Source organism: Brucella sp. (genome assembly GCF_032066345.1).
Lineage (GTDB): Bacteria > Pseudomonadota > Alphaproteobacteria > Rhizobiales > Rhizobiaceae > Brucella > Brucella pseudogrignonensis.
Window position 1 is genome coordinate 1 of the sequence record NZ_DAMBKZ010000024.1, and the last position, 57,671, is coordinate 57,671.

Consider the following 57,671-nt stretch of genomic DNA (forward strand, 5'->3'; position numbering starts at 1 on the left):
GTCTCCCAGAAGGAGCGCCAGAGAAGATCAAGCATTGCCTGAGACATAGCCGAGAACCTCCGTGGCGTCTGCATGGGTGTTGAAATAGGCGAGTGCGGCGTCTAGTTTTGTCTTGTCCTGAGTGGGCAGGCCAATGAACAAGGTTCCAACCGGCTCGCCCTGAATGGTATCCATGCCGCCATGGATCAGTTGAAGCGCAATGCCGGTCGCAAGTGTTGCTTCGCTGAAGAATGCGCCCTTGGCGGCGTTTCCTGAAAGCTTGACCTTGAGAATGGCAAGATCGCCGGTCTTGTGGAGGCGCTCGCGCCACACGGCAGGCAGTTCCGGCTCCAGCACTTGCAACATGCTTTGCGTGATGGGCGACTGCGGATTGGCGAAGACTTTCCAGACAGGACCTTCTTCGGCTATTGCGCCGTGATCCAGCACTATCACCCGGTCGGCGATGCGGCGGATAACGTCCATTTCATGGGTAATGAGCAGGATGGTAAGGCCAAGCTTGGTGTTGATATCTTTGAGCAGCGCCAGAATTGACTGGGTTGTCTCAGGATCGAGCGCCGAGGTGGCTTCGTCAGAAAGCAGAACAGCGGGTTCGGCAGCAAGTGCGCGCGCAATGCCGACGCGCTGCTTCTGGCCACCTGAAAGCTGTGCCGGGTATTGCTTTGCCTTGTCGGAGAGACCGACGAGATCCAGCAGTTCTGCCACGCGCTTGATGCGCTGAGCTTTTGGCATACCCGCAATCTTGAGCGGTAAAGCTACGTTCTGCGCCACGGTTTTGGCCGACATGAGATTGAAGTGCTGAAACACCATGCCGATGCGGCGGCGCACAGGACGCAGCGCGTCTTCACCAAGGCCGGTGATCTCACGACCTTCAATCAGGATTGAACCGCTGTCGGGCTTCTCAAGGCCATTGACGCAACGGATCAGCGTGGATTTACCCGCGCCGCTGCGACCGATGATGCCGAGGATTTCGCCGCGTGCGACGGAAAGAGAGACACCGCTGATCGCAGCCGTTTCGCCGAACATTCGGCGCACGTCTTTCATTTCGACGATGGGCGCTAATGCGGCAGGTGGCTGTTCAATGGTCACGGTCGTTTCTTCTATAGTTAGATGCACCGCTGTAAAACAGCGGCAAACTGCAATCGGATAAGGCTTCAAGGAAAGATGAGGCCTGGCTAAGCCATGGAGCTAATGCTCACCGCCGATGCTTTTGGGCAATTTTTTTGCTTACGTCAATAAAAGCCGCGCCGGAAAAGCTTTTTCCGGCGCGGTCTTTCAGTCACTCATAGCAATTAGTTCCAGGCTGGAATGCCTGTGCCCTTGTAAACGCGGTCCAGCTCGGCCTTGACGGCGTCGTTCTGGAAGGAGGCAACAAGGTTCTTTACCCATTCAGCATTTTCATCTTCGGTGCGGACCGCGATGAAGTTGTTGTATGGGTTGTTTTCCTTGGATTCCCAACCGATAGCTTCTTCCTTCTTCAGGCCAGCTTTAGCTGCCCAGTCGTTGTTCACGATTGCGACATCGAGATCATCAATCGAGCGACCGACGACACCGGCGTCGAGTTCCTTGATTTCGATCTTCTTTGGATTTTCAATCACATCGATTGGCGTTGCGAGGATGCCTGCTTCCGGCTTCAGCTTGATAAGGCCGCTTGCTTCGAGAACGCGGAGCGCACGACCTTCATTCGATGGGTCGTTCGGCACACCGACAACTGCGCCTTCTTTCAGTTCATCAAGGCTCTTGATCTTGCGCGAATAGATGCCGATTGGCCAGACAGCGGTGTAACCTGCAACGCCAATCTTGTAGCCGTGCTGCTTGATCTGTTCGTCAAGGTAAGGCTTGTGCTGGAAAGCGTTCGCGTCGATTTCCTTGCGTTCCAGCGCTTCATTTGGCTGGTTGTAATCGTTGAAGGTCACGCGCTCGATGTTGAGGCCGTGCTTCTTGCCTTCTTCGGCAACGACTTTCCAGACGTCTTCGTCTTCGCCGCCCATGATGCCGACCTTGATGGTCTTGTCTTCTGCGTGGCTTGGCGCGCTCGCAAAACCAACTGTGAGAGCTGCAGCGGTGAAGAGGGCAGCTTTCAGACCCGCGCGGCGGGTCAGCGAATAGCGGGAAAGGACTGACGACATTCTTATTTTCCTTGTCTAAAGTTTTTTGGAGAGCCGGTCCCGGAAAGTGATCATGTTAGATGATCTTTCTCCCCCTGCCCACCTTGATGCCGATAATTCCCGTTTGCACGGCAATAAACAAGGAAAATTATTTCAGCTTCACGAGATTCAGCGATTGTGAAATTGCGTTCACAGCCCCGTGAGCGGATTGCCATTTCCGCTCACGGGGCTGGCCGGAATCTGGTTCTAATAATTATCCGAAATAATCATCTGGGCGGCCTTCTCGGCAATCATCAAAGTGGGTGAGTTTGTGTTGCCCGAGGTGATTCCGGGCATGACCGAGGCATCGGCCACGCGCAGTCCCTGAATGCCGTTAAGTCGCAGACGCGGATCGACAATCGCTTCAGCATCAATACCCATTCGGCAGGTGCCGACCGGATGGAAAATCGTGGTGCCGATATCGCCCGCTGCTTTTTCCAGCTGCTCCTGCGTTTCATAGCTTGGTCCGGGCTTGAATTCTTCCGGGCGATATTTCTGCAAAGGCGCCTGCGCCACGATATGGCGGGTGAGGCGGATGGAATCGGCTGCAACACGGCGGTCGCTTTCTGCGGAAAGATAGTTCGGCTGGATTGCCGGTTGGGTCCGGTGATCAGGCGACTTGATGTGGATCGAACCGCGGCTGTCGGGGCGCAGATTACAGACGGATGCGGTAAAGGCCGGGAAGGGGTGGACGGCTTCACCGAATTTCTCAAGGCTCAATGGCTGCACATGATATTGCAGATTGGCCGTTTCATAGGATGGGTCCGAGCGGGTGAAAACACCGAGCTGGCTGGGTGCCATCGACATGGGGCCGGAGCGACGCAGGAAATATTCAAGGCCGATCATGGCTTTACCGAAGAGCTTGCTCGCCTTTTCATTGAGCGTTGGAATGCCGGTTACTTTATAAGCGCAACGCAGTTGCAGATGATCCTGCAAGTTTTCGCCCAGCTGTCTGCGTTCGAGTTTTACCGGAATGCCTGCTTTTTGCAGCACATCGCCACGCCCAACGCCTGAAAGCTCCAATATCTGCGGCGAGCCGACGGCACCTGCTGCAAGAATAATCTCGCGTTTTGCTTTGACGGTTCGGGTTGTCCCATTCTGATCGAAAGTGATGCCTGTTGCCCGCAGCTCTTCGATCTCGATGCGGCGAACATGGGCGCCGGTTTCAACGCGCAGGTTGAGGCGATCAAGGGCCGGGCGCAGAAAGGCTTTGGCCGTATTCCAGCGAATGCCGCGCTTCTGATTGACCTTGAAATAGGACACGCCTTCATTGTCACCGCGATTGAAATCGTCGGTTGCTGGAATTCCGGCAGCAACCGCTGCATCACGAAAAGCATCCAGAATATCCCAGTGTAGACGGGCATTTTCAACGCGCCATTCGCCGCCTGCGCCATGCAGATCATCTGCGCCTGCGAAATTGTCTTCTGATTTTTTGAAGAAGGGCAACACGTCGTCCCAGCCCCAGCCGTCGCAACCGGCCTGTCGCCACAGATCATAATCGCGCGCCTGTCCGCGCATATAGATCATGCCATTGATTGAGGAGCAGCCACCAAGCACTTTGCCGCGTGGATAGCCCAGAGAGCGCCCATTCAGGCCTGCTTCCGCTTCGGTGGTGAAACACCAGTCGGTGCGCGGATTGCCGATGCAATAAAGATAGCCGACCGGGATATGAATCCACGCGTAATTGTCTTTGCCGCCTGCTTCAAGCAGCAGCACGGAACGGTTCTTATCTGCGGAAAGGCGGTTCGCAAGGGCGCAGCCAGCCGTGCCCGCGCCAACCACGATGTAATCGTAGGTGTCGGTCATGATTTCATATCCAGTAAAAAGGTGGAGCCGCTATCTTATGAACATGCGGCTCCGGGAGTGCCGGTTATCCGAACAATTTCTTTCCAAGCCGCGATGCATAGAACTCGCCTACGATGCCTCTACGGAAGAGCAGAACGCAGGCCATGAAGATAACACCAGTGACGATTGTCACAGGGAAGTCCGACGTTGCGAGATAGTTCTGAAGAGCGACCACGAAGGCGGCGCCGACGATAGGGCCGATCAGCGTTCCGATGCCGCCTAGCAGCGTCATCAGGATCACTTCGCCCGACATCTGCCAGCCCACATCGGTGAGTGTGGCAAACTGGAAGACAAGTGCCTTCATGCCGCCTGCAATTCCTGCAAGTGCTGCCGACATGACAAAGGCTGCAAGCTTGTAGTGATTGACGGAATAGCCCAGCGACACGGCGCGGTTTTCGTTTTCGCGGACTGATTTGAGGATCATGCCGAAAGGCGAATTGATGATGCGCCAGATCGCAAAGACCCCGATCACAAACACAGCCAGTACAAAATAATACATATTCATCGGCTGATTAAGGTCGATAAAGCCAAAGAGATAGCCGCGTGGCACACCCTGAAGACCGTCTTCGCCGTGTGTAAAGGCCGCCTGCAGACAGAAAAAGAAGAACATCTGCGCTAAGGCCAGCGTGATCATCGTTGAATAGATGCCCTGACGGCGAATAGCGAGATAGCCGATGATGAGGCCGAGAACGGCCGCAGCCACGACGCCAAGCAGGATGCCAATTTCGGGTGTTACACCCCATACTTTGACGGCATGTGCTGTGACATACGCAGCACCGCCGAAGAAGGCTGCATGGCCAAATGATAGAATGCCGGTATAGCCGAGCAGCAGATTGAATGCGGAGGCAAAGAGCGCAAAGCACAGCATCTTCATCAAGAAGATCGGATAGACCATGAAGGGTGCTACGATCAATCCAGCAATGGCAATCGCCAGAACGACCGCCGAAAGGCTGTTGAGGGCCGGCGCTTTTGCCTGATGGTTTGCCGCCGTTGCTTTGAGAACAGTATCAGTCATATCAGGCCTCCTTCCCGAACAGTCCGGCGGGTCGCACCAGAAGGACGATAGCCATGATAACGAAGATGACGATGCTTGAAGCTTCAGGATAGAACACCTTGGTCAGACCTTCAGCCAGCCCCAGCACATAGCCGGTGATGATGGCGCCAAGGATCGAACCCATTCCGCCGACCACGACCACGGCAAAGACCACGATGATGATGTTGGACCCCATCAGCGGGCTGACCTGATAAATGGGGGCTGCGAGGATACCGGCAAAGCCAGCAAGGGCAGCACCCAGCGCATAGGTGAAGGTGAGCAGCAGTGGCACATTGATGCCGAAGGCTTTGACCAGTGTCGGGTTTTCGGTTGCGGCGCGTAAGTAAGCGCCGAGCTTGGTCTTCTCAATCAGCAGCCACGTGCCGATACAGATGACGAGTGACGCCACAACCACCCAAGCGCGATAGTTGGGCAGGAACATGAAGCCGAGATTATTGCCGCCTGCAAGTGATGGCGGAACGGCATAGGGTTGACCGGCAGCACCATAATAATAGCGGAACGTGCCTTCGATCACGAGCGCCAGACCAAAAGTGAACAGCAGGCCATAGAGCGGATCAAGATTATAGAGCCTTGAAAGCGCAACGCGTTCGATGATGGCGCCGCCCAGACCCACGATCAGTGGAGCGAGAATAAGCGCTGGCCAATAGCCGATGCCAAGGCCGCTCAACAGCAGATAGCCGACGAAAGCGCCGAGCATATATTGCGCGCCATGGGCAAAATTGATGATGCGCAAAAGCCCGAAGATGATGGCGAGGCCGAGGCTCAGCATGGCGTAGAAAGAGCCATTGATGAGGCCCACGAGCAATTGCCCGAGAAGCGCTTGCAAAGGTATTCCAAAAATCATTGTCATTGGTTTAAACCCCCAAAGCTTGCGTGAGCGATGCCATCCGTTCTGGCAGCTCGGCGGTTGGGAAGTTTTCCGTCACCACGCCATGATCCATCAGATAAAAGCGGTCGGCGACTTTTGCTGCAAAGCGGAAGTTCTGCTCGACCAGCAACACGGTCATGCCGCGCTTTTTGAGTTCTACCAGTACATCGCCGATGCGCTGGATGATGACGGGCGCAAGCCCTTCGGTCGGCTCATCGAGCAGCATCACCTTCACGCCGGTCCGTAGGATGCGGGCAATCGCCAACATCTGCTGTTCGCCACCCGAAAGCTTGGTGCCGGGGCTGTTGCGGCGCTCATAGAGATTGGGGAAGAGCTCGTAAATCTCGTCGAGTGACATGGTTCCGCTACCCTTGCCGACGACAGGCGGGAGCAGCAGATTTTCATGCACGTTGAGCGTTGCAAAGATTCCGCGTTCTTCCGGCACAAAGCCAAGGCCAGTACGCGCTATGCGATGCAGCGGCACGCGCAGTATGTCCTTGCCATCAAGCGTGATGGTGCCGGTGCGCTTGCGGATGATGCCCATGATCGCGCGCAGCGTTGTGGTTTTGCCGACGCCATTGCGACCCAGAAGCGTGATGGTTTCACCGGGCCAGATATCGAGATCGACGCCGTGCAGCGCATGGCTTTCGCCATACCAGGCATTAAGCCCGCGCACTGAGAGCAGGGGTTGGCCTCTATTCATGTTCAGTTCCCATATAAGCGGTGCGGACGCGCTCGTCTTGTGCGACGGTGGCATAATTGCCCGATGCGAGGATTTCGCCGCGTTGCAGCACCGTGACGTGGTGAGCGATGTCGGCCACCACTTTGAGATTGTGTTCGACCATCAGCACCGCACGATCTTTTGCTACATCGGTGATGAGGGCGGCAATGATGTGCACGTCTTCGTGCCCCATGCCTGCCATTGGCTCATCAAGCAGCAGAACTTTCGGATCGAGTGCCAGTGTGGTGGCGATTTCAAGCGCGCGCTTGCGGCCATAGGAAAGATCGGCGGCCAGCGCATGGCGGGCATCGCTAAGGCCCACGCGCTCAAGAAGATCAATCGCTTTTGCGTCGAGCTGATCCAGTGCAGACAGCGAACGCCAGAACTGCGTTGCCAAACCATTTGGGCGTTGAAGCGCGACCTTCACGTTTTCCAGCACCGTCAAATGCGGGAAGGTTGCGGAAATCTGGAACGAGCGCACCAGACCCATCCGCGCCACCTTGGCAGGGTTGGTTTTGGTGATGTTTTCGCCAAGAAGCGTAATCTCGCCGCTTGTCGGCTGGAGGAATTTGGTGAGCAGGTTGAAAACGGTCGTCTTGCCTGCACCATTTGGCCCGATCAGGGCATGAACGCGGGCGTGCTCTACATCAAGATCGACATTCTTCACCGCATGAAAGCCGCCAAAAGATTTGCCCAGCCCACGTGCAGAAAGAACAATCCTCGACGGCTCTGCTTCTCGCAGAGCCGTAGTATTTTGGGTTGCTGTGTTCATGCCATCAGCCTCTTACTGCGTGACCAGAGGACAGCCGCTTTCTTCAGGCTTCAAATAGGCCTGATCGCCGGGGATGGTGGCCAGCACCTTATAATAGTCCCATGGTGCCTTGCTTTCGTCAGGCTTTTTCACTTCCATGAGATACATGTCGTAGATCATGCGGCCATTGGCGCCGACCTTACCGTTGCGGGCGAAGACGTCATTGACTGGCATTTCATGAAGCTTCTTGGCGACAGCTTCTGTCTCGTCTGTGCCTGCTTCCTTGATGGCTTTCAAATACTGAAGCACAGCCGAATAAGTGCCTGCCTGGATCATGTTCGGCATACGGCCTGTACGGTCGAAAAAGCGCTTGCTGAACTTGCGCGATTCATCGTCGCGATCCCAGTAGAAACCTTCGGTGAGCGTCAGGCCTTGTGCGGCTTCAAGGCCAAGTCCGTGAACTTCAGCTAACGTGAACAACAATGCCGCAAGGCGCTGGCCACCGGCCACGATGCCGAATTCCGCAGCCTGTTTGATCGCATTGGATGTATCAAGGCCGGCATTGGCAAGGCCAACGACCTTTGCGCCCGATGATTGGGCCTGTAGCAGGAACGAGGAATAGTCGGTGGTGCTCAATGGATGGCGAACTGAACCAAGAACTTTACCGCCTTTGGATTCAACGAATTTCGACGTCTGTTCTTCGAGCGAATAACCGAAAGCATAGTCGGCTGTCAGGAAGTACCAGGTGTCGCCGCCCTGTTCGACGAGCGAGCCGCCGGTGCCAACAGCCAGCGCGTGCGTGTCATAGGCCCAATGGAAACCATAAGGCGTGCATTGCTTGCCTGTGAGTTCTGATGTCGCCGCACCCGTATTAATGGTGATTTTCTTTTTGTCTTTGGAGAGCGCCTGAACGGCGAGACCCACGGAAGAGCTGGTCAGCTCCATAATGGCGTCCACCTGTTCGGTATCGTACCACTGACGAGCAATATTGGCTGCGACATCCGGCTTGTTCTGATGGTCGGCAGTGATGATTTCAATCGGCGCATCCAGCACCTTGCCACCGAAATCTTCGGCAGCCATTTTTGCAGCTTCAAACGACCACTTGCCGCCGAAGTCCGCATAAACACCCGATTGGTCGTTCAGGATGCCGATCTTGACTTTGCCGTCGGATACTTCTGCTGCAGATGAAATTGCGGTTGCAGCCAAAAGTGCAGCCGTAGCAAGTGCAAAAAGTTTCATTCAGTGCTCCTCCCAAAAAGCTTGTGTCCGTCGCGATAGAATCGAACGGTATCCTCCGTTAGAGCGCGTTTCGATCTGACAGGATCAGACTGGCGCTCTCATTGTTTGTTCTAACGTGCATCTTTTTCCGAAAACCGTTCACACTTTTCGGGATGCCCTCTGAAGCAGTCTTTTCAGACCGGGTTGGCAATCTTCCTCATGATTGCACATCCCTCTGCTTCTGCCCGATTTTGTTCCTCCGGTCGGGCTGTTCTTGAGAACGGTAGCATTGACAAATGCGTACAAGAATAACAATTTTTGAACATCGTCTGTTCAAAAACGTACAGAACTTGTTGAGCGGGCGATGGCTATCTTTTGGGAGGAAGAGATGCGGCAGTTTACATGGGATGATCTGCAGTATTTTCTGGCGGTTGCACGGACCGGCCAACTTTCTACCGCAGCAAGACAATTGCGCACCAGTCACGTCACGGTTCTGCGGCGGATTGATCGTCTGGAGCAGGCGCTTGCAACCAAGTTGTTTGAGCGCAATCCGCGCGGCTATCTGCTGACGCCGATGGGCGAACGACTGGTTGAACCTGCGGAGGTGATGGAACGCGAGGCGCTGAAGTTCCAGACAGAAGCCACAGGAAGTTTCTCGGCACTGTCAGGTGTGGTGCGGCTTTCAACCCTTGAAGGCTTCGGTAATTTCTTTCTGGCCGATCGCCTGCCGGTGCTGGCGCAATCCTATCCCAGCCTTTCCGTAGAGGTTGTGACGATTCAGCAGATCATGTCGTTGTCGCGTCGCGAGGCCGAATTATCGATCACGCTGCATATGCCTCGCACCGGGCCGTATCACAGTGAAAAGCTGACGTCTTATCGTCTGTTTATCTATGGTCATCGGGATTATCTGAACTGCCATCCGCCGATAAGGTCGCGAGAGGATCTGTCTCGACATCCCTTTATCGGCTATATCGACGACATGGTGTTCACGCCCGGTCTGGACTATATGCGCGAGATATTGCCCGGACAGCGCTGTAACTATCAAAGTTCAAGTATTCACGCACAACTGACCGCCACACAAACGGGTTATGGGCTTTGCGTTTTGCCATATTACATAGCCGATATGCATTCCGAGCTGGTGCCCGTTCTGCCGCGCGAGATGCATCTTGAACGCGAATATTGGATGAATTGCCATGTGGATGTCATGGCCGCGCCGCGTATCAGAGTGATCAGTGATTTTATGCTTGGTGCGGTGCGTGAAGCGTCGGCAAACTTTTTAGGCGAGAGCCTTCTTCGATCTTAAAGTAATCCGCCACCAATTGCGTAAATGCAGGTGATGATAAGTGCGCTAAAGCCAAAGCCAATAATGAATAGATTAAGTGTTCGCAATTTCCCCTCCCATTGCAACCCGGGCGGTTTATGTGCGACTTGGACGGGAATGTCTACTCTAAATTGTATCGATCCAAACTAAAGTTGTATTTCCTACATTGCAGCCTGTTCATAAGTGACATCGCGGCGATACCTGTAAATTTTAGGGGTATTCTCCGCATTTAAATGGATTGAATTGGTGTCAGGGAAGTTAGACCGGACCTTCGTCGAGACGAAAACCCGGCCTAAAGATTCGATAATTGAACCCTGTTAGCGCTGCTTCGCCAGTCCCTGTTCGCGCATCTGGCTCAGCGTCATCTTGGGTGAAAGCGCTTCCGGATCGATGCGGATTTCAATCAAACCCGGCTTGCCGGATTGTTCACACCGCTGGAAAGCTTCGGCAAAATCTGCGGTTTTTTCCACCGTTTCTCCATGCAGGCCATAGGCGCGGGCGAGCGCTGCAAAGTCAGGATTTGCAAGGCCAGTACCGGAAACGCGACCCGGATAGGTGCGTTCCTGATGCATACGGATCGTGCCATACATGCCGTTATTTACGACGATGAAAATCGCATTGGCACCATATTGGGCAGCTGTTGCGAGTTCCTGACCGTTCATCAGGAAGCAGCCGTCACCAGCGAAACAGACGACGGTTCGCTCTGGTGCCGTCAGCTTGGCAGAAACTGCTGCAGGCACGCCATAGCCCATCGAACCGTTGGTTGGCGCCAACTGGCTGCGATAGGTGCGATACTGATAGAAGCGGTGCGGCCATGCCGAATAATTGCCAGCGCCATTGGTGATGATGGCATCATCAGTGAGATGCGCGCGCAGCCATTCCATGATCTCGCCCATCTGAACGTCACCGGGAATTGTCGGCGTTTTCAGATTGTCGCGATAGTCGGCATTGGCGCTTTCAGCCCATGCTTTGAAGCCGGGATTGGCGATAGGCGCAAGCTTTGAAGCTGCTTTGGTGAAGGCCGCCATACTGGCATTGATTGGAATATCAGCATGATAGACACGGCCAAGTTCTTCCGCACCCGGATGGACATGGATGAGCTTCTGCTTTGGAACAGGGATATTGATAAGCTCGTAGCCCTGCGTGGTCATTTCACCAAGGCGCGCGCCCACGACCAGCAAAAGGTCTGAGTCTTTAACCCGCGCTGCAAGTTTCGGGCTGATAGATGTTCCCATTTCACCGGCATAAAGCGGATGATGATTGTCAAACATATCCTGACAGCGGAAGGATGCTGCAACAGGCAGCGACATGTTTTCAGCGAATGTTTGCAGGTCGCGAACCGCTTGCGCATTCCAGCCGCCGCCACCGACAATCATCATTGGCCGCTCGGCCTTTTCGAGAAGCGATTTCATGTCCTGTAACTGATCGCTTCCCGGATGCATCTCGACATGCTTGTAAGCCGGTGCATCACTGACGGTTGCGTGTGATGTCAGCATATCTTCAGGCAAGGCGATGACCACAGGGCCGGGGCGCCCGTTGACTGCACGATGGAAGGCTTGACTGACCAGTTCCGGGATGCGGGCGGGATCATCGATCTGCACCACCCATTTGGCCATCTGGCCGAACATGCGGCGATAATCAACTTCCTGAAATGCCTCACGTTCCACCTGATCGCTTGCGACCTGTCCGATGAACAGAAGCATCGGTGTGGAATCCTGAAAGGCGGTATGAACGCCGACGGAGGCATTCGTCGCACCGGGGCCGCGCGTGACAAAGCAGATGCCGGGCTTGCCGGTCAGCTTGCCATAGGCTTCCGCCATGTAAGCAGCGCCGCCTTCCTGACGGCAGACAATCAAATCAATCTGTTCGCTTACGTCATGAAAAGCATCCAGCGCTGCAAGGTAACTTTCGCCGGGCACGCAGAAAACGCGGTCGACGCCATGAATGCCGAGTGCATCCACCAATATCTGACCGCCATTGCGTGTGTTGGAGTTGGTCGTGGATTTGTGCATTTCCCTACTCTCAAAATGTCTGAACGACTTTGGCGCGTATGCGCTCTATTTCGGAGGCATACGCAGCGCACCATCGAGCCGAATGGTTTCGCCGTTGAGCATGCTGTTTTCGATAATATGCAGCGCGAGTGCCGCATATTCGTCTGGCCGACCCAGACGCGGGGGGAAAGGAACCATTTGGCCCAGCGCATCCTGTGCAGGTTGCGGCAGGCCTTTGAGCATGGGGGTTTCAAAAATACCGGGCGCGATGGCGCATACCCGAATGCCAAGCGGCGCTAATTCGCGCGCAGCAGGCAGGGTCAGGCCAACGATACCGCCTTTAGACGCCGCATAGGCTGTCTGACCGATCTGGCCGTCAAAGGCCGCAACCGATGCCGTATTAATGACAACGCCGCGCTCGCCCGTTGGCAGGGCTTCGCTTTTGGATGCGACATCGGCAAAAAGCCGCAGCAGATTGAACGAACCGATCAGGTTGATTTCAACAGCGCGACGGAAATCATCAAGCGGCATGACGCTGCCATCACGCGCCAGCATCTTCTTTGCTGGTGCTACGCCAGCGCAATTGACCAGAATATGCGGTGATCCGAGCTTTTCGCCGATTGCCTTGAAGGCTGCTTCAGCACTCGCTGCGTCTGATACATTGCATTGAATAGCGATGCCGCCAATCGCGGCTGCCACCGTATTTGCACCATCAATGTTGAAGTCGAGGATTGCAACTTTCGCACCCTTGGCCGCTAGAGCCTGTGCAGTTGCAGCACCAAGACCTGATGCACCACCACTGACGATGGCGATTTTTCCTTCAATATCCATTTGTTCCCCCGCTTAAAGCGCTTCCAGCGCAATGGCAGTTGCTTCGCCGCCACCGATGCAGACTGAAGCCATTCCACGCTTAAGGTCGTTCTGCTTCATGGCATGAAGCAGCGTGACGATGATGCGTGCGCCAGAGCAGCCAATCGGATGGCCCATAGCGCAGGCACCGCCATGGATATTCACCTTGTCGGCGGGGAGGTCGAGTTCCTGCATTGCAGCCATAACAACAACTGCGAAAGCTTCATTGATTTCAAATAAATCAACGTCGCGTACATTCCAGCCGGTTTTGTCGAAGAGTTTCCTCATCGCAAAAATCGGGGCCGTGGTGAAAAGGGCAGGCTGTTGTGCCTGGCTTGCATGACCGCGAATAATGGCAAGCGGTTCTATGCCAAGCTTTTCAGCTTTGGACAGGCGCATCAGGGTAAGCGATGCTGCACCATCTGAAATCGATGAGGAATTGGCGGCTGTAATTGTGCCGCCTTCGCGGAAAGCAGGCTTGAGGTTTGGTATTTTTTCAGGCTTTGCGCGGGTTGGCTGCTCATCGCGGTCAAGCTCTGCAACATTGACCAGCTCTTTTGCGAAAGAACCCGCTTCGGTGGCTTTGAGTGAACGCGAAAGTGAGCGGAGGGCAAATTCGTCCTGCTGCTGACGCGTGAACTGGTATTGGTCGGCGGTTTCTTCCGCGAATGTTCCCATGGCGCGGCCTTTGTCATAGGCGTCTTCGAGGCCGTCGAGGAACATGTGATCGTAGATTTTGCCGTGGCCCATGCGATAGCCACCGCGTGCCTTTTCAAGCAGATAAGGTGCATTGGTCATGCTTTCCATGCCGCCAGCAACCACAATGTCCGCACTTCCTGCGGAAATGAGATCGGCGCCCAGCATGACGGTCTTCATGCCCGATCCGCAAACCTTGTTGATGGTCGAGCAGGGCACTGTCTGCGGGAGACCGGCATGAATTGCGGCCTGACGTCCGGGCGCCTGTCCCAGCCCCGCGGGCAACACACAGCCCATAAGCACTTCGTCGATCTGATCAGGGCTAAGCTTAGCCCTGTGGACCGCTTCCTTGATTGTGACAGCGCCCAGTGCTGTTGCACTCTCCCCCTTGAGCGCGCCTTGAAAACTTCCGATCGGTGTTCGTACCGCACTGGCGATAACGATCGGATCTTTTGTTTCCGACATTTGTTTACTCCTCCAGTAAAGCACAGTGATAACAGCATAGCGGAGGCTGTGAAAACAGCTTAAACATCATGAGCAACACTCATGAACTCATGTCGTGGAGGTATGGATAAAATGACCCAGAACAATTCAGGCAAAATCCGTGTGGGTATTGGCGGCTGGGCTTTTGAGGAGTGGGACAAGAGTTTCTATCCGGAAAAGCTCTCCAAAAAGCGTCAGCTCGAATATGCTTCGAGCAAGCTGACCTCCATCGAAATCAACAGTACTTATTATGGTCCGCAGAAGCCTGCGACTTTTGCCAAATGGCATGACGAAACGCCGGATGACTTCGTTTTTTCGCTCAAAGCACCGCGCTTTTCGACCAACAAACGTGTTTTGGCTGAAGCAGGCGAGGGTATCGAGAAATTCGTGACCGGTGGCCTTCTTGAGCTGAAAGACAAGCTCGGCGTCATCAACTGGCAGTTCATGGGCACGAAAAAATTCGATCCAGCCGACTTTGAAGCTTTCCTCAAGCTTCTGCCAAAACGTGTTGATGGGCGCGATCTGCGCCATGCTGTGGAAGTGCGTCACGACAGTTTCAATTCACCGGATTTCATCGCGTTGCTGCGGGAATATGGCGTTGCGGTGGTGATTGCGGGCGACAGCAAATTCGTGGAAATTGCCGACATGACCGCGCCTTTTGCCTATCTGCGCATCATGGGTACACAGGAAGACAAGAAGCTTGGTTACAGTGAGGGCGAGCTCGACCATTGGGCAGAGCGGGCCAAAGCAATAGCGGTTGGTCATGTGCCGGATAGTCTTAAAACCATCACACCACCGCTTGCCGACAATGTGGCGCGTGATGTCTATCTTTACGTTATCAGCGGCCATAAGGCGCATAACCCGCACGCTGCCATGGCCTTGATTGATCGTTTGAAATGATGGCTCTTACCATGCGTTGAATTATGTGAGTCCTGAGTCGATCATGTCGAAATTTGATACGTCTGCCCTTGAAGCCTTTGTTCGTCACATTCCCCAAAATTACAAAGGTCCGGGCGGCGTTGTTGCCGTTTTGAAGGACGGCGAGGTCGTGTTGCAGCACGCCTGGGGTTTTGCAGATCTTCGCACGCGCAAGCCGATGACGGTAGAAACGCGGATGCCGATCTGTTCGGTCAGCAAGCAGTTTACCTGTGGTGTGCTGCTTGATGCGGTGGGCGAGCCGGAGTTGCTCGATGATGCGCTTGAAGCCTATCTCGACAAGTTCGAAGGAGAGCGCCCCGCTGTTCGCGATCTCTGCAACAACCAGTCCGGTCTGCGCGATTATTGGGCGCTGACAGTTCTGTGTGGTGCCGATCCAGAAGGTGTGTTTCTGCCTGAACAGGCACAAAGTCTGTTGCGCCGCCTGAAGACCACACATTTTGAACCGGGTTCACATTACTCTTATTGCAACGGCAATTTCCGTATTCTTGCAGACCTCATCGAAGCGCATACCGGGCGCAGGCTGGTCGATCTTCTGTCTGAGCGGATATTCAAGCCTGCTGGCATGAAGCGTGCCGAGCTTATTCCCGACACGGCGCTGTTTGACGAATGTACGGGTTATGAAGGCGATACGGTTCGGGGCTTTCTGCCCGCAACCAATCGCATTCACTGGATGGGCGATGCCGGCATTTGTGCATCGCTCAATGACATGATTGCATGGGAGCAGTTCATCGATGCAACGCGCGATGAAGAACAGGGTCTCTATCGCCGGCTGAGCGGGCCGCAAACATTCAATGACGGTGCCGCGGCGCCTTATGGCTTTGGCCTCAAATTTGAAGAAGCAGGCGGAAAGCGCCTGACAGGCCATGGTGGTGCATTGCGCGGCTGGCGTTGCCAGCGCTGGCATTGTGCGGATGAACGCCTCTCGACAATCGCCATGTTCAATTTTGAAGGCGGGGCTTCAGACGTTGCCTTCAAGCTGATGAATATTGCTTTGGGCGCATCGTCATCCGAAGTGTCGCGGGTGGAGGCTGATGCGGCATGGTTTGGCTCGTGGCTGGATGTTGAAACAGGGCTGGTTCTGAGCCTTGAGGATGCCGGTCGTGGCCGCATGAAAGCGCGCTTTGGCACCAGTCCTGAAATGATGGATTTGGTGAGCGTAAATGAAGCGCGTTCGTCGATGACGACGATCCGGCGCGATGGCGATGTGATCGAGCTTTCTCGCGAGGATGAAAATCTCTGCCTGACGATGAGCCGCGTCAAAGGTGAAGCCCGGCAGGATATCATCGGTCGTTATCACAGCGATGAGCTTGATGCCGATCTGCTGCTGGTATCCGAAGGCGGTGCGATCTATGGCGCTTTTGAAGGTTTCCTTGGCAAGAGCGACATGTATCCGCTTTATAGTGCCGGTGCTGATGTCTGGTTGATGCCTGTTCAGCGTTCGATGGATGCACCATCGCCCGGCGAGTGGAAGCTTGTTTTCCGCCGTGACGACAAGGGTGCGATAACAGATTTGAGCGTCGGCTGCTGGCTTGCACGCGGAGTTGAATACAGGAGAATTCAGCCATGAGTGAACTGAAAGTCAGAACCCGTGAAACCGGAGCGGTCGCGGAGATGCCGCATGGTAAGCTGCCGATCATCACAACACCGACAGGCGGCTCGGTGGAGATTGTCACCAGTGTCAGTCAGGCGGGTTTTAATCCGCTCGATCTGATCTATGCATCGGTTGCAGCCTGTATGGCGTTAAGTGCGCGCATTGCTGCCACCAAGCTCGAGTTGCGTGAAAAACTCACCGATGTTCGGGTGGAAGTAAAAGGCGATAAGGCACATGAAGGCCCGTCACGCATCGAACGATTCGATATAACATTCCATTTCGACGGCGATCTCACGGCAGATGAAAAGCATCGTCTTGCAGAGATGGCCGAGGAAATCTGCACCGTCAGCAATACGCTGCGTGGTGATCCGAAGTTCGATCTCAAGGTCTCTTAGAGCGTTCGCATTTGAACTGAATCAGTCGAAACGCTCGATCTTCTGGTTGTTCATCTGTCTCCCCAAATCGGTTTCCACTTGGGGAGAGAGGCAGTCGTAGAGCGATTATATCGCGTCGCGGATGCGTTCCACGCCGAGAGTGATGACGCTTTCCATTGCGGCACGCGCTTTGAGGCGATCACGCGATGCAATTGCATGGGCGATGCGCAGATGATTGGCAGCACACTCCGCAATGCCTTCCGGTGATGCGGCAGGCGAAGACAGCTGGAATGAAATAGCCAGTGCTGCTTCAATCAAACCGCTGACCGAGCGCATGAACGGATTTCCAGACATGCGGGCGATTGCCAGGTGAAAATCCAGATCGACCTTGGCGATGGATTCCGGCGTATGCTTGGGGTCGTCAAATTTTGCGGCCAAAGCATAGAGTTCAATGAGTTCGTCGCTGGTCGCATTTTGTGCGGCGGCAGCGGCGGCAGCGGGCTCAAGCGCCATCCGCATTTCGGCCAGATGGTCGACGAACACTTCGTCGAAGCCTGCTTCAAAACGCCATGTCAGCACATCGGGATCGAAGAAATTCCAGGAGCTGGCACCCAGCACACGGGTTCCGACCTTGGCCTTGGGTTCGACCAGCCGCTTTGCTGCGAGCGTTTTCATGGCTTCTCGCAGAACGGTACGGGAAACGCCAAAGCGCAACGATAATTCGTTATCGCCCGGAAGTATGGAGCCTTCGGGAATGGTGCCCGCAACAATGCCGCGACCCAGTTCACCCACGACAACGGCGTGGCTGTTATGGCGCTTGCGTCCGGTTATGGCCGTTTCCAGTAATCCCAATTCAGGCCTCCTTCATGCGTTGACGCGCGAGTCTTATATCGGAAAACCATACAAGTCCTCGCTGTAGCGCAATGAACAGGAACAGCAAGATACCGATTGCTATTTTTGTCCACCACGAAGACAGGGTTCCATCGAAAACGATATAGGTCTGTATCAGACCCTGTATCAGAATGCCGACGAAAGTTCCTGCTACCAGACCGGCCCCGCCGGTAAGAAGTGTGCCACCGATAACCACCGATGCAATGGCATCAAGTTCCACCCCAACAGTTGCCAGCGAATAGCCCGATGAAGTGTAGAGCGTATAGACGATGCCAGCTAAGCCGGAAAGCACGCCTGACATCGTATAGATGCCGATAGTCGTGCAGCCAATGGGAACGCCCATCAGCTCTGCCGATTGCGCATTGCCGCCGAGCGCATAGATGTTTGCACCAAAGCGCGTGCGATGCGCAATGATACCGCCGATGATGAAGACCGCCAGCATCAGCATGGCGATGAAGGTCAGTCTGCCGCCGCCCGGAAGCCGGAAGTAGAGCCCTTGCAGCGTATCGATGAACGGATGTGAAATCGGCACAGACTGCGTCGAGATCAGGAATGCAGCACCGCGTGCGAGAAACATGCCCGCAAGTGTTGCCACAAAGGGCGGGATGCCGAGATAATGGATCATCATCCCCATCCACGCGCCAAACAGGGCAGCAATCACCAGAATGAGCGCGAAGGCGATCAGCGGATGCACGCCAAGCTGCCCGACAAGGACCGCCACAAAAACGCTGGTGAAGGCGATGACCGATCCGACTGACAAGTCGATGCCGCCAGAGATAATCACAAAGGTCATGCCAACGGCTGCGATGCCTAAAAAGGCATTGTCCGTCAGAAGATTACCGATCACCCGTGTTGACAGCATGTTCGGAAACTGGATGACGCAGATCGCATAGGCGAGCAGGAAAATCGCGACCGTTGTGACGAAAGGCAGATTGCGAAGCACTCTCATTGCCGTGCTCCTTGGTGCGTTGGCTTTGCGACGTTGTTTTTGCGTTCAGCACGCAGGAAGGTGAAAAAGCCGACGATTGCAGGCGACTGGAATGTCAGCACGATCACGATAATGCCCGCCTTGATGATGAGGTTGAACTCCGGCGGAAACCCAGCCATCAGAATGCCAGTATTGATCGACTGGATGATCAGCGCGCCAAGCAGCGATGCCATGATCGAGAAACGCCCGCCATTCAGCGATGTGCCGCCGATGACGACCGCCAGAATGGCGTCGAGCTCGAGCCAGAGACCGGCATTGTTGGCATCTGCGCCGCGAATATCAGCGGTGGCGATCAGCCCGGCAAGCGCTGCACAAACGCCTGAAACTGCATAGACACTGAACAGGAGAAAGCGGGCTTTAACACCTGCCAGCATGGCAGCGCGACGGTTGATGCCGGTTGCTTCAATCAGGAAGCCGAGCGCTGTCGAGCGCACGGCAAGTCCGACGGCAAGACCTGCAAGTATCCAGATCAGCACCGGCACTGGTATGCCAAGGAACGAGCCGGAGCCAAGGGTTGCAAAGGAATCATTGTTGAAGGTGAGGATTGCGCCTTCGGTGATAAGCTGGGCGATACCACGCCCCGCGACCATCAATATCAGCGTTGCGATGATGGGCTGGATATCGAAAACGGCCACAAGAAAGCCGTTCCACAAACCGCAGACCAGGCCAACGCCGAGTGCGACAGGAATGACGATCGCCAGCGGATAGCCTGCAACGATAAGCGATGCAGCCGTTGCGCCGCTGATTGCCATGACCGCGCCGACTGACAGATCGATGCCGCGGGTTGCGATCACCAATGTCATACCGACTGCAAGAATGGCGACAGGTGCAGCGCGCACCAGAATATCGATTAGGCTTCCGTAGAGGCGTCCGTTCTGAAAGGAAATGCCGAGAAAACCCGGCGCGATGATGGTGTTCGCCGCCAGAATAAGCGCGAGGGCTGCCAGCTGGGGGCTCAGTCTTTTAAGTTTCTTGGCCATGCGAGCGATCATGCTGCGGCTTCCTTTTCGCTTCCGGTCTCAGCAATCGCACGCACGATATTGTCGGCGGTGATTTCTTCGCCCTTGAGTTCCGCCACATGGCGGCGGTCGGAGAGCACGACAACGCGGTTTGCCACGGCTGCAAGTTCCTCGAATTCCGAAGAGATGATGACCAGAGACATGCCTTCGGTGCAGAGTTCGCCGATAAGCTTGAGGATTTCTGCATGTGCACCGATGTCGATGCCGCGCGTCGGCTCATCAAGGATCAGCAGGCGCGGATCGGTGGCCAGCCAGCGTGCCAGAATGGCCTTCTGCTGGTTGCCGCCCGACAGAAACTTGATCGGCTTGTCAGGATCAGGCGGGCGGATATCAAGCGCTTTGATATAGCGCTGGGCGAGGGCCGCTTTTTCGCGCGATGAAATCGGCTTTGACCAGCCACGCTTTGCCTGTATGGCGAGCGCAATATTCTCGGCCACCGAAAAATCGCCGATGATGCCATCGGATTTACGTTCTTCGGGGCAGAAGGCAAAACGTTCAGCAATGGCGGCAACAGGCGATGGCAGCTTTGTTTCCTTACTGTCGACCGTAAGCGCGCCGCTGTCTGCCTGATCGACGCCGAACATGAGCAATGCGGTTTCGGTTCGGCCAGAGCCGAGCAGCCCCGCAATGCCGACAGCTTCGCCCGGCTTGATGGCGAGATCAAACGGCGCAACACTGCCTTTCTTGCCAAAGCCTGAAAAGCGAATGGGTGCGGTTGTGTTGTCGCTGACTTCCTCTGTCAATTGTCGGCGCACAGTCTCCTGCAACTGATGCCCGAGCATCATTGAAATCAGATCGGTGCGCGGCAGATCTGAAAGGGTGCGACTGCCGACCAGCCGGCCATTGCGCAGCACGGTGGCGCAATCGGCTATGGCATAGACCTGATCCAGAAAATGCGTGATGACGATGATGCCAAGGCCTTCAGCTTTCAGCTGACGCAGCACGCCAAACAGCATTTCGACTTCGCGCGCATCAAGACTGGCGGTCGGCTCATCAAGCACCAGAACCTTGCCGGAAACATCGACGGCGCGGGCGATTGCGATGATCTGCCGGATGGCCACCGAATAGGCCGACAAGGGGGCGCCGACGTCAATTGTGAGGCCGTATCGGGCGAGCAGGGTGGTTGCATCTTTTTCCATGCGGCGACGGTCAATGAAACCGAGGCGTCGCGGCTGGCGACCGAGGAACAGATTTTCGGCGACTGTCAGATTTTCAAGAAGATTGACCTCCTGATAGACCGTGCCGATGCCGAGCGTCTGCGCTTCCGCGACCGATGCCGGAGCGATTGCTTGCCCCTCAAGTAAGATTGAGCCGTCAAAGCCATGATAGGCGCCGGTCAATATCTTGATGAGCGTTGATTTTCCTGCACCGTTTTCGCCGAGCAGGGCATGGATTTCACCACGATTGAGCACGAAATCAACGTGATCAAGCGCAGTCACTCCCAGAAAGGATTTGGTTATTGAGCGCGCTTCAAGAAGCGGCGTTGCTGGCGTCTCTCGCGCAGCGATGTCGGGGCGAGCCATGGCAGTCTTCCGCTTGCGAATTGCAAAACTTGCCTCGGGCCATGATGCAACATGGCCCGAAGGTTAAATGTGAAGATCAGTAGCCGAGGCCCTTTTTGGCTTCATAAACGGCCTTTGGATCATCAGCCTGTGTATAAAGCTTGGATTCGGTCTGGATCCACTTTGGCGGAACGGTGCCCTTGTCCTTGAAAGCTTCAATCGCGTCGAAAGCCGGACCAGCCATATTTGGCGTCAGCTCAACGGTTGCATTGGCTTCACCATTGGCCATTGCCTGGAAAATATCCGGCACGGAGTCAATGGACACGATCTTGATGTCGGTGCCTGGCTTGAGACCAGCTTCCTTGATCGCCTGAATAGCGCCTACTGCCATGTCGTCATTATGGGCGTAAACGGCGCAGATATCCTTGCCGCCACCTTCGGCCTTGATGAAGCTTTCCATGACTTCCTTGCCCTTGGTGCGGGTGAAGTCACCGGTCTGCGAGCGGGAAATCTTGATATTGTCATGGCCTGCAAGCGCTTCTTCAAAGCCCTTCTTGCGGTTGATTGCGGGAGAAGAGCCGGTGGTGCCCTGAAGCTCGACAACCGAGCAAGGCTTGTCGCCCACTTCCTTGACCAGCCAGTCGCCCGCTACCTTGCCTTCATGGACCTGATCGGAAGTGACAGCGGTGAGATAAAGGTCTTCCGGTGCATCGATCTGGCGGTCGAGAAGCACGACAGGAATTTCTGCTTCTTTGGCTTCCTTCAGAACCGCATCCCAACCGGTTGCAACAACCGGCGCGATCAGGATCGCGTCAACGCCCTGTGCAATGAAGCCGCGAACGGCCTTGATCTGGTTTTCCTGTTTCTGCTGTGCGTCGGCAAATTTCAGCGTGTGGCCGCGCTTTTCAGCTTCCTGCTTGGTGACGCTTGTTTCGGCAGCGCGCCAGCCCGATTCTGAGCCGATCTGCGAAAAGCCGACTGTGAGTGAAGCAGCGGATGCGCTCGAAATAAGAGCAAGAGACGATGCTGTAATCAGGGCGGCCGTCAGAGCCTTCAGACTGCGTTTCATATTAGTTCCTCCCAATAAAAGGCTCTCCCAGCCTTCCCGTTTATGAAGCATATAATATTACTTTATGGCAAGCGCATTTCGTGTGTTCGCTGGAAATTGGGGGTGCGACAAACGTGCATATGATGCAATTATATAGCTAAATCATGGTGTTAATAGGCTTTTGGGGGTGGTGTATCTCGAAGGGTGGTCTGCACCGTGTTTCGCTTGCTTGACAAGTGGGTGCTGGACAAAATAGTCATATTAATAAGAAGGAGCCGTCGATTGACACATCTGTGTTTTTGAACGGTCGGGAAGAATGTTCCGCAAGAGTTTTGCGGAAAATGGGAGGTTCAATGTTACGTCTTGTACAGTTCCGCGACATGCGCGGAGAAACGCGTGTGGCTGCTTGTGATGATGAAGGCGCTGCACATGTCGTCAATGGCGTGACTACGACTTACGAACTGGCATGGGCTGCAATTTCCGCAGGCATCAGTCTCGCTGAACAGGTAGAGCAGAATGGCAAAGGCGAGGCTGTCGATATTCATGCAGCACTTGCAGGTGGTCAGGTTGGCCTGCCGATTACCCATGAAGATCCGGCACATCTGATTGTTGCAGGTACGGGCCTCACACATCTTGGTTCTGCGGATGGTCGCGACAAGATGCACAAGGCAGCACAGGCTGCTGAAAAGCCGACCGACTCCATGCGTATGTTCCTGATGGGTGTTGAAGGTGGCAAGCCAAAGCCCGGTCAAACCGGCGTGCAGCCGGAATGGTTTTATAAGGGCGACGGTTCGGCGCTGGTTGGAACGGGCGGTGAGCTGGTCTCGCCATCTTTTGCCGAAGATGGTGGTGAAGAACCAGAACTCGCAGGCATCTATCTGATCGGCCCGGACGGTACGCCGTTCCGCCTCGGCTTCTGCCTTGCCAATGAATTTTCCGATCATGTGACGGAAAAGCAGAATTATCTCTGGCTCGCGCATTCCAAGCTGCGTCAGGCGTCGCTGGGGCCAGAGCTTTATGTGGGCGATCTGCCTGATCATGTTGAAGGCGTTTCGCGGATTCGCCGTGGCGATCAGGTGATCTTTGAAAAGCCGTTCCTTTCGGGCGAAGCGAACATGTCGCACACGATTGCCAATCTTGAGCATCATCATTTCAAGTATGAACTTTTCCGTCGCCCGGGCGACATTCATGTGCATTTCTTCGGCACCGCGACACTGTCTTTCTCCGAAGGTGTGAAGACGGAAAATGGCGACCAGTTCGAAATTTCAGCAAAGCCTTTCCGTTATCCGCTGGTCAACCGGCTGGCACAGGCGAAAGCCGCTGACATTGCCGTGAAGGCGCTCTGAAATGGCGGCCGCATCCAATATCAATCTGGCAATTGTTGGTCTCGGCAAGATTGCCCGTGACCAACATCTGCCTTCCATCGAAGCCATTGATGGCATTCAGCTCAAAGCCATTGCCAGTCGCAATGCTGGTCTTGATGGTTTGCCATCCTTTCACGATATCGATCAGCTGCTGGAGAGTGATGTCGCCATTGACGCGGTGTCGCTTTGCACGCCGCCGCAAGGCCGATTTCAGCAAGCCTATGCAGCACTTAAGGCGCGCAAGCATGTGATGCTGGAGAAGCCTCCGGGTGCGACGATTTCGGAAGTGCAGGCGCTGAAGCGTTTTGCCGAAAAGCAGGGCGTTACGCTTTATGCGACCTGGCATTCACGCGAAGCCGCAGCCGTTGAACCTGCCCGCGAATTTCTGAAAGGCGCTGTAATCAAATCTGTTGCGGTGTCGTGGAAAGAGGATGTGCGTCATTGGCATCCCGGCCAGCAATGGATCTGGGAGCCGGGTGGTCTTGGAGTGTTCGATCCGGGCATCAATGCGCTGTCGATTGTCACGCATATTTTGCCGGAACGGTTTTTCCTGACGAAGTCCGATCTTTATTTCCCTGAAAATCGTGCGGCACCGATTGCAGCTAATCTCGCGTTTGAGACGGAAAGCGGCGTGCCTGTTTCCTTCGAACTAGACTGGCGTCAGACGGGTCCGCAGACATGGGATATTCGTGTCGAGACCGATAAAGGCACGCTGCTGTTGAGCCATGGCGGTAGTCGGTTGACCATCGCAGGCACGGAGAAAATGGCCGAGCCTGATCGTGAATATCAGCGTCTTTACCAGAATTTTGTGAAGCTGGTTGGCGAAGGGCAGAGCGACGTTGACCTGGCACCTCTGACCCATGTTGCCGATGCCTTCCTTCTGGGACAGCGGCATATAGTCGAAGCTTTTGAAGATTAGGAAATGGGACCGCCTAGCGGTCTCTTACCCACGCAGGACAGTGAAATGAATAAGCCCGTTACTCCTCAGACGCCAAAGTTCCGTTCACGCGCATGGTTCGATAATCCGGACAATGTGGATATGACCGCGCTCTATCTTGAGCGCTACATGAATTACGGTCTCAGTCAGGAAGAGCTGCAATCCGGTCGACCGATCATCGGCATTGCGCAGACGGGCTCTGACCTTTCACCGTGCAACCGTCATCATCTGGAGCTGGCCAATCGCGTGCGTGAAGGTGTGCGTGAAGCGGGCGGTATCGTGATCGAATTTCCGGTTCATCCGATCCAGGAAACCGGCAAACGTCCGACTGCGGGCCTTGATCGCAACCTCGCATATCTCGGCCTTGTCGAAGTGCTTTATGGCTATCCGCTCGATGGCGTTGTGCTGACGATTGGTTGTGACAAGACCACGCCTGCCTGCCTGATGGCTGCTGCTACCGTCAATATTCCGGCGATTGCGCTCTCGGTTGGTCCGATGCTCAATGGCTGGTTCCGTGGCGAACGCACGGGTTCGGGCACCATCGTCTGGAAGGCGCGTGAGCTGCTGGCCAAGGGCGAGATCGACTATGCGGGCTTTATCAAGCTGGTTGCTTCGTCGGCACCATCGACCGGCTATTGTAACACGATGGGCACGGCAACGACGATGAATTCGCTTGCCGAAGCGCTCGGTATGCAGCTGCCGGGTTCGGCGGCAATTCCAGCGCCTTATCGTGATCGTCAGGAAGTGTCCTATCTGACGGGCCGCCGCATTGTTGAGATGGTCTATGAAGATCTGAAGCCAACAGACATCATGACCAAGGAAGCCTTTATCAATGCGATCCGTGTGAATTCTGCGATTGGTGGTTCGACCAATGCGCCGATCCATTTGAATGCGCTGGCGCGTCACGTTGGCGTCGATCTGACGATTGACGACTGGCAGAAATATGGTGAGGAAATTCCGCTGCTGGTCAACCTTCAGCCAGCGGGTGAATATCTTGGCGAAGATTATTACCATGCGGGTGGTGTGCCAGCAGTCGTCAATCAGCTGATGGGGCAGGGCCTCATTCATGAGAATGCGCTGACTGTTAACGGCAAGACCATCGGTGAAAACTGCAAGAATGCCACGATTGAAGACAGCAATGTCATCAAGAATTATGATGATCCATTGAAGAAACATGCCGGGTTCCGCGTGTTGCGCGGTAATCTCTTCTCGTCGGCGATTATGAAGTTGAGCGTTATTTCGGAAGAATTCCGCAATCGCTATCTGACGGATGCGAAAGACCCGAATGCCTTTGAAGGCAAGGCAATCGTGTTCGACGGCCCTGAAGATTATCATCACCGCATCGACGATCCGTCGCTGGAAATTGATGAGCGTTCCGTGCTGTTTATGCGCGGTGCAGGCCCAATCGGTTATCCGGGCGCGGCAGAAGTCGTGAACATGCGCGCGCCGGATTATCTCTTGAAGAAGGGCATCAGCTCTCTGCCTTGCATCGGCGATGGCCGTCAGTCGGGCACTTCGGGTTCGCCTTCCATCCTCAATGCATCACCAGAAGCGGCTGCTGGTGGTGGTCTGGCGCTGCTCAGAATGGGTGATCGTGTGCGTATCGATCTTGGTCGCGGCACTGCCGATATTCTGATTTCTGATGAAGAACTGGCAGAACGCCGCAAGGCTCTCGAAGCTGCTGGTGGTTACAAATATCCGGAAAGCCAGACGCCGTGGCAGGAAATTCAGCGCGCGGTTGTTGGCCAGATGGAAACAGGTGCCGTTCTCGAAAACGCAGTCAAATATCAGGACATTGCGCATACGCGTGGCCTGCCGCGAGATAACCACTAAATGTCCGGCGCAAAAACACCATTTGCGGCAGTGGCGGATTGGGGGACAACCCGGTTCCGCCTCTGGACGCTGGATGCTGATGGCAATGTGCTCAAGGAAAGCCGCGGCGACGATGGGTTGATCTCAGCAAAAGAAACGGGTTTTGAGACGCTGCTCGAACGGCATCTTGCCTCCGTGGATGCGCCGGATGATCTGCCGGCGGTGATCTGTGGTATGGCCGGTTCGCGGACCGGCTGGATCGAAGCACCCTATATGAATTTGCCTGCCGGGCTTGAAGGAGTGGTCGCTGCTGCGGTGCGCGTGCCTGCAAAGCGCCATGTCATAATGCTGCCGGGTGTTGCGCGACGCAACGAGGATGCGCCCGACGTAATGCGCGGCGAAGAAACCAAGCTGCTTGGGCTGGTGCATCGCGGCACGCGTGATGCCGTGGTGGTGATGCCCGGCACGCATGCGAAGTGGGTGCATATCGCAGACGGCAAGCTCAACGATTACCGCTCTTTCATGACCGGCGAATTGTTCGCACTCCTGAAAGACAAGTCGGTTCTGGCTGGTGCGCTTGAAGGAGTTGGGTCGGTTGATCCAAAGAGTGCAGCCTTTGCGGCCGGTGTCAAAGCCTCGCTTGAGACACCTGAGCTTATCGCCAATGCGCTCTTTACGGTGCGCGCTGGCTGGCTGGTGCATGACTATAAGCCGACAGATCAGCTTGCACGTCTGTCGGGTCTGTTGATCGGGCTGGAAGTTGCCGGTGGCCGTTCTTTGTTCGGAGAGACGAGCAAAGTGTTGCTGTTGTCCGATGGGATGATGGGTGCGCTTTATGCTTCTGCACTTGAGATTGCCGGTGTGAAAGTGAACCGCATCGAAGCCGATGAGCTGGTGCGCGATGGGCTGTTTATGGCGGCAAAACACGCATTTGCGGGAGGGGCGCGATGAGCGAACGTATCGTATGGCCGAAGCTCCGCTATCCGCTGGTGGCAATCCTGCGCGGCATTCGTCCAGAAGAAACGGAAGGCGTTGTCACCGCTCTGATCGAGGTGGGTTTTGAGGCGATTGAAATTCCGCTCAATTCGCCGGAGCCGTTCGTGTCCATTGAAAAGGCTGCCAAGCTTGCGCCCGCCAATGTGCTGATCGGTGCTGGTACTGTGCTTTCGGTCGAGAATGTGGATCGGCTCAATGATGTTGGTGGCCGACTTCTGGTCAGCCCCAATGTCGAGCCTGATGTCATTCGCCGTGCGACTAAGCATGGCATGGTGACGATGCCCGGTGTGTTTACACCAACCGAGGCTTTTAGCGCTATTCATGCTGGCGCATCGGCGCTGAAATTTTTCCCGGCAAGTGTGCTGGGTGCTGACGGTATCAAGGCGATCTCCGCTGTGTTGCCGAAGGATATTCCGGTGGGCGCCGTGGGTGGTGTCTCAGAAAGTGATTTTGCGACTTATCGGGCAGCGGGAGTGAGCTGTTTCGGGCTTGGATCCAGTCTTTACAAGGCTGGTTTGACGGTCGCTGACGTGCGTGAACGCGCGCAGCGTGCGGTTGAGGCATGGGACAAGATCGTGGGCTAGAGCATGTCTCCCAAAAGTGGGAACCGGTTTTGGGACAAAGACAAGCGTAAAAACGAAAGCTTAAAGCATCTTGTTTTGGAGGAATTCCGCAGGGCCTAACGGCGGGGGCGGAAATTTTGGGAGAACGGCAGGCTTATAGAGCCTGTCCCAATTTGGGAGTGAGACAATGGCAGGCATAAAATCATTAACACTGGCAGTGGCTATGGCCGCCTTTGCCTTTACCGGCTTTGCACAGGCAGAGGACAAAGGTCTTGTGGGTGTAGCAATGCCAACCAAGTCGTCGGCGCGCTGGATTGCAGACGGCGACAACATGGTAAAGGTGCTCAAAGAGCGCGGTTATCAGACCGATCTTCAGTATGCTGAAGACGATGTTCCAAACCAGCTGGCCCAGATCGAAAACATGGTCACTAAGGGCGCCAAGGTTCTTGTTGTGGCATCGATCGACGGCACAACGCTTTCCGATGTATTGGCCAAGGCCAATGAAGCAGGCATCAAGGTCATCGCTTATGACCGCCTGATCCGCGATACGCCGAATGTGTCGTATTACGCGACCTTCGATAACTTCCAGGTCGGCGTGCTTCAGGCGCAGTCCATTGAGACCGCTCTTGATCTCAAGAACAAGGAAGGCCCGTTCAATATCGAGCTTTTCGGTGGTTCGCCTGACGATAACAATGCCTACTTCTTCTACAACGGCGCAATGTCGGTTCTTCAGCCTTACATCGACAGCGGTAAGCTCGTTGTTGCCAGCGGCCAGACCGGCATGGACAAGGTAGCAACGCTGCGCTGGGATGGTGCGACCGCTCAGGCCCGTATGGATTCGATCCTTTCGGCTTTCTATTCCGACAAGAAGCTCAATGCAGTGCTGTCGCCTTATGATGGTATTTCCATCGGTATCCTGTCCTCGCTCAAGGGTGTAGGCTATGGCAGCGGCGATATGCCAATGCCGGTCGTTTCCGGTCAGGATGCGGAAGTGCCTTCGGTCAAGTCGATCCTTGCTGGCGAGCAGAACTCGACCATCTTCAAGGATACGCGCGAACTCGCCAAGGTTACTGTCGATATGGTTGACGCGCTGATGAGCGGCAAGGAACCAGAAGTGAACGACACCAAGACCTATGACAATGGCGTCAAGGTTGTGCCGTCTTATCTGCTCAAGCCGGTTATTGTCGACAAGTCGAACTGGAAGCAGGTTCTGGTCGATAGCGGTTATTACAAAGAAGACCAGATCCAGTAAATTTGTGCCCGGACGCGTGCTGAAAAGCGCGTCCGGAATGCCTGCTCATTGCCACCATCCCCGCCGCCCAGTTTTCGAACTGGGTTAGGCTAACAGATTGACAGCGTTGTCTTTTTGAGGGCTGAGGGTTCGCAGAATGATGGCATGGCAGGCTACAGCTTAATTCCTTCAACTTGAGTAAGTTAAGGTAAAATTATGCTGTAAATACAGATATTTAGAGCGAGATTTGTGCGCCCCAGAAGGCGCGCGGCGCTCTAGTAATGGGAGCGAGCGATGAACGTAGCCAATCCTGTCGCGCTTGAGCAGAACAGCGGTCAGCCGGATATTGCCGGTAAACCCCTGCTTGAGATGCGCGGCATCAGCAAATCCTTCGGTGTCGTGAAGGCGTTGAGCGATGTCAATTTTACCGTGATGCCGGGAGAAATTCACGCATTTGTCGGCGAAAATGGCGCGGGCAAATCAACGCTGATGAAAGTGCTGTCGGGTGTTTATCCCTCTGGCAGCTATGAAGGTTCGATCTTTTTTGACGGAGAAGAGCGACACTTCCGCGATATCAATGATTCCGAAGCGCTCGGCATTGTCATCATCCATCAGGAGCTGGCGTTGGTGCCGCTCATGACGATTGCCGAGAATATTTTTCTCGTCAATCCGCCTGCAAGCTATGGTGTTATTGACCGCAGCGAGGTGCATAGCCGCACAAAGGCGCTTTTGAAGAAGGTTGGCCTGACGGAATCGCCGGATACGCTGGTGACGGATATTGGTGTCGGCAAACAGCAGCTCGTCGAAATTGCCAAAGCGCTTTCCAAACGTGTGCGCCTTCTGATCCTTGATGAGCCGACAGCAAGCCTCAACGAAACCGATAGTGCGGCCTTGTTGGCATTGCTGCGCGAGTTTCGCGCGCAGGGCATCACTTCGATCCTGATTTCGCACAAGCTCAATGAAATTCGTGAAGTAGCCGACAAGATCACGGTGCTGCGCGATGGTCGCGCTGTAGCAACGCTTGATTGCAATGCTGGCGAGGTCGAGGAAGACGATATCATCCGCAAGATGGTCGATCGTGATCTGGAAAGCCGCTATCCAAAGCGCGATCCGAAGATTGGCGATGTGATTTTCGAGGTCGACAACTGGTCCGTTTATCATCCGCTGCATCCGGAGCGCCACTCCGTCAAGAACGTTTCGTTTAAGGTGCGAGCCGGTGAGATCGTCGGTATTGCCGGCCTGATGGGCGCTGGTCGTACCGAGTTTGCCATGAGCCTCTTCGGGCGTTCATGGGGTACGAATATTTCCGGCGAAGCCCGAATGAACGGCACTCCGGTTAATATTTCGACGGTCGCCCGCGCCATCAAGTCGGGGCTTGCCTATGTGACTGAGGACCGCAAAAAGCTGGGCCTTGTTCTTGGCGAGAATATATCGCGCAACATATCACTCGCGCATTTGCGCGGTGTCAGCCCCAAAGGCGTGATCGACAGTATTCGCGAAATGAAGGTCGCGAACAGCTATCGCGATCAGATGAGCATCCGCTGCCACAACGTCTATCAGGAAACGGGCACGCTTTCAGGCGGCAACCAGCAGAAGGTGGTGCTGTCGAAATGGCTGTTCACCGGGCCGGATGTACTGATCCTCGATGAACCGACGCGCGGCATCGATGTGGGCGCGAAATACGACATTTACACAATCATCAATTCACTGGCTGACAGCGGCAAGGGCGTGGTCGTCATTTCATCCGAAATGCCGGAACTGATCGGTATTTGCGACCGCATTGTCGTCATGCATGAGGGAGCTTTCGTCGGCGAAGTGGCTGGCGAAGGAGCGACGCAGGAGAACATCATGCGCGCCATCATGCGGAACAAGGGAAAACAATAATGAGCGAGAACGTAATTCAGAGCGGCCCGAAAGCGCCGAGCGGTGTGGGGCGTTATCTCAAAAACAATCTGCGTGAATCGGGAATGTTGCTCTCGCTCATCGCGATCATGATCTTTTTCCAGATCGTGACCGGCGGCGTGCTGATGAAGCCGCTGAACCTTACCAATCTCGTATTGCAGAACAGCTATATCGTCATTATGGCGCTCGGAATGCTGCTGGTTATCGTGACCGGGCACATCGATCTTTCGGTCGGATCGGTCTGCGGTTTCATCGGCGCACTGGCAGCTGTCATGATGGTGCGGTGGGGAATTCCATTTCCGATCGCAGCTATTCTGTGCTTGCTGGTAGGAGGTATTATCGGCGCGATGCAGGGCTTCTGGGTCGCTTATTTCAACATTCCATCCTTCATCGTGACGCTCGCGGGGATGCTGGTTTTCAAGGGTCTGATGCTTGCCGTTCTTGGTGGGCAGTCGGTCGGGCCATTCCCGCAGGTTTTCCAGAAGCTTTCGTCCGGCTTTATTCCGGAGTTTATTGGCACAACATCAGGCGGTATCTATCTCACATCGCTGATCCTCGGCGTGGTCATTGCGGGCTTCATCGTCTGGCAGAATACAAGATCGCGCGCGCGCCATATCGCGCACGAGGTGGAGACAGAACCGTTCGGCCTGTTCGTGGCCAAGAATATTCTATTCTTTGCAGGTATTGCTTATCTCGCGCTGCTGATTTCGTCGCATCGCGGTATGCCTAACGTCCTGATTATCATGGCTGTTTTGATCGCTGCTTATGCGTTCCTAACCAACCGAACAGTGATCGGTCGTCAGATTTATGCGGTGGGTGGCAATCGCCATGCTGCCAAGCTTTCTGGTGTTAAAACCGAGCGGCTGACCTTCCTCGTCTTCGTGAATATGGGCGTGCTGGCAGCGCTTGCGGGTCTGGTTTTCGCGGCTCGTCTCAACACGGCGACACCAAAGGCTGGCCTTGGTTTTGAGCTTGACGTGATTGCCGCCTGCTTCATCGGTGGTGCATCGGCATACGGTGGTGTGGGGCGTGTTACGGGTGCGGTGATTGGCGCGCTCATCATGGGCGTGATGAATAATGGCATGTCGATCTTGGGTATTGGTATCGATTATCAGCAGGTCATTAAGGGCATCGTGCTGCTGGGTGCCGTCTGCATCGACGTCTATAACCAGCGCCGCTAAACGGGCTTTGGCCATGAAATGGCCATATTCCTGACACGGGTTTAACACGATTTAACGTGTTTCAGAGGCCGTTTTTGCGGAAAAAAGCTCACTATCGGCGCGTTATCGCGCTGGTGCTTCGCCTTTTGGGAGAGGGAGGCAGAAGCCATTCGGGCCGGAACATTGTTCCGGCCCGATTTGTATTTTTTAGATCGCCGTACGGCGCGCGTGGTCGAGATAAATCTCGCGCAGCTTGAGAGCGACCGGACCGGGCTTGCCGCCACCGATAGGCTTGTCGTCGATAAACGAAATCGGCGTTACAAAAGTACCTGCGCTGGTCATGAAAGCTTCTTTCGCAGCATAGGCTTCATCAATCGTGAAAAGACGCTCTTCAAGCTTCATGCCGGTTTCAGCAATCAGCTGCAACAGCGACAAACGTGTGCAGCCGGGCAGGACCGCATTGCTGTTGGGGCGGGTGACGATTACATCATCCTTAGTGACGATATAGCCGGTCGAAGATGCGCCTTCGGTGACGTAGCCGTCCTCTAACATCCAGGCTTCATCGCAACCGGAACCCTTGGCGATTTCCTTGGCGAGAGCCTGTGGCAGAAGGCAGACGGTCTTGATGTCGCGACGCTTCCAGCGCAGATCATCCAATGAAAGCACACGGATGCCTGTTGCAACTTCCGGCCGGTCGGCAAGGGCTTTAACTTGGGTGAACAGAACCACCGATGGCTTCAAGCCTTTAGCGACAAAATCTCGGTCGCGACCATCGCCGCGCGTCACTTGAAGATAGACCAGACCCTCGGTGAGATTGTTGCGGCGGATCAATTCGCGCTCGATCTCGACAATCTCATCTTCGCTCATCGGCATAGGAATGCCGATTTCACCTGTCGAACGACGCAGGCGCTTCATATGCGGGTCGCTATCGACCAGCTTGCCGTCAAGGACTGCGGTTACTTCGTAAATTCCGTCACCAAAGAGAAAACCACGATCAAAGATCGAGATTTTTGCATCGCGCGCGGCGACATATTCGCCATTCACATAAACGATGCGGTCTTCAAGTTCTGCTGAAACGGCCATGTTGGAACGGTCCTGAAAATAGCGCATCCCGAAAAGTGTGAAGCGATTTTCGGAATAGATGCGCGCAAACGCTAAAAAGAAAAGGCTGCGAAGAACATCGCAGCCTTTTCTTAAGATACCATCTCATTAGAAGGAACAATAATTTTCAGGCAGCCTGTTTTGCCGCTGTAATTGCTTCGCTGCGGATTTCTTCGGTGAGCTTCAGGCGCAGCTCCGAGAATTCCGGGCTGGCTTTGACCTGATAGGAACGCGGATGCTCAATATTGACCGGCGTGATCGATTTGATCTTGCCGGGACGGGCTGTCATCGTAACCACACGGGTCGCCATAAAGATCGACTCTTCAATATCGTGGGTGACGAAGATCACGGTTTTCTGCTCACGTTCCCAGATGCCGAGCAGGAGTTCCTGCATCAATCCACGTGTCTGGTTGTCGAGCGCGCCGAAAGGCTCATCAAGGAGCAGGATCTTTGGGTCATTGGCAAGTGCACGGGCGATTGCAGTGCGCTGCTGCATCCCACCCGAAAGCTGCTTTGGCCAGTGGTTTTCAAATCCGCGCAGGCCGACTTTATCGATGTAGCTATCGATAATTTCGCGGGCCTGCTTTTCCGGCGTACCTTTTTCGCGCAGGCCGAAACCGACATTCTGCCGAACGGTTAGCCATGGAAACAGCGTGTAGGACTGGAACACCATGCCGCGATCCGCACCCGGTCCTTTGACCGGTTGACCTTCCAGCGTCACCGTGCCAGTGGTCGGCTTGTCGAGACCGGCAATGATGCGCAGAAGTGTGGACTTGCCGCAACCCGAAGGACCGAGAATGGTGACGAAATCATTCTTCGGAATGATGAGATCAGTTGATTGCAAAGCAAGGGTTGGTTTGCCGCCGTGAACACCCGGAAAGGTACGGCTCACGCCTTTAACGACGAGTTCCTGTTCGGTTGTCGTAACCATTACGCAAACCTCCACGCAAAGAGCCAGCGGTTGATGTATTTGAACGCCAGATCAGAAATCAGGCCGATAACGCCGATTACAATGATGCCGAAAATGATCTGTCCGGTAGCCATAAGCGCCTGCGAATTGATGATCATATAGCCGATGCCCGACGATGCGCCGATCAGCTCAGCGACGATCACATAAGTCCATGCCCAGCCCAGCACGAGGCGCAGCGTTTCGGCAATATCGGGAGCGCTTGACGGCACAAGCACACGGCGAATAACGCCGCGATCCTTGGCGCCGAGTGTATAGGCTGCTTCAACCAGATCGCGGCGCGTGTTGGAAACAATGACAGCGATCATCAGAATGAGCTGGAAGACTGCGCCGATGAAGATGACGAGCAGCTTCTGCGTTTCGCCAATGCCCGACCACAGAATGAGAAGCGGTACGAAAGCCGAGGCAGGCAAATAGCGTGCGAAGGAGACGAACGGTTCGAGCAGCGCTTCAATGGGTTTATATGCACCCATCGCAATGCCAAGCGGAATGGCAACGATGCTGGCCATGATGAAGCCGCCCAGCACGCGCCAGACAGTCATGCCGATATCCGAAAGGAAGCCCTGATTGGCGATGAGATCATATCCATCCTGAACCATGGTGATCGGATCGGCTAGGAAGGTAGGCGAAACGAAGCCTCCGAGGGTTGCGACGCCCCAGAAAGCAAAGAAAAGCACGAAGAACAGAATTCCCAGAAGAATTCGGGCTCCGTTTCCAATCGGTTGCATAGGCTGCATAGATATATCCGTTTAGTCAGGCACTACGTGAGGCTGAAATGAAACAGACCCGGAGCGAACTCCGAGCCTGCTTTTTCGATGTGATTACTTGATGAAGCTTGTGTCGACAATATCGTCGAGGTTCGGCTTGTTCTTGATCACGCCGGCGTCAAGCAGGAGCTTGGTGGCTTCTTCCGAAAATTCCTTGAACTCGCCTTCAAAGAACTTCTGGTTGGCGGCTTTGTCCTGCCAGCGGAGATAGGCTGCGGATTTGCCGAATTCTTCGCCCGACTGCTTCACGTCCTTGCCCATGATTTCGTAGGACTTGGCCTGATCGGCTGCGATCATTTCAAGCGCTTCGAAATAGCTGGTGGCAAGTGCCTTTGCAGCTTCCGGGTTCTTTTCAAGGAAATCCGGGGTGCAGCCAACGGTGTCCATAACAGCCGGATATTCGAGTGTTGTGGCGAGAATTTTGCCTTTGTCGGGTGCTGCACGCACCGTCGACAGATATGGTTCGTAGGTCAGGGCAGCGTCGTTCTGGCCTGCAACGAAAGCCTGCGCTGCTGGTCCCGGTTCCATGTTGACGATCTTCACGTCCTTGGTGGTCATGCCGTTCTTGGCCAGCATGAAGGCAAGGAAGAAGTATGGCGACGTGCCGGGAGCGGAAGCGGCAATGGTCTTGCCCTTCAGATCGGCAAAGGAATTGACATCGGCACGCACGGCGATGCCGTCAGCGCCGTAGGATTTGTCCATCTGGAAAATCTGCTTGGACTTCACGCCAGCCGCGTTCCAGATAATCCATGTTTCAACGGTGGTTGCCGCGCACTGGATATCGCCCGATGCGAGCGCGAGGTGGCGGCTTGCCTGCGGAATTTTATTGAGCGTGACGTCGAGGCCGTTCTTTTTGAAGATACCTGCTTCTTTCGCAAGCGTCAGCGGACCAAAGCCGGTCCAGCCGGAAAAGCCGATTGCGACTTTTGTTTCTGCCTGTGCGCTCGAAGCGAAGGTGAGCGCTGCGAGGGCTGCGCCTGCCAACCAAGATTTTCTCATATGTGAACCCCTTTTTTGTTTTAAGCATATACATATTCTGGCAGACAAATTAGCAGGGCGGAAATTTCTGTCCAGAGAGGCATATAAAGAATCCTTTGGCCGCCAAACTGTTCAAATTTCCCGTAGATTGTTGATTATACTTCGATAATCGCAATCCGATAGACGATCCCCTTACCAATAAGTTCTAGAGAAAACTGAGCCTCTCCCGACATGACCAAGCAATCATGCAGGCTCAGATGCGCGATTCTGCTGTCTGTTTTTAGATCGAAATTGCCTTCTGCACAGAAAATAAGCATGGCGCCACAATTGGATGCAACAATTCTCGAATCATCAATGGCGATGCGTTCGACGTGATGCGTGAAGCGCCCGCGTCGCGTCATGACGTTGAGATCAGTGATTGTTCCGTCGATGAGGCGGGCACCAGAGCTGGCATCGGCGGCAAAAGCAAAGGGTGCTGTCTCGCGGGTGAGGGTGGTTTCCACACCTTCAACATCGAGAACAATGCCGTTGCCTTCCAGCACCGACAATGTGCGATCAATGCCAGTGAAAACCGAGAAGGGGCCGTCATTGGCAACGGTTGCTGTGGAAATGCGCCAGTCGAAATTATCGACTGACGCATTTTCAGGGTGGATCGCAATTTCAACCGTAACACCGCCACCGTTTTTCCACGGCATGTGCTTGTGGTCGGCGCTGCGTAAGATGTGCATGGATTAATTACCCAGGATGGCCGGTAGACGCAGACCCTGCTGCTTTGCCCAGTCGAGCGCTTCTTCATAGCCCGCATCGGCATGGCGCATGACGCCCGTTGCCGGATCATTCCACAGCACACGACCGATGCGCTGGTCGGCATCTTCCGTGCCATCACAGCAGATGACCATGCCCGAATGCTGGGAGAAGCCCATGCCAACACCGCCGCCATGATGGAGCGATACCCATGTTGCGCCCGATGCGGTGTTGAGCAGTGCATTGAGCAGCGGCCAGTCAGACACTGCGTCCGAGCCGTCCTTCATGGATTCGGTTTCGCGGTTTGGCGAAGCGACCGAGCCACTGTCGAGGTGATCGCGGCCAATGACTATAGGTGCTTTCAGTTCGCCATTGCGGACCATTTCGTTGAAAGCGAGGCCGAGGCGGTGACGATCACCGAGGCCAACCCAGCAGATGCGCGCTGGCAGACCCTGAAACGCGATGCGTTCTTTCGCCATGTCGAGCCAGTTGTGCAGATGCTTGTTGTCTGGCAGCAGTTCCTTCACCTTGGCATCGGTCTTTGCAATATCTTCCGGATCGCCGGAAAGGGCTGCCCAGCGGAAAGGCCCAATGCCGCGGCAGAACAGCGGGCGGATATAGGCAGGCACGAAGCCCGGGAAGGCAAAGGCGTCTTCCAGACCTTCTTCGAGCGCCATCTGGCGGATGTTGTTGCCGTAATCGACCGTTGGAATGCCGGCATTCCAGAAGTCGAGCATGGCCTGAACCTGCACTTTCATCGAAGCGCGGGCAGCTTTTGCAACGCCCTTCGGATCGCTCTCCTGCTTGGCGCGCCATTCAGCAACGCTCCAGCCGATTGGCAGATAGCCATGCACCGGATCATGTGCCGAGGTCTGATCGGTCACGATGTCAGGGCGCACACCACGCTTGACGAGTTCCGGGAAAACATCAGCGGCATTGCCGATCAGTGCAATGGATTTGGCTTCACCTGCCTTGGTCCATTCGTCGATCTTTGCCAGAGCTTCATCAAGGCTGTGGGTCTTTTCATCCACATAACGAGTGCGTAGGCGGAAATCGGCGCGGGTTTCGTCACACTCGACTGCGAGGCAGCAGGCACCAGCCATGACGGCTGCAAGCGGTTGAGCGCCGCCCATGCCGCCTAAGCCACCGGTGAGAATCCACTTGCCCTTGAGGTTGCCGTCATAATGCTGGCGACCAGCTTCCACGAAGGTTTCATAGGTGCCCTGAACGATGCCCTGAGCGCCGATATAAATCCACGAACCGGCGGTCATCTGGCCATACATGGCCAAGCCCTTCTTATCCAGTTCGTTGAAATGATCCCAGGTTGCCCAATGTGGCACGAGGTTGGAATTGGCGATCAGAACGCGCGGTGCATCCTTGTGGGTGCGGAACACGCCGACCGGCTTGCCCGACTGCACCAGCAGGGTTTCATCGTCGTTGAGCGTCTTCAGCGTTGCAACGATACGGTCGAAATCGTCCCATGTGCGGGCTGCGCGACCAATGCCGCCATAGACAACCAGTTCATGCGGGCGTTCGGCAACATCCGGATCGAGGTTGTTCATCAACATGCGCAGGGGGGCTTCGGTGAGCCAGCTCTTAGCATTGAGTTCGGTGCCGCGCGGAGCGCGAATGTCGCGTTCATTATGACGTGGGTTGGACATGATTTCCCCTTTTCGGACTTAGATCTTGGCAGCGATCTGTTCGAGACGCTGCAATAGGTTTTTGAGATGGACGCGGAGCGGTTCGGCCTTGGCTTGGTCGTATGCGAAAGGCACGGCCTCGGTCGCCAGATGTGTGGATTGCGCTAGTTCCATCTGGATGGCGTGGACGCCGGTTTCGGGCTTGCCATAGTGGCGGGTCGTCCATCCGCCCTTGAAACGGCCATTGAGGATGGACGTGTAGCCGGTGGCGTTTTGGGTCACTTCCACGGCTGCGGCTTCAATTTCCGGTGCGCAGGTCTTACCGAGGTCTGTGCCGATGTTGAAATCCGGCAGCTTGCCTTCAAACAGGAATGGAATATGCGAGCGGATCGAGTGGCAATCATAAAGGATCGCCACACCGTGGATCGCCTTCACGCGCTCGATTTCTGCCGCAAGCGCATCGTGATACGGCTTGTGAAAGCGGGTGATGCGATCGGTGATATCGGCTTCTTTCGGCGCTTCGCCGTCTTTCCAGATGGCAATACCGTCGAAATCGGTTTCCGGGATCAGCGTCGTGGTATTCTGGCCCGGATAGAGGCTGACGCCTGCCGGATCGCGATTGGCATCGATGCAATAGCGATGGAAGGTGGCGCGTACGGTCGTGACATTATCCAGCAGCCCATCATAGAGCGTGTGGATATGCCAGTCGGTGTCGGCGAGAATGCGGCCATTATCATTGAGCCGTGCCCAGATGTCTTCCGGCACGTCTGTCCCGGTGTGGGGCAGGCCGAGAATGACGGGTGACGAACCCTGATGGACTTCAAAAGCAGCCATATCAAGCCTCCAACGCAGGCAGGATATTTGCGCTGATGCTGCCAGTGAACGAGCCGTCGGCGATGATGGCGCTTGCGCTAGCGAGGTCGTTTGCCATGTAGCGATCAACGTCGAGCGTCGGCACTTTAGAGCGCAGAACGGCGGTGGCGTTTTTCAGTTCAGGACTGGTTTCAAGCGGGCCGCGCAGTTCAACGCCGAGCGCGCCGGTCAATGCTTCAATGCCAATGATTGCGTTGAGGTTTTCAGTCATCTGCAACAGGCGACGCGCCCCATGGCAGGCCATGGAAACATGATCTTCCTGATTGGCGGAGGTTGGCGTTGAATCAACCGATGCCGGATGCGCCATCTGCTTATTTTCGCTCATCAGTGCTGCCGAAGTGACTTCCGCAATCATAAGACCCGAATTGAGGCCCGGCTTCTTTGCAAGGAAAGCTGGCAGGCCGAAGGAAAGCGCAGGGTCAACCAGAAGCGCGATGCGGCGCTGTGCAATTGCGCCAATTTCGCAGACGGCAAGCGCGATCTGGTCGGCTGCGAAAGCAACTGGTTCGGCATGGAAGTTGCCGCCTGAAACCACACTGTCATCGGAGAGGACGAGCGGGTTATCGGTAACGGCATTGGCTTCGATTTCAAGTGTGCGTGCAGCTTGGCGCAGAATGTCGAGGGCTGCTCCATCGACCTGTGGCTGACAACGGATGCAATAAGGATCCTGCACGCGCTGGTCGCCTTCAAGGTGGCTCTCGCGAATGACCGAACCAGCCAGCAGATTGCGCAGTGCTGCAGCCGTATCAATCTGGCCCTGATGTCCGCGCAGGGTGTGAATATCCGGATGGAATGGTGCGGTGGAACCCATCGCCGCATCGGTCGAAAGTGCGCCGGTGATGAGGGCTGCCTGCAATGCACGATGCGCGCGGAACAGACCGGCCAATGCCAGTGCAGTCGAGGTCTGTGTGCCGTTGATGAGGGCGAGACCCTCCTTCGCAGCCAGAACAGTTGGCTTGAGGCCTGCTTTCTTCAGTGCTTCAGCAGATGGCAGGCGTTCGCCCTGATAGAAGGCTTCACCTTCGCCGATCATGGCTGCTGCCATATGAGCGAGCGGTGCAAGATCGCCAGAAGCGCCAACCGAACCCTTGGCCGGGATCATCGGGATCACGCCTTTTTCAAGCATGGCTTCGATGAGGGTGATGAGTTCCAGCCGCACGCCCGACGCACCACGGCCAAGCGAAATGAGTTTCAGCGCCATTATGAGGCGCACGATCTCTTCACTCAGCGGTTCACCCACGCCACAGCAATGCGACAGGATCAGATTGCGCTGAAGTGTTGCCACGTCTTCGGGAGCAATACGGATAGAGGCAAGCTTACCAAAGCCAGTATTGATGCCATAAACCGGTGCATCGCCAGCTGCGATTTCGGCGATTCGTGCCGCAGCCTTTTCAACACCAGCATGGAATGACGGATCAATGCGAACGGCGAGGTTTTCGCGATAGATTTTCTCGATTGTTGAGAGTGGAACGCTGCCGGGCTTCAATATGAGGGACATGGAAAACTCCATTGGGGATATGAATTAGATCTGGCCTTTGAAAACCCGCTTCCAGAGCGGGTTGAAGCCAATGCGGTAAACGAGCTCTGCCGGACGCTCGACGCTCCAGATGGCGAGATCCGCGTCCTTGCCGACCTCCAGCGTGCCGGTCTTGTCGAGCACACCAAGAGCACGTGCTGCTTCGCGGGTGACGCCTGCAATGCATTCATCAACTGTCATACGAAACAGGGTTGCGCCCATGTTCATGGTGAGCAGAAGCGAGGTAAGCGGCGAAGTGCCGGGATTATTGTCGGTGGCCAGCGCCATCTTTGTGCCAGCTGCGCGGAAAAGATCGACCGGCGGCTTTTGCGTTTCACGGATGAAATAATAAGCGCCGGGAAGCAGAACCGCGACGGTTCCGGCCTTTGCCATGGCAGCCGCGCCGTCAGCATCGGTATATTCGAGATGATCGGCGGAAAGTGCATCATATGAAGCGGCAAGAGCTGCGCCATGCAGATTGGAAAGCTGGTCTGCGTGGAGTTTGACCTGAAGGCCGTGCGCCTTTGCAGCATCGAAAACGCGGGCGATTTCATCCGGCAGGAAGGCGATGCTTTCGCAGAACCCGTCTACTGCATCGGCGAGATTTTCGCTCGCAATAGCAGGCAGCATTTCGTTGACGATCTTGTCGATGAAAGCCGTTTTGTCGCCATTCATTTCCGGCGGCAGGGCATGAGCGCCCAAGAAGGTCGTACGAATAGCAACGTCGCGTTCATGCCCAAGACGCCGAGCCGCACGCAATGACTTTGCTTCGCTGTCCGTATCGAGGCCATAACCCGATTTGACTTCAACCGTCGTCACGCCTTCAGCAATCAGCGCATCAAGGCGTGGCAGGGTTTCACGGACCAGATCATCTTCGCTGGCCGCACGCAGGTTTTTAACAGAGGAAACAATGCCGCCGCCCGCGCGCGCAACTTCTTCGTAAGTGGCACCATTCAGGCGCAGCTCAAATTCATGCGCGCGATTGCCTGCGTGGACCAGATGCGTGTGACAGTCGATCAGACCGGGCGTGATCAGGCGGTTTTCGCAGTCAATCTTCTCAAGCGAGGCATATTCAGCGGGAAGATCAATTTCTGCGCCGACATAAGCGATTTTGCCATCCTTGACGGCAATTGCAGCAGCTTCGATCAAACCAAGTCCATCTGCCTTTTCCGATAGAGTGGCGATGCGTGCCTGCGTTAAAACGAAGTTTGATTTCTGTGTCATGAGCGTTTTCTCGCTTCCCCTGGTTTTCAATAATGTATATACATATTAACGGAACCGCCAAGAGAAAAAATGCATCCAATCGCGATCTGTTGAAAAACGGGTGTGCAAATTGGGCGGAATGAGGAGCTTCATCGAATGTCAGCCGCAGTCCCAACAACGCAATTTATCCATGCTGGTCAGGCGCTTTTGCAGACGGGCTGGGCAGAGGATGTGCGGCTTGGTTTAGCTCAAGGAACAATTGCTTCTGTGGAGATTGGCGTTGAAGCCAAACCGGGAGACGAGCGCTATAAGGTGATCGTAGCGGGGATGCCAAACCTCCACAGCCACGCGTTTCAATATGGCATGGCTGGCCTTGCTGAACGGCGCGGCCCATCGGCTGACAGTTTCTGGAGCTGGCGCGAGATCATGTATAAGTTCGCGCTGACCATGACGCCGGAACAGGCGGAAGCAGTCGCATTGCGGCTTTATGTCGATATGCTGGAAGCCGGTTTTACACGCGTCGGTGAGTTTCATTATCTGCATCATGCTCGCGACGGCACGACTTACAGCAATATCTCGGAAATGGCGGACCGCATTGTCTCGGCAGCGCAAACGGCTGGCATCGGTCTGACCTTGTTGCCGGTGCTTTATGCGCATTCGAGTTTTGGCGGTGCCGATCCCAATGAGGGACAGCGTCGTTTCATTAACGATCAGCAGAGTTTTGCGCGCCTGATCGAGGGTTGCGAGAGGGCTCTTTCTGGCTTCGATGGTGCTGTGCTTGGCGTGGCGCCGCACAGTTTGCGTGCTGTCACCCCGGATGAGCTGACATTTGCAGCAAAGCTGTTGCCCGGCGCGCCAGTGCATATTCACATTGCCGAGCAGGTTAAGGAAGTGGAGGACTGCATTGCGTGGTCCGGACAGAGACCTGTTGAATGGCTGCTTGACCATCAGGAATTGTCGGCGCGCTGGTGCCTTATCCACGCAACGCACATGAGTGACACGGAAACTGTGCGTATGGCTCAGGCTGGTGCGATTGCCGGTCTTTGTCCGGTTACGGAAGCCAATCTCGGCGATGGCACGTTCAATGCCACCGTGTTTGATGCCAATGGTGGCCGTTTCGGCGTTGGGTCCGATTCCAATGTGCTGATCGGCATTGGCGATGAGTTGCGGCAATATGAATATTCGCAGCGTTTGCTGCATCGAGCGCGCAATGTGCTGGCGAAAAACGAAGGCTCGACCGGACGCGCCTTGTTTGATGGTGCATTGGCGGGCGGGAATATTGCTATGGGTCGCGAAGGCGATGGTTTGAGACAGGGTGCTTCGGCAGATTTTGTATCGCTTGATGTTGAGCGTCTGCCCCATGCAAAGGGGGATGCGGTTCTCGATGGCTGGATTTTTGCCGGTCGTGCGCGTGCCTCTGATGTGTGGGTGCGCGGCGTGAAACAGGTGGAGGGCGGACATCATCGCTTGCGCGATGCGGCAGAGCGTGCTTTCCAGAAAGCAATCGGCGAATTGCTGAACTAATAAATGGGGCGAGCGGGACGTGCAGGACAATCCATCCGGAAAAGACGAGCCGACATTATCGCTGCATCAGCGTATTCTGGATGATATTGAAACGCGCATTATTTCTGGCGAATGGCAGCCCGGTCATCGCATCCCGTTCGAGCACGAGCTTACCGAGTATTATAATTGCTCGCGCATGACCGTGAATAAGGCGCTAACGCAGCTGGCAAAAGCCGGTCTGATTGAGCGGAAGCGCCGTTCGGGCAGCTTTGTTTCTTTCCCGCAGTCACAAGCCGCGATTCTCGAAATCCATGATATTCGCGATGAGGTCGCAGCGCTTGGGCAGCCTTATCGTTTTGAGCTGCTGAAACGAAACGAGCGGTTGAGCGGCCCCGCCGATGCGCGTCATATCGACATGCCGCGACACACGCCGCTGGTCGAACTAGTTTGCCGTCATTATGCAGGGAAGCGGGTCTTTGCGCTGGAAGAGCGCATTATCAGCCTTGATGCCGTGCCGAGCGCGGGAGAGACCGATTTTGCAGAGCAATCACCCGGCCCTTGGCTTGTTTCCTGCGTGCCTTGGAGCAATGCGCAGCATTCCATCCGTGCGGTTGTCTCAACCGAGGAAAACGCTGCGACGCTTGGCGTGCCTGCCGGTTCGCCTTGTCTTGTCGTTGAGCGCCAGACGTGGAATGCCGATCAGCCGGTGACGCATGTACGCTTCACTTATCCGGGCGATAGTCATGCGCTGGTGGCAAAATTTACGCCGTCGCAGAGCTAAATTTAGCGATGTAATGTAACGTTATTACGCTTTTGGAGGCTTCGCACATAGTGGCCGCTAAAATGATAATGCGCAGAATCCCTTGGACCACTTTCCGCATAATGTGATTCATAGAGAAGTTCTGGTTATGTATAATGCCAAAACTTCTCTATCTGTTTGTTTTTACGCACTATCTTACGCAAAACCGCTTCGTACTTTTGCTGGAAATGCTTAAGAAAAAAGCCGCCGCAGGGGAAAGCGGCGGCCAAGTTGCGGCTCGATCTGGGTGGTGATCAGGCCGCGCGTTTAAGCGCATCTCCGATCATGGAAACGATTGTGTCGATCTGTTCTTTTTCCACGATGAGCGGTGGCGAAAGCGCGATCACATCGCCGGTGACGCGGATCAGAAGACCCTTCTTGAAGCAATCGACAAAGACATCGTAAGCGCGTGCGCCGATGGCGCCTTCGCGTGACGACAGTTCGATTGCGCCAACGAGGCCGAGGTTGCGGATGTCGATGACATTTGGCGCGCCCTTCAGCGAATGAAGCGCGTTCTGCCAATGCTCGGCCAGCTCTGCGCCGCGGGTCAGAAGACCTTCTTCGGCGTAGATTTCAAGCGTGGCAAGACCGGCAGCACAGGCGACCGGATGACCGGAATAGGTGTAGCCGTGGAAGAGCTCGATGGCGTTTTCCGGGCCGGTCATCAGCGCGTCATGCACTGTGCGGCTTGCAAAGACCGCGCCCATTGGAATTGCGCCGTTGGTGAGGCCCTTGGCGGTGGTGACGAGATCAGGCTTTACGCCGAAATAATCGACAGCAAATGGTGTGCCGAGGCGTCCGAAGCCGGTGATGACTTCGTCATAGATCACCAGAATGCCGTGCTTGTCAGCGGTCGCGCGGATGCGTTCGAGATAGCCCTTTGGCGGAAGCACAACACCGGCAGAGCCGGACATTGGCTCGACGATGACGGCGGCAATCTTTTCTGCGCCGTGCAGCTGAACCAGACGTTCCAGATCGTCGGCGAGTTCAATGCCGTGTTCCGGCAAGCCCTTGGAGAATGCATTGCGGCCAATATCGAGCGTATGGCGCATATGATCGGCAGGAATCTGCGGAAAGACGCGGCGGTTGTTGACGAGGCCGCCGACAGAAATGCCGCCGAAGCCAACGCCGTGATAGCCTTTTTCACGACCGATGATGAGGGTACGGGTGCCCTGACCAATGGCACGCTGATAGGCGATAGCGATCTTCAGTGCGGTATCGACCGATTCCGAGCCGGAATTGGTGAAGAACACGCGATCAAGCTTGGCATCCGGGCCACCGGGCGCAATGGCTGCGAGCTTTTCAGCAAAATCGAAAGCAATGTTGTGGCCCATCTGGAAGGTCGGCGCGAAGTCCATGGTCGAGATCTGGCGCTCGACAGCCTGGGTGATCTGCTTACGCCCATGACCGGCATTGCAGCACCAAAGGCCAGCCGTGCCATCCAGAACCTGATGGCCGTCGACATCAGTGTAATACATGCCCGAAGCGCTTGCGAGCAGGCGTGGGGCGGCCTTGAACTGGCGGTTCGCCGTGAACGGCATCCAGAAGTTATCAAGACTTGGCGCGTTGGTGTTGTTAAGCATTAAAACCTCCTATTTTGAGAGCAGGAGGCCATGCATTATCGAAGGCAACAAGTCCTTTTCTTCAGAAATTTAAGCTATTGAAATTATGTGCTTTGAAACGGAAGTTTGTGATATATCGAACATCATAAACAATAAGGGGAACCGTCGATGAGCATCGATATCGGAGGCAGGCTTCGCTATGTGCGAATGCGGCAGAATCTGTCTCAGCGAGAGCTTGCAAAACGTGCTGGCGTGACCAATTCCACCATATCGCTGATCGAAGCCAATCAGTCCAATCCGTCGGTTGGTGCATTAAAGCGCATTCTGGATGGAATTCCTATCGGAATGGCCGAGTTTTTTGCGCTTGAGCCGGATGCGCCGCACAAGGTCTTCTATCAGGCGGATGAACTGGTGGAGATCGGCAAGGGGCCGATTTCTTATCGACAGGTGGGCGACCACCTCTTTGCCCGTTCGCTGCAAATCCTCAAAGAGCGCTACGAGCCGGGATCGGATACCGGCAAGGTTCTGCTCATGCATGAGGGCGAGGAGGGGGGCATCGTCATTTCGGGTCGCATCGAAGTGACGGTCGGTAGCGAGCGCCGAATCTTGGGGCCGGGCGATGCCTATTATTTCTCAAGCAAGCTGCCACATCGGTTCAAATGCGTGGGGCCAGTAGCCTGCGAAGTGGTGAGCGCCTGCACACCACCGAGTTTCTGATGTGTCAGCCAAAGCGCCTATAGTGGCACGACCCATGAGCGCTTGATCTGCTGCATCGGGATTTCGGATTTTATGTTCCGAACGCCCTTTATCTTGCCGATATATTCCATCTGGAATTTTCTGAAACCTTCCAGATCAGGCGTAATGACGCGCAGCAGAAAATCGCAATCACCTGCCATCAAATGGCATTCCACAATCTGCGGCAGCTTTTCAATCGCCTTCACAAAACTTGTGACCGTCTCTTCGTCCTGGCCGGTCAACCATATGCGCACATAAACGGTGAAGCCCATTCCGAGCTTCGCAGCATCGACCAGTGCGACATAGCGTTCGATGAAGCCTGCATCTTCCAGCTGCTTCACCCGGCGAAGGCACGGGGATGGGGATAGGCCAACACGTTCGGCAAGTTCGGTGTTGTTAATCTTGCCTTCCTGTTGGAGCACCCGAAGGATGGCACGATCAATTGCATCAATTGATGTTGGCATTATAATGCGCCTAATGACAAATTGTTGATATTTACAGCCAATATTTTGTGTATAGAGAGTGTAAAAGCAACAATAATCTGCGCGAATTGACGTATTTTCCCGGTTCGGAATGAGCGCATTGTTGCTCTTCAAAAAGGAAATAGTTGATGCGTAGTATGGATTTTGTCGAGGGGCAAAGCGGCGTCTCCCGGCGATCTGAAGGCCTGCGTGGCCTGCGGGAAGCCATTCCCGTCTGTCTGAGTTTTGTTCCGTTCGCACTGCTCTTGGGCGCACAGGCCACACAAAAGGGGCTGAGCCCGGTTGAAGTGCCGATGATGACCGGCCTGAATTTCGGCGGTGGTTCGGAATTTGCTGCCATTGGACTTTGGACGTCGCCGCCGCATATCCTGCTGATTGTCGCGATCACATTTCTGGTAAACAGCCGACATTTCCTGATGGGTGCAGCGCTTGCGCCGCTCATCAAGCATTTGCCGAAGCGCAAGGCATTTCTGGCGCTATTCTTCATGTGCGACGAGAGCTGGGCGCTTGGTCTTGCCGATGCGCGCAAGTCGGGAAACCGCTTCAGCATTCGCTATTATTTTGGAGCCGCACTCGGCCTTTACGCAACCTGGATTGTCTTCACGACTATAGGTGCGCTGGTTGGTCCGGTTCTGGGTGATGTGAAACGCTTCGGTTTCGATATGGCGTTTCCAGCAGTCTTTATCGTTATCCTTGCCAGCATGTGGAAGGGACCGGTTGCCGCTGTGCCATGGCTGGTGAGCCTCATCGTTGCGGGCGTAACCTATCTGAGCGTTCCTGGCGCCTGGTATGTGCCAGCTGGTGTTGTGGCGGGTCTTATCGTGGCCTGGAAGCAGGCGAAGCCAGAATGATGATCGACCCTATTCACGCTCTGACCATATTGCTGATGGCGACGGTCACTTACATGACCCGCATCGGCGGTTATATTTTCCTGCGCAATCGCACTCTGAGTCCGCGGGCGCAAATGCTGCTGGAAAGCGCGCCCGGCTGCGTGCTGATTAGCGTTATCGCGCCGGAGTTTTTTACCGGCAAACCAGCGGATATGATTGCGCTTGCGCTGACAATTGCCGCCGCAACGCGGTTTCCTATGCTTGTAACGGTCGTGGTGGCAATCGCATCAGCCGGGCTTCTGCGCCATCTCATTGGCTAGGGCGATCTTTGTGCGCCAAGAGAAAATGCCTATGCGGGGAAATCAGTCCACTGGACTGATTTCTGGTTTCGCTTCCTCGCCACCGTGATTTATGCGTAGCGCGCGATACTAAGGTCGTCGGCACGGATATCCGGCTTATTGCCGGAGATGAGGTCGGCGAGCAGCTTGCCCGAGCCCGGACCCATGGTCCATCCAAGCGTACCGTGCCCTGCATTGATAAACACGTTGTCATAGCGTGTTGCACCGATGATCGGCGTTGAATCCGGCGTCATTGGACGCAGGCCAGACCAGAAGGTAGCAGCCTTGAGATCACCGCCCGGGAACAGGTCGCTCACCGAGAGATCAAGCGTTGCGCGACGTGCAGCAGGCAGGTCTTTGGTGAAGCCGGAGACTTCGGCCATGCCGCCCACACGGATGCGATCACCAAGGCGGGTAATGGCAATCTTGTAGCTTTCATCAAGTACGGTCGAGACAGGCGCCAGCTCTTCATTGATGATTGGAGCGGTGATCGAATAGCCTTTGACCGGGTAGATAGGGGCATTCAGGCCAAGCGACTTGACCAGAGCGGGCGTGTAGCTGCCCAGCGCCACAACATAGCGATCAGCCGTCAGAACACCTTCCGAGGTTTCAACGCCCGACACCTTGCCGCCAGAGATCAGCAGCGATTTGATGTCGACGCCAAAGCGGAATTTGACGCCGAGACCTTGGGCGATTTTGGCCAGTTCATTGGTGAATTTAAAGCAGTCGCCGGTCTCATCATGCGGCAAGCGCAGGCCACCGACGAATTTGTCTCTGGCGCGGGCCAGAGCAGGTTCAACCCGCACGCAATCTTCGCGGTCGAGCACTTCAAACGGCACGCCGTCCTGACGCAGAACTTCGATATCCTTGCCGATGCCGTCGAGCTGATACTGCTCGCGGAACAGCTGCAAGGTGCCCTGTGTGCGCTGGTCATATTGAATCCCGGTTTCCTCGCGCAGAGCGACAAGGCAATCGCGGCTATATTCGGCCACACGAACCATGCGGGTTTTATTGACCTTGTAGCGGCTCTCGGTGCAGTTTGCGAGCATTTGCAACAGCCAAGCGTACTGCTTCGGATCTGTGGTCAGGCGCAGAACCAGCGGCGCATGTTTCTGAAACAGCCATTTGGCAGCTTTCAATGGAATGCCGGGTGCTGCCCATGGCGATGCATAGCCCGGCGAAACCTGTCCGGCATTGGCGAAGCTGGTTTCCAGTGCAGGGCCTTCCTCGCGGTCAACGACAGTGACTTCATGGCCAAGCTTGGCCAGATAGTACGCGCTGGTGACGCCGATGACGCCGCTGCCGAGAATGGTGATCTGCATGTTCGCCTCTTAATTATTATGCTTTTGTTTCAGATGCTGCGCCATCCACGTAAACACGGGCATAGCGGTGGCCTAACGAAGTCAGGATTTCATAAGGAATGGTGTCGCAATCGCGGGCCACATCTTCGAGCCGCTGATGCGGGCCGACGAGTTCAACCAGACTGCCAAGCTTGATTGCGCCTTCCGGCAGGGCCGTTATATCAAGCGTGATCGAATCCATCGAAACACGACCGACAATCGGCAGGCGCGTATCACCATAAAAGGCGGAGCCCTTGTTGCTCAAAGCGCGGAACCAGCCATCGGCATAACCGACTGCGATGGTTGCAATCCGCATGGGCTTGCTTGCTACGTATGTGCCGCCATAACCGACTGCCGCACCCTTATCGATATCGCGCACCTGAATGACGCGCGCTGATAGCTCAAGGACCGGCTTCATAGGATTTTCGCCCGTTTCAGGGCCGACGCCATAAAGGGCCACGCCCGGGCGTGCGAGATTGAAGTGGTATGTGTTATCGAGAAAGCAGCCGCCGGAATTTGAAAATGCCACCGGCATTTTTGGCAAACGTGCGAGCGCTGCATTCATGGCCGCAAGCTGACGGGCATTGGCCGGGTTTTCCGGCTCATCGCCGCTCGCCAGATGGCTGATGACAAATTTGACGTCGATATGGTCCAGAAGATGCTGGTCATCGACCAGTTGGTCGAGTTCTTTGGCCGACAGGCCAAGACGCGACATGCCGGTATCGATCTGTAGCAGCGCAGGCAGTTTTTCTTTCAAGCTTGCGGCAAGTGCCGACCAGTTTTCAATCTGCTCCAGCGAGTTGAGAACAGGCAGGATTTTCTCGCGTGCGCAGACAGCTTCCGTACCGGGCTGAAGGCCGTTCAGCACGTAAAGCGTCGCATCTGGATTGAGAAAAGGGCGGAGCGTAATTGCTTCGCCAAGATGGGCGACGAAGAAATCGCGGCAACCTGCTTCATAAAAAGCCGGCGCGACGCGGTTTGCACCAAGACCGTAAGAATCAGCTTTCACAACAGCGGCTGTGCGGGTTGGCGCAATGCGCTTAGCGATGGTCGAATAATTGTGGCGCAGGGCTTTGAGGTCGATGGTTAGAACGCCGCCTGCGGCGAGGTCTCGTTCAGTTTGAGAAAAATGCATCGACATATCGGTCATTTCCAGTGCACTCGGTTTGTTGGTGGGATGCCTGGAATCTAATCCGCTTCCTCCCAAAAGCACATTGCTTCGATGTCGGGTTTCGGCGACTGGCGGATCGCTATTCCTTGCCCCCAAAGCAATAGCGATAATGATAGTCGAAGACTATTCGAATGTTTTTGCATTTTGTCGTAGATTATGCGAATTTTTGCATGATTTACGCACTTATTAGCTCATCATTCGAAGAATATTCATGGCGACACTGGATAGCATAGACCGCAATATCATCCGTTCGCTGCGGCGCGATGGCCGGATGACGAACAGCCAGCTTGCCGCCGAAGTGGGGCTTTCACAGTCGGCCTGTCTGCGGCGGGTACAGATTCTCGAAGAAAGTGGCGTTATTCGCGGATATACCGCGATTGTTGGATCTTCCGGCGGGGATGAGCGGCTGGTGGCGATTGTTCGCATCACGCTGGACCGGCAGACGGAAGAATATCTCAACCGCTTTGAAGAGGCGGTGCGTCGCCATCCAGAAGTGCAGGAATGTTATCTGATGACGGGTGATGCCGATTATATTCTGCGGGTTGAGGCGGAAAATGCCGCTTCCTATGAAATCATTCACAAGGAAATTCTATCGCGGCTGCCGGGTGTTGCGCGCATTCATTCGAGCTTTGCAATCCGCACAGTGCTGCTCTCGAAAGCGCCGGCGTCACGGGCATAGAAAAAGCCCGGCATTTGGCCGGGCTTTTGATTTCTTAGGACGGCTGCCGCTTAGCGGAATTCGTAGCGAAGACCGGCGCGGACCGTATGGATGTTGAAGCCATTGTCCTTGGCCTGTGCGCCTGTTGCGCCCGGACCTTCGGAGTTGCCGTAGGGGTTTGTGCTGCTGTCTGCGGCATCATAGCCATAGGCTTTGCCACCGTTGATGCGCAGATAGCGATAGCCAAGGTCAAACTTCAGCTGCTCGGTGAGGTCGTAGCTCACACCAGCCATCAGGCCCATTGCAAAACGCCAGCTGTCGAGACCGCCTTTGTCTGACTGGTAATCGCAATTGCGGGTTGTGAAGTCAGAGCATACCTGACGTGTATCCCAATTGCCATATTTCACATAGGCAGCACCCAGACCGGCGCCAAGATAAGGCGTGACCGCTCCAACCTTTGGCAGATCGACATAGGCATTGGCCATTGCCGTCCAGATATTTGCCGTCGATGCGTCTTCATAATGGCAATTATCTTCTACCGGGTTGAGGCCGTGGGCGCTCTTTACGTAGCTGGTGCAGTTTGTACGGCCGTTAATATTGGCGCGGAAGAAATCCAGCGTTGCGTCTGTGCGGAACATTTCGTTGAAACGATAACCGACGCCGACGCCGTAGGCTGCGCCACCTTTCAGTTTGAAGCTATCGTATTTCAACGTGTCGTCGATGCCGCGATAGGGTGGATTTTCCTGGTTCCAGAAATCCCATTCACCATCGGTTTTGTTTTTGAAGTTGTAACCGATGTCGCCACGGATGTACCACCCGGACGCCAAAGGAGCAGGTGCCACAACGACTGGCGCTGGCTCCTCTAGAATAATGTCAGCTGCGCGCGCTCCGTTTGCACCGATCAACATGCTGCATGTCATGAGCGCTATAGCGGAAACATATTTCATCTACCCAACTCCAACCGAAATAATTGCGGTTCCCGAACCGTTGGAAAAAGATGGTAAATGAATATGCTTAAGCTATCGTTACTTCTTATTAGCGAGCACTAAACTTGCGGTAGTATTTATCTTGAGAAGTGTCGTCTAACCGGGAAAGAAAAACCCGGCCTGAGCCGGGTTCTGCAATCTTTACTTGAAATCGACTGACTGTATGACGGACTGGTCGATATCGTTAATGTTGCGCTTGCCGCAGAGAGCCATCGTGATGTCGAGTTCTTTGCGGATGATCTCGAGAGCGAGTGTAACGCCTTCCTTACCCATGGCGCCAAGTCCGTATAGGAACGGACGGCCGATGAATACGCCCTGCGCACCCAGTGCGCGCGCTTTCAGAACATCCTGGCCTGAGCGAACACCGCCGTCCATATGCACTTCGATCTGATCGCCGACAGCGTCGACAATTGGCTTGAGCATGGAGATGGACGAGACAGCACCGTCAAGCTGGCGACCGCCGTGGTTGGAAACGATAATCGCATCGGCACCGGATTTTGCGGCCATCTTCGCGTCTTCAACGTCGAGGATGCCCTTGAGGATCAGCTTGCCGCCCCATTGTTCCTTAATCCATGCAACATCGTTCCAGTTCAACTGCGGATCGAACTGCTCTGCCGTCCAGGAGGAAAGCGACGACAGGTCGGTAACATTTTTCGCGTGACCGGCAATGTTGCGGAAGGTGCGGCGCTGCGTGCCCATCATGCCCATGCACCAGCCTGGACGGGTTGCCATTTGCCAGATGTGCTTTGGCGTGAACTTTGGCGGGGCGGAAAGGCCGTTGCGCAGATCCTTGTGGCGCTGACCGAGAATCTGCAGATCAAGCGTCAGCACCAGAGCCGAGCAACCGGCAGCTTTCGCACGGGTGATCAGGTTTTTGACGAATTCGCGGTCTTTCATCACGTAGAGCTGAAACCAGAATGGCTTCTTGGTGACGGATGCCACGTCTTCGATGGAGCAGATGCTCATAGTCGAGAGGGTAAAAGGAACGCCAAAAGCCTCTGCCGCCTGTGCCGCAAGCATTTCACCATCTGCGTGTTGCATACCGGTTAGGCCGGTTGGGGCGAGGGCCACAGGCATTGCGACCTTTTCGCCAACCATCGTTGTTTCAAGCGAACGATTGGTCATATCGACCAGAACGCGCTGGCGCAGCTTGATCTTGGCGAAATCGGTTTCATTGGCGCGATAGGTTGATTCCGTCCAGGCACCCGAATCTGCATAATCGAAGAACATTTTCGGGACGCGGCGCTTGGCCAGTCGCTTCAGATCGGCGATCTCGACGATGTTAGGCATTCTCCCACCCCTTGTGGTCAGTTTTCTTTACCAATCGCATGACGGATTGCGCGGCTGAAATCAAGAGTGAACCCGCATGGAATAACAATTGGCTCGCGCTAATTTGATGGTTTGCGAAGTGCAACTATACTATCGGCTTATTTCTGCAGCTGATATGGCGATTGTCAGAAATTGCCGCAAAGATATTTTACGACAGGGGTGCGTCGCATTTGGCGCCCTAATTATTTGTATTCACGCGCATCCTCTCCGAAAATCGTTTCGCACTTTTCGGGATGCGCTCTAGAATACTGCATCGTAGTACGACATTCATTGGGTGCAGCGCGTTATGCAGTCGAGGATAGCAAGATGAGCAAGGCTTCGGAAACCCGATTTATTGGCAAACGATCAAGTGCCGCTGGCGGATGGGGCGCTTTGAAGAGTTGCGGCAAGCAGTTGCTGGCCAGCGGTGCGCCATTGACTGGCGCGCGTGCTCTTCTGAAAGCCAATCAGCCCGATGGTTTCGACTGCCCCGGCTGTGCCTGGGGTGATCCGGAACATGGTTCGTCTTTCGAGTTTTGCGAAAATGGCGTGAAGGCTGTTGCCTGGGAGGCAACCGAACGACGCACGACGCCAAAGTTTTTCACTGAACATACAGTTTCCGAGCTGCAATCCTGGACGGATTATGCGCTGGAGAACACTGGTCGTCTTACACATCCGATGCGTTACAACGCGGCAACCGATAAATATGAAGCGGTCGAATGGGACGAAGCCTTTGCGGCCATCGGCGGCATTTTGCAGGGTTTCGATACGCCGGATCGTGTCGAATTCTATACATCGGGTCGCGCCTCCAATGAGGCGGCATTTCTGTATCAGCTTTTTGTGCGCGCCTATGGAACCAACAATTTCCCTGACTGTTCCAATATGTGCCACGAGGCCAGTGGTGTTGCTCTGAAGCAATCGGTTGGCGTTGGCAAAGGCACGGTTCTGCTTGAGGATTTCGAGCAGGCTGATGCGATTTTCGTGGTCGGTCAAAATCCCGGCACCAATCATCCGCGCATGTTGGGTGATCTGCGCCGCGCAGCCGAACGCGGTGCGCAGATCGTTGTTTTCAATCCCGTTCGTGAGCGCGGGCTGGAGCGGTTTGCCGATCCGCAGAACAAACTTGAAATGATGCATGGCGGCAGCGAAGCCATCGCCAGCGATTATTACCAGCCGCGTCTGGGTGGCGATTTGGCCGCCTTCCGCGGAATGGCCAAGGCAGTATTTGCGGCCGATGATGCAGCGCTTGCGGCTGGAGAGCCGTCGGTTCTGGATCGCGAATTTCTGGCAGCGCATACGGCAGAATTTGAAGCTTATCGTGCGGCTGTCGACACAACTTCATGGGAAGCGATTGAAGATCAATCCGGTCTTCTGCGTCAATCGCTTGAACATGCCGCTAGCATTTACATGAAGGCTGGTCGGGTTATCTGCACATGGGCGATGGGCATTACCCAACATCGTCATTCTGTAATCATGATCCGCGAAATCACCAATTTCATGTTGCTGCGTGGCAATATAGGCAAGCCGGGCGCCGGGCTTTGTCCGGTGCGTGGACATTCCAACGTGCAGGGAGATCGCACGGTCGGCATCAATGAGCGTCCGTCGACTGCATTCCTTGATGCCTTGGAAAAGGAATTTGGTTTCAAAGCGCCGCGTGAGCCCGGCCATAATGTGCTTGGCGCGATTGGTGCCATGCTTGATGGCTCGGCAAAAGCTTTCATCGGCCTGGGCGGTAATTTTGCGCGTGCAACACCTGACAGTCCGATGATTATCAAAGCACTGTCCGGCCAAAGACTGACTGTGCATATCGCAACCAAACTCAACCATTCGCATCTTTTGCCGGGGCAGGATTCCTTTATCCTTCCATGCCTTGGCCGCACTGAGATTGATCTTAACTCCAAGGGCGTGGCGCAGATTGTCACCGTGGAGGATTCGATGAGCATGGTGCATGGATCGGGCGGTATCAATCACCCAGCTTCGCCGCTGCTTCGTTCGGAAGTTGCGATCATTGCCGGCATGGCAAATGCGACATTGGGCCCAAAGCCGGTTGACTGGCTGGCACTGGCCGATGATTACGATCTGATCCGTGATCACATCTCACGGGTATTGCCGGACTTCTACGACTTCAACGCGCGCGTTCGTGTGCCGCGTGGTTTCCATTTGCGCAACACGGCGCGAGAACTGGAATGGGCAACACCGGCTGGCAAGGCTACGTTCTGGAGCGGTGCGCTGCCTGAAGCTGTCGAGCATCAGCAGGCACGCGGCAAGCCGGGGCGTTATGTGCTCCAGACATTCCGCAGCCATGACCAGTACAATACCACGATCTATGGCATGGATGATCGTTATCGCGGTGTCTATGGCGAGCGGCAGGTGGTGTTCATGAACCCTGCCGATATGTCGGATATTGGTGTTGAAGCCGGAGATCGGGCCGATATAGTCGGTGATTTCGAGGACGGTGTTGAGCGCGTGGCTCGTGATTTCCGCTTTGTCCCTTATGATATTCCGCGCGGATGCATTGCGGGCTACTACCCGGAAATGAATGTGCTTGTACCTTTGGCAAGCGCGGGTGACGAAAGCTATACGCCAACATCGAAGTCGGTCATTGTTTCGTTCCGTCCGGTTCAGGCGGTTAACGCAGCTAACGCCTGATGGAAGAAGCTGAATATATGGCATTGGTCGATGCGCTGGAGGCTGCATCGGGCAAAGTCTCACGGCTCGGCGCGGGAATTATTGCTGCGGCTGCACTGGACATTGCCAAGGATAGCCGCAGTTTTTCTCGCATACTTGGCGTTGCTCACGCTCTTGTGCTGAGGGAGGTTATTGTACTTGAAACCAATGGTGGCTATATCACGGTCCGGCAACGCGATGTTCGGACACAGCGCACTTATTATCAGTTAAACGCTGCAGGCGAGCGGCTTGTCGAAGAAGTCAGTTTATAATTATTTTGTTTTATTGTTTTTGATTTAGAGCGCATCCCGAAAAGTGTGAAACGCCTACGCGGGGAAATCAGCCCACTGGACTGATTTCTGGTCCCGCTTCGATCGGAAAAGATGCGCGTTACAGCAGATGATTAGAGCACCGATCTCATTTAATCAGATCGGAACGCGCTCTAAGCTCTTTCGCGAAGCTATTTGAGAGACGCATTTCTATATGCGAATATGATGATTAATAATGTTATTAAAGCATGCTTTTCTCAGCATTCTTTTGGCTGCATGTTGTTGTCAAAGAAACCAGTGAGAATCGTATCAATGGCCACAAAATTTTCCCCTCTCGCACAAGCGGGATATGGTGCGCTGAAAGCGATTGCGAGTGTTCTCGTCGTTACGACGATGGTTATGGCTTCAAGCAATTATGCGCATTCCGAAATGAGCGGCGTCGTTCCGGTGGCCGTGACGGAGAGCAAGCTGGTCGACTATCAGCCCAAGCTGACGCTCTCTGGTGCAATTGCGGCACGCTCACTGGTCAATGTTTCTTTCCGCGTCAACGGACAGGTTGTGGAGCGCAAGGTCGAAATCGGCCAGCATGTCGAGAAAGGCGAGCTTCTCGCACGGATCGACAATGCCGAACAGCAGTCCAACATGCGCGTTGCACAGGCATCCAAGGATGCAGCACAGGCGCAGCTTGTGCAGGCGGAAGCAAGTTTCAAACGCCAGCAGGCGCTCTTGGCACAAGGCTTCACCACGCGGTCGCAATATGATCAGTCTGAGCAGGTGTTTCGCACCGCTCAAAGCACATTGATGAATGCGGAAAGTCAGCTCAGTAATGCGCGTGACGAGCTTTCCTATACCGAGCTTCATGCGCCGGTTTCAGGTGTGCTGACTGCTCGCAATATCGAAACCGGTCAGGTGGTTCAGGCTGCGCAAACTGCATTCTCGATTGCCGAAGACGGTCCGCGTGATGCCATCTTTGATG

The 57,671-nt window shown here is 55.0% G+C and carries 53 protein-coding genes (1 of these 53 running past the window's edge); 22 read left to right on the forward strand and 31 right to left on the reverse strand.

From position 1 onward, the window contains the following. Positions 1–27: 27 nt before the first annotated feature. From RT142_RS21040 to RT142_RS21075, 8 genes are all read right to left on the reverse strand, one after another. Positions 28–1,086 (reverse strand): methionine ABC transporter ATP-binding protein, encoded by a 1,059-nt coding sequence (locus RT142_RS21040; RefSeq protein ID WP_313031260.1) that lies wholly within the window; start codon positions 1,084–1,086, stop codon positions 28–30. Positions 1,087–1,289: 203 nt separating this feature from the next. Beyond that, positions 1,290–2,126, reverse strand: a complete 837-nt coding sequence (locus tag RT142_RS21045) for a MetQ/NlpA family ABC transporter substrate-binding protein (protein ID WP_064320958.1) — start codon at positions 2,124–2,126, stop codon at positions 1,290–1,292. Between the two features lie 225 nt (positions 2,127–2,351). Continuing rightward, a complete protein-coding gene (locus RT142_RS21050) occupies positions 2,352–3,950 on the reverse strand; it encodes a GMC family oxidoreductase N-terminal domain-containing protein (RefSeq protein WP_313031262.1) in 1,599 nt (532 codons plus the stop codon). Positions 3,951–4,014: 64 nt separating this feature from the next. Beyond that, entirely contained in the window at positions 4,015–5,004 is a 990-nt protein-coding gene (locus tag RT142_RS21055; protein ID WP_313031263.1) for a branched-chain amino acid ABC transporter permease, read from the reverse strand. A 1-nt stretch (position 5,005) separates the two neighbouring features. After that, on the reverse strand, positions 5,006–5,893 hold the full coding sequence (locus RT142_RS21060; protein ID WP_064320956.1) for a branched-chain amino acid ABC transporter permease: 888 nt from the start codon (positions 5,891–5,893) through the stop codon (positions 5,006–5,008). Between the two features lie 4 nt (positions 5,894–5,897). Next, positions 5,898–6,614 carry an ABC transporter ATP-binding protein gene (locus RT142_RS21065; RefSeq protein WP_313031265.1) on the reverse strand — a complete coding sequence of 239 codons (717 nt, stop codon included), beginning with the start codon at positions 6,612–6,614 and terminating at the stop codon, positions 5,898–5,900. Further along, positions 6,607–7,404, reverse strand: coding sequence for an ABC transporter ATP-binding protein (locus RT142_RS21070; protein ID WP_007876290.1), 798 nt, complete (start codon positions 7,402–7,404; stop codon positions 6,607–6,609). Before RT142_RS21070 ends, RT142_RS21065 begins: the two co-directional genes overlap by 8 nt. A 12-nt stretch (positions 7,405–7,416) precedes the next feature. Then, on the reverse strand, positions 7,417–8,622 hold the full coding sequence (locus tag RT142_RS21075; protein WP_313031267.1) for an ABC transporter substrate-binding protein: 1,206 nt from the start codon (positions 8,620–8,622) through the stop codon (positions 7,417–7,419). A 367-nt stretch (positions 8,623–8,989) separates the two neighbouring features. Here RT142_RS21075 and RT142_RS21080 point away from each other — a divergent pair, with 367 nt between their 5' ends. Beyond that, positions 8,990–9,904 carry a LysR family transcriptional regulator gene (locus tag RT142_RS21080; RefSeq protein ID WP_007876286.1) on the forward strand — a complete coding sequence of 305 codons (915 nt, stop codon included), beginning with the start codon at positions 8,990–8,992 and terminating at the stop codon, positions 9,902–9,904. 335 nt (positions 9,905–10,239) lie between these two features. Here RT142_RS21080 and RT142_RS21085 read toward each other — a convergent pair whose 3' ends face one another. Genes RT142_RS21085 through RT142_RS21095 form a run of 3 tightly spaced genes read right to left on the reverse strand, consistent with a single transcriptional unit; the run spans position 10,240 to position 13,923 of the window. Further along, positions 10,240–11,934: a thiamine pyrophosphate-binding protein gene (locus RT142_RS21085; RefSeq protein ID WP_313031269.1), complete on the reverse strand. Its 1,695-nt coding sequence runs from the start codon at positions 11,932–11,934 to the stop codon at positions 10,240–10,242. A gap of 45 nt (positions 11,935–11,979) precedes the next feature. After that, the gene (locus RT142_RS21090) at positions 11,980–12,744 is read right to left on the reverse strand and encodes an SDR family oxidoreductase (protein ID WP_194779968.1); all 765 of its coding nucleotides are present in this window, start codon (positions 12,742–12,744) and stop codon (positions 11,980–11,982) included. A gap of 12 nt (positions 12,745–12,756) precedes the next feature. Continuing rightward, complete coding sequence (locus RT142_RS21095; RefSeq protein ID WP_064320950.1) at positions 12,757–13,923, reverse strand: acetyl-CoA C-acyltransferase; 1,167 nt, start codon at positions 13,921–13,923, stop codon at positions 12,757–12,759. A 111-nt stretch (positions 13,924–14,034) separates the two neighbouring features. Here RT142_RS21095 and RT142_RS21100 point away from each other — a divergent pair, with 111 nt between their 5' ends. Genes RT142_RS21100 through RT142_RS21110 form a run of 3 tightly spaced genes read left to right on the forward strand, consistent with a single transcriptional unit; the run spans position 14,035 to position 16,866 of the window. After that, positions 14,035–14,841 carry a DUF72 domain-containing protein gene (locus tag RT142_RS21100; protein WP_105519191.1) on the forward strand — a complete coding sequence of 269 codons (807 nt, stop codon included), beginning with the start codon at positions 14,035–14,037 and terminating at the stop codon, positions 14,839–14,841. A 43-nt stretch (positions 14,842–14,884) separates the two neighbouring features. Next, the gene (locus RT142_RS21105; RefSeq protein ID WP_313031271.1) at positions 14,885–16,447 is read left to right on the forward strand and encodes a D-aminopeptidase; all 1,563 of its coding nucleotides are present in this window, start codon (positions 14,885–14,887) and stop codon (positions 16,445–16,447) included. Beyond that, entirely contained in the window at positions 16,444–16,866 is a 423-nt protein-coding gene (locus RT142_RS21110) for an OsmC family protein (protein WP_112805517.1), read from the forward strand. Before RT142_RS21105 ends, RT142_RS21110 begins: the two co-directional genes overlap by 4 nt. Before the next feature lie 105 nt (positions 16,867–16,971). Here RT142_RS21110 and RT142_RS21115 read toward each other — a convergent pair whose 3' ends face one another. From RT142_RS21115 to ytfQ, 5 genes are all read right to left on the reverse strand, one after another. Then, a complete protein-coding gene (locus tag RT142_RS21115; RefSeq protein ID WP_007876268.1) occupies positions 16,972–17,697 on the reverse strand; it encodes a FadR/GntR family transcriptional regulator in 726 nt (241 codons plus the stop codon). A gap of 1 nt (position 17,698) precedes the next feature. Further along, on the reverse strand, positions 17,699–18,685 hold the full coding sequence (gene yjfF, locus RT142_RS21120; RefSeq protein WP_105518838.1) for a galactofuranose ABC transporter, permease protein YjfF: 987 nt from the start codon (positions 18,683–18,685) through the stop codon (positions 17,699–17,701). After that, positions 18,682–19,716, reverse strand: a complete 1,035-nt coding sequence (locus RT142_RS21125) for an ABC transporter permease (RefSeq protein WP_079212195.1) — start codon at positions 19,714–19,716, stop codon at positions 18,682–18,684. The genes yjfF and RT142_RS21125 overlap by 4 nt, the downstream gene beginning before the upstream one ends. After that, the gene (locus RT142_RS21130) at positions 19,713–21,266 is read right to left on the reverse strand and encodes a sugar ABC transporter ATP-binding protein (RefSeq protein WP_313031275.1); all 1,554 of its coding nucleotides are present in this window, start codon (positions 21,264–21,266) and stop codon (positions 19,713–19,715) included. Before RT142_RS21130 ends, RT142_RS21125 begins: the two co-directional genes overlap by 4 nt. Positions 21,267–21,342: 76 nt before the next feature. After that, positions 21,343–22,314 carry a galactofuranose ABC transporter, galactofuranose-binding protein YtfQ gene (gene ytfQ / locus RT142_RS21135; protein ID WP_007876262.1) on the reverse strand — a complete coding sequence of 324 codons (972 nt, stop codon included), beginning with the start codon at positions 22,312–22,314 and terminating at the stop codon, positions 21,343–21,345. A gap of 332 nt (positions 22,315–22,646) precedes the next feature. Between ytfQ and araD1 the strand changes: the two genes are divergently transcribed. The 8 genes from araD1 (at position 22,647) to mmsB (ending at position 32,279) form a co-directional block, all read left to right on the forward strand. Next, the gene (araD1, locus tag RT142_RS21140) at positions 22,647–23,639 is read left to right on the forward strand and encodes an AraD1 family protein (RefSeq protein WP_007876261.1); all 993 of its coding nucleotides are present in this window, start codon (positions 22,647–22,649) and stop codon (positions 23,637–23,639) included. Position 23,640: 1 nt separating this feature from the next. Continuing rightward, positions 23,641–24,576, forward strand: coding sequence for a Gfo/Idh/MocA family oxidoreductase (locus tag RT142_RS21145; protein ID WP_313031278.1), 936 nt, complete (start codon positions 23,641–23,643; stop codon positions 24,574–24,576). Between the two features lie 45 nt (positions 24,577–24,621). Continuing rightward, complete coding sequence (locus tag RT142_RS21150; protein ID WP_313031280.1) at positions 24,622–26,427, forward strand: IlvD/Edd family dehydratase; 1,806 nt, start codon at positions 24,622–24,624, stop codon at positions 26,425–26,427. After that, positions 26,428–27,357 carry a 2-dehydro-3-deoxygalactonokinase gene (locus RT142_RS21155; RefSeq protein WP_313031283.1) on the forward strand — a complete coding sequence of 310 codons (930 nt, stop codon included), beginning with the start codon at positions 26,428–26,430 and terminating at the stop codon, positions 27,355–27,357. Further along, positions 27,354–27,986 (forward strand): 2-dehydro-3-deoxy-6-phosphogalactonate aldolase, encoded by a 633-nt coding sequence (locus RT142_RS21160; protein ID WP_112805523.1) that lies wholly within the window; start codon positions 27,354–27,356, stop codon positions 27,984–27,986. The genes RT142_RS21155 and RT142_RS21160 overlap by 4 nt, the downstream gene beginning before the upstream one ends. Positions 27,987–28,152: 166 nt before the next feature. After that, entirely contained in the window at positions 28,153–29,217 is a 1,065-nt protein-coding gene (gene chvE / locus RT142_RS21165; protein WP_112812731.1) for a multiple monosaccharide ABC transporter substrate-binding protein, read from the forward strand. Positions 29,218–29,490: 273 nt separating this feature from the next. Further along, positions 29,491–31,080, forward strand: coding sequence for a multiple monosaccharide ABC transporter ATP-binding protein (gene mmsA / locus RT142_RS21170; RefSeq protein WP_313031287.1), 1,590 nt, complete (start codon positions 29,491–29,493; stop codon positions 31,078–31,080). Further along, on the forward strand, positions 31,080–32,279 hold the full coding sequence (gene mmsB / locus RT142_RS21175) for a multiple monosaccharide ABC transporter permease (protein WP_007876249.1): 1,200 nt from the start codon (positions 31,080–31,082) through the stop codon (positions 32,277–32,279). Before mmsA ends, mmsB begins: the two co-directional genes overlap by 1 nt. A 186-nt stretch (positions 32,280–32,465) precedes the next feature. On the opposite strand, the gene RT142_RS21180 is transcribed toward mmsB, so the two are convergent. From RT142_RS21180 to hutI, 9 genes are all read right to left on the reverse strand, one after another. Next, positions 32,466–33,341 carry a D-amino-acid transaminase gene (locus RT142_RS21180; protein WP_112812758.1) on the reverse strand — a complete coding sequence of 292 codons (876 nt, stop codon included), beginning with the start codon at positions 33,339–33,341 and terminating at the stop codon, positions 32,466–32,468. A 145-nt stretch (positions 33,342–33,486) separates the two neighbouring features. Then, positions 33,487–34,290, reverse strand: coding sequence for an ABC transporter ATP-binding protein (locus tag RT142_RS21185; protein WP_313031291.1), 804 nt, complete (start codon positions 34,288–34,290; stop codon positions 33,487–33,489). Continuing rightward, complete coding sequence (locus RT142_RS21190) at positions 34,290–35,063, reverse strand: ABC transporter permease (protein ID WP_112805529.1); 774 nt, start codon at positions 35,061–35,063, stop codon at positions 34,290–34,292. The genes RT142_RS21185 and RT142_RS21190 overlap by 1 nt, the downstream gene beginning before the upstream one ends. 84 nt (positions 35,064–35,147) lie before the next feature. Beyond that, complete coding sequence (locus tag RT142_RS21195) at positions 35,148–36,092, reverse strand: ABC transporter substrate-binding protein (RefSeq protein WP_112805531.1); 945 nt, start codon at positions 36,090–36,092, stop codon at positions 35,148–35,150. 134 nt (positions 36,093–36,226) lie between these two features. After that, positions 36,227–36,799: a HutD family protein gene (locus RT142_RS21200; protein ID WP_079212188.1), complete on the reverse strand. Its 573-nt coding sequence runs from the start codon at positions 36,797–36,799 to the stop codon at positions 36,227–36,229. Positions 36,800–36,802: 3 nt separating this feature from the next. Beyond that, positions 36,803–38,476 (reverse strand): urocanate hydratase, encoded by a 1,674-nt coding sequence (gene hutU, locus RT142_RS21205; protein WP_313031294.1) that lies wholly within the window; start codon positions 38,474–38,476, stop codon positions 36,803–36,805. Between the two features lie 18 nt (positions 38,477–38,494). Further along, positions 38,495–39,289: an N-formylglutamate deformylase gene (hutG, locus tag RT142_RS21210; RefSeq protein ID WP_313031297.1), complete on the reverse strand. Its 795-nt coding sequence runs from the start codon at positions 39,287–39,289 to the stop codon at positions 38,495–38,497. Position 39,290: 1 nt separating this feature from the next. Next, positions 39,291–40,826 carry a histidine ammonia-lyase gene (gene hutH, locus RT142_RS21215; protein ID WP_313031299.1) on the reverse strand — a complete coding sequence of 512 codons (1,536 nt, stop codon included), beginning with the start codon at positions 40,824–40,826 and terminating at the stop codon, positions 39,291–39,293. A 24-nt stretch (positions 40,827–40,850) separates the two neighbouring features. Further along, positions 40,851–42,068, reverse strand: coding sequence for an imidazolonepropionase (hutI, locus tag RT142_RS21220; protein ID WP_313031302.1), 1,218 nt, complete (start codon positions 42,066–42,068; stop codon positions 40,851–40,853). A 135-nt stretch (positions 42,069–42,203) separates the two neighbouring features. Here hutI and RT142_RS21225 point away from each other — a divergent pair, with 135 nt between their 5' ends. The 3 genes from RT142_RS21225 (at position 42,204) to RT142_RS21235 (ending at position 44,603) form a co-directional block, all read left to right on the forward strand. After that, on the forward strand, positions 42,204–43,571 hold the full coding sequence (locus RT142_RS21225; protein WP_079212183.1) for a formimidoylglutamate deiminase: 1,368 nt from the start codon (positions 42,204–42,206) through the stop codon (positions 43,569–43,571). 19 nt (positions 43,572–43,590) lie between these two features. After that, positions 43,591–44,331 (forward strand): histidine utilization repressor, encoded by a 741-nt coding sequence (gene hutC, locus RT142_RS21230; protein ID WP_064320929.1) that lies wholly within the window; start codon positions 43,591–43,593, stop codon positions 44,329–44,331. A gap of 134 nt (positions 44,332–44,465) precedes the next feature. Continuing rightward, the gene (locus RT142_RS21235; RefSeq protein ID WP_171380199.1) at positions 44,466–44,603 is read left to right on the forward strand and encodes a hypothetical protein; all 138 of its coding nucleotides are present in this window, start codon (positions 44,466–44,468) and stop codon (positions 44,601–44,603) included. Here RT142_RS21235 and RT142_RS21240 read toward each other — a convergent pair whose 3' ends face one another. After that, complete coding sequence (locus RT142_RS21240) at positions 44,604–45,932, reverse strand: aspartate aminotransferase family protein (RefSeq protein ID WP_007876210.1); 1,329 nt, start codon at positions 45,930–45,932, stop codon at positions 44,604–44,606. Positions 45,933–46,079: 147 nt separating this feature from the next. On the opposite strand from RT142_RS21240, the gene RT142_RS21245 reads away from it, so the two are divergent. Then, entirely contained in the window at positions 46,080–46,628 is a 549-nt protein-coding gene (locus RT142_RS21245; protein WP_007876209.1) for a cupin domain-containing protein, read from the forward strand. A gap of 17 nt (positions 46,629–46,645) precedes the next feature. On the opposite strand, the gene RT142_RS21250 is transcribed toward RT142_RS21245, so the two are convergent. Then, a complete protein-coding gene (locus RT142_RS21250; RefSeq protein ID WP_079212180.1) occupies positions 46,646–47,110 on the reverse strand; it encodes an Lrp/AsnC family transcriptional regulator in 465 nt (154 codons plus the stop codon). A 155-nt stretch (positions 47,111–47,265) separates the two neighbouring features. Here RT142_RS21250 and RT142_RS21255 point away from each other — a divergent pair, with 155 nt between their 5' ends. Beyond that, positions 47,266–47,979 carry an AzlC family ABC transporter permease gene (locus RT142_RS21255; protein ID WP_313031321.1) on the forward strand — a complete coding sequence of 238 codons (714 nt, stop codon included), beginning with the start codon at positions 47,266–47,268 and terminating at the stop codon, positions 47,977–47,979. Further along, a complete protein-coding gene (locus tag RT142_RS21260; protein ID WP_064322441.1) occupies positions 47,979–48,278 on the forward strand; it encodes an AzlD family protein in 300 nt (99 codons plus the stop codon). The genes RT142_RS21255 and RT142_RS21260 overlap by 1 nt, the downstream gene beginning before the upstream one ends. Before the next feature lie 89 nt (positions 48,279–48,367). On the opposite strand, the gene RT142_RS21265 is transcribed toward RT142_RS21260, so the two are convergent. Together RT142_RS21265 and alr are read right to left on the reverse strand one after the other, a co-directional pair. Further along, the gene (locus RT142_RS21265; protein ID WP_079212179.1) at positions 48,368–49,618 is read right to left on the reverse strand and encodes a D-amino acid dehydrogenase; all 1,251 of its coding nucleotides are present in this window, start codon (positions 49,616–49,618) and stop codon (positions 48,368–48,370) included. A gap of 16 nt (positions 49,619–49,634) precedes the next feature. Beyond that, complete coding sequence (gene alr, locus RT142_RS21270) at positions 49,635–50,786, reverse strand: alanine racemase (protein ID WP_313031307.1); 1,152 nt, start codon at positions 50,784–50,786, stop codon at positions 49,635–49,637. A 232-nt stretch (positions 50,787–51,018) separates the two neighbouring features. Between alr and RT142_RS21275 the strand changes: the two genes are divergently transcribed. After that, entirely contained in the window at positions 51,019–51,486 is a 468-nt protein-coding gene (locus tag RT142_RS21275; protein ID WP_064320925.1) for an Lrp/AsnC family transcriptional regulator, read from the forward strand. A gap of 50 nt (positions 51,487–51,536) precedes the next feature. Here RT142_RS21275 and RT142_RS21280 read toward each other — a convergent pair whose 3' ends face one another. Then, positions 51,537–52,412 (reverse strand): outer membrane protein, encoded by an 876-nt coding sequence (locus tag RT142_RS21280; RefSeq protein WP_007876198.1) that lies wholly within the window; start codon positions 52,410–52,412, stop codon positions 51,537–51,539. A 180-nt stretch (positions 52,413–52,592) separates the two neighbouring features. Then, positions 52,593–53,741 carry an alpha-hydroxy acid oxidase gene (locus RT142_RS21285; RefSeq protein WP_007876196.1) on the reverse strand — a complete coding sequence of 383 codons (1,149 nt, stop codon included), beginning with the start codon at positions 53,739–53,741 and terminating at the stop codon, positions 52,593–52,595. 345 nt (positions 53,742–54,086) lie between these two features. Between RT142_RS21285 and RT142_RS21290 the strand changes: the two genes are divergently transcribed. The 3 genes from RT142_RS21290 to RT142_RS21300 all read left to right on the forward strand — a co-directional run. After that, on the forward strand, positions 54,087–56,408 hold the full coding sequence (locus RT142_RS21290) for an FdhF/YdeP family oxidoreductase (protein ID WP_313031311.1): 2,322 nt from the start codon (positions 54,087–54,089) through the stop codon (positions 56,406–56,408). After that, positions 56,408–56,698 (forward strand): hypothetical protein, encoded by a 291-nt coding sequence (locus tag RT142_RS21295; RefSeq protein ID WP_409558596.1) that lies wholly within the window; start codon positions 56,408–56,410, stop codon positions 56,696–56,698. The genes RT142_RS21290 and RT142_RS21295 overlap by 1 nt, the downstream gene beginning before the upstream one ends. 390 nt (positions 56,699–57,088) lie before the next feature. Continuing rightward, positions 57,089–57,671 carry the 5' portion of an efflux RND transporter periplasmic adaptor subunit gene (locus tag RT142_RS21300; RefSeq protein ID WP_313031326.1) on the forward strand. 467 nt of this gene lie beyond the right edge of the window, so the window shows 583 of its 1,050 coding nt (coding positions 1–583); the start codon lies at positions 57,089–57,091; its stop codon lies beyond the right edge, outside the window.

Bases quoted from the DNA above. Each gene is read 5' to 3' on its own strand.
- RT142_RS21045 (WP_064320958.1), bottom strand. From the start codon at position 2,126: ATGTCGTCAGTCCTTTCCCGCTATTCGCTGACCCGCCGCGCGGGTCTG.
- RT142_RS21050 (WP_313031262.1), bottom strand. From the start codon at position 3,950: ATGACCGACACCTACGATTACATCGTGGTTGGCGCGGGCACGGCTGGC.
- RT142_RS21055 (WP_313031263.1), bottom strand. From the start codon at position 5,004: ATGACTGATACTGTTCTCAAAGCAACGGCGGCAAACCATCAGGCAAAA.
- RT142_RS21060 (WP_064320956.1), bottom strand. From the start codon at position 5,893: ATGACAATGATTTTTGGAATACCTTTGCAAGCGCTTCTCGGGCAATTG.
- RT142_RS21065 (WP_313031265.1), bottom strand. From the start codon at position 6,614: ATGAATAGAGGCCAACCCCTGCTCTCAGTGCGCGGGCTTAATGCCTGG.
- RT142_RS21070 (WP_007876290.1), bottom strand. From the start codon at position 7,404: ATGAACACAGCAACCCAAAATACTACGGCTCTGCGAGAAGCAGAGCCG.
- RT142_RS21075 (WP_313031267.1), bottom strand. From the start codon at position 8,622: ATGAAACTTTTTGCACTTGCTACGGCTGCACTTTTGGCTGCAACCGCA.
- RT142_RS21080 (WP_007876286.1), top strand. From the start codon at position 8,990: ATGCGGCAGTTTACATGGGATGATCTGCAGTATTTTCTGGCGGTTGCA.
- RT142_RS21085 (WP_313031269.1), bottom strand. From the start codon at position 11,934: ATGCACAAATCCACGACCAACTCCAACACACGCAATGGCGGTCAGATA.
- RT142_RS21090 (WP_194779968.1), bottom strand. From the start codon at position 12,744: ATGGATATTGAAGGAAAAATCGCCATCGTCAGTGGTGGTGCATCAGGT.
- RT142_RS21095 (WP_064320950.1), bottom strand. From the start codon at position 13,923: ATGTCGGAAACAAAAGATCCGATCGTTATCGCCAGTGCGGTACGAACA.
- RT142_RS21100 (WP_105519191.1), top strand. From the start codon at position 14,035: ATGACCCAGAACAATTCAGGCAAAATCCGTGTGGGTATTGGCGGCTGG.
- RT142_RS21105 (WP_313031271.1), top strand. From the start codon at position 14,885: ATGTCGAAATTTGATACGTCTGCCCTTGAAGCCTTTGTTCGTCACATT.
- RT142_RS21110 (WP_112805517.1), top strand. From the start codon at position 16,444: ATGAGTGAACTGAAAGTCAGAACCCGTGAAACCGGAGCGGTCGCGGAG.
- yjfF (WP_105518838.1), bottom strand. From the start codon at position 18,685: ATGAGAGTGCTTCGCAATCTGCCTTTCGTCACAACGGTCGCGATTTTC.
- RT142_RS21125 (WP_079212195.1), bottom strand. From the start codon at position 19,716: ATGATCGCTCGCATGGCCAAGAAACTTAAAAGACTGAGCCCCCAGCTG.
- RT142_RS21130 (WP_313031275.1), bottom strand. From the start codon at position 21,266: ATGGCTCGCCCCGACATCGCTGCGCGAGAGACGCCAGCAACGCCGCTT.
- ytfQ (WP_007876262.1), bottom strand. From the start codon at position 22,314: ATGAAACGCAGTCTGAAGGCTCTGACGGCCGCCCTGATTACAGCATCG.
- araD1 (WP_007876261.1), top strand. From the start codon at position 22,647: ATGTTACGTCTTGTACAGTTCCGCGACATGCGCGGAGAAACGCGTGTG.
- RT142_RS21145 (WP_313031278.1), top strand. From the start codon at position 23,641: ATGGCGGCCGCATCCAATATCAATCTGGCAATTGTTGGTCTCGGCAAG.
- RT142_RS21150 (WP_313031280.1), top strand. From the start codon at position 24,622: ATGAATAAGCCCGTTACTCCTCAGACGCCAAAGTTCCGTTCACGCGCA.
- RT142_RS21155 (WP_313031283.1), top strand. From the start codon at position 26,428: ATGTCCGGCGCAAAAACACCATTTGCGGCAGTGGCGGATTGGGGGACA.
- RT142_RS21160 (WP_112805523.1), top strand. From the start codon at position 27,354: ATGAGCGAACGTATCGTATGGCCGAAGCTCCGCTATCCGCTGGTGGCA.
- chvE (WP_112812731.1), top strand. From the start codon at position 28,153: ATGGCAGGCATAAAATCATTAACACTGGCAGTGGCTATGGCCGCCTTT.
- mmsA (WP_313031287.1), top strand. From the start codon at position 29,491: ATGAACGTAGCCAATCCTGTCGCGCTTGAGCAGAACAGCGGTCAGCCG.
- mmsB (WP_007876249.1), top strand. From the start codon at position 31,080: ATGAGCGAGAACGTAATTCAGAGCGGCCCGAAAGCGCCGAGCGGTGTG.
- RT142_RS21180 (WP_112812758.1), bottom strand. From the start codon at position 33,341: ATGGCCGTTTCAGCAGAACTTGAAGACCGCATCGTTTATGTGAATGGC.
- RT142_RS21185 (WP_313031291.1), bottom strand. From the start codon at position 34,290: ATGGTTACGACAACCGAACAGGAACTCGTCGTTAAAGGCGTGAGCCGT.
- RT142_RS21190 (WP_112805529.1), bottom strand. From the start codon at position 35,063: ATGCAGCCTATGCAACCGATTGGAAACGGAGCCCGAATTCTTCTGGGA.
- RT142_RS21195 (WP_112805531.1), bottom strand. From the start codon at position 36,092: ATGAGAAAATCTTGGTTGGCAGGCGCAGCCCTCGCAGCGCTCACCTTC.
- RT142_RS21200 (WP_079212188.1), bottom strand. From the start codon at position 36,799: ATGCACATCTTACGCAGCGCCGACCACAAGCACATGCCGTGGAAAAAC.
- hutU (WP_313031294.1), bottom strand. From the start codon at position 38,476: ATGTCCAACCCACGTCATAATGAACGCGACATTCGCGCTCCGCGCGGC.
- hutG (WP_313031297.1), bottom strand. From the start codon at position 39,289: ATGGCTGCTTTTGAAGTCCATCAGGGTTCGTCACCCGTCATTCTCGGC.
- hutH (WP_313031299.1), bottom strand. From the start codon at position 40,826: ATGTCCCTCATATTGAAGCCCGGCAGCGTTCCACTCTCAACAATCGAG.
- hutI (WP_313031302.1), bottom strand. From the start codon at position 42,068: ATGACACAGAAATCAAACTTCGTTTTAACGCAGGCACGCATCGCCACT.
- RT142_RS21225 (WP_079212183.1), top strand. From the start codon at position 42,204: ATGTCAGCCGCAGTCCCAACAACGCAATTTATCCATGCTGGTCAGGCG.
- RT142_RS21235 (WP_171380199.1), top strand. From the start codon at position 44,466: ATGCCAAAACTTCTCTATCTGTTTGTTTTTACGCACTATCTTACGCAA.
- RT142_RS21240 (WP_007876210.1), bottom strand. From the start codon at position 45,932: ATGCTTAACAACACCAACGCGCCAAGTCTTGATAACTTCTGGATGCCG.
- RT142_RS21245 (WP_007876209.1), top strand. From the start codon at position 46,080: ATGAGCATCGATATCGGAGGCAGGCTTCGCTATGTGCGAATGCGGCAG.
- RT142_RS21250 (WP_079212180.1), bottom strand. From the start codon at position 47,110: ATGCCAACATCAATTGATGCAATTGATCGTGCCATCCTTCGGGTGCTC.
- RT142_RS21255 (WP_313031321.1), top strand. From the start codon at position 47,266: ATGGATTTTGTCGAGGGGCAAAGCGGCGTCTCCCGGCGATCTGAAGGC.
- RT142_RS21260 (WP_064322441.1), top strand. From the start codon at position 47,979: ATGATCGACCCTATTCACGCTCTGACCATATTGCTGATGGCGACGGTC.
- RT142_RS21265 (WP_079212179.1), bottom strand. From the start codon at position 49,618: ATGCAGATCACCATTCTCGGCAGCGGCGTCATCGGCGTCACCAGCGCG.
- alr (WP_313031307.1), bottom strand. From the start codon at position 50,786: ATGACCGATATGTCGATGCATTTTTCTCAAACTGAACGAGACCTCGCC.
- RT142_RS21275 (WP_064320925.1), top strand. From the start codon at position 51,019: ATGGCGACACTGGATAGCATAGACCGCAATATCATCCGTTCGCTGCGG.
- RT142_RS21280 (WP_007876198.1), bottom strand. From the start codon at position 52,412: ATGAAATATGTTTCCGCTATAGCGCTCATGACATGCAGCATGTTGATC.
- RT142_RS21285 (WP_007876196.1), bottom strand. From the start codon at position 53,741: ATGCCTAACATCGTCGAGATCGCCGATCTGAAGCGACTGGCCAAGCGC.
- RT142_RS21290 (WP_313031311.1), top strand. From the start codon at position 54,087: ATGAGCAAGGCTTCGGAAACCCGATTTATTGGCAAACGATCAAGTGCC.
- RT142_RS21295 (WP_409558596.1), top strand. From the start codon at position 56,408: ATGGAAGAAGCTGAATATATGGCATTGGTCGATGCGCTGGAGGCTGCA.